This is a genomic window from Ketobacter sp. MCCC 1A13808, from assembly GCF_009746715.1.
Taxonomy (GTDB): domain Bacteria; phylum Pseudomonadota; class Gammaproteobacteria; order Pseudomonadales; family Ketobacteraceae; genus Ketobacter.
In genome coordinates, this window is record NZ_VRKW01000005.1 from 115,344 (window position 1) to 173,014 (window position 57,671).

Below are 57,671 nucleotides of genomic sequence, written 5' to 3' on the forward strand. Positions count from 1 at the left end.
GAGAGTTTAGATGGGAGCAGAGTAGAGAGCAGGGCGACTCACTATTAAAATAACGAATCGCTTTCCAGCATCTTTGCAGCCGTTGCTTGAGCATCCACTTTATAGCTGCCATCGGCAATCGCAGCGCGTAATGCTTCAACTCTGGATTGGTTCACCGGGGTTTCCAAGTCGATGTCTTTACTAATTCGGTTAAGCGTCTGGCCTTCGGCACTGATACGGACGGTTTCACCTGAAGGTTTTGCCGGATTATTCGATTCGTCAGGCTGGGAAACAGGGGACGAAACGACTTTTTGTGCGTTGCGGGCCTTAGAGGAATTGGCCTGACTGCTATTTAACCCATTGATATCCATAGCCATGTTACTGTGCCTTCTGTTTTTATTGCTGTCTTACTTTATGTATCGACCGCAACAGCTAGAACTTTAGCCAAATTAATACACGAATTTTTAATCGCTGCCAATAATCTTATCGGCAGCTTAAAGGCTGACTTTAATGCGTCCGGGCCCGCTAATGCGGCCTTCGACCACTTTCTCTGTGTTGGCGTTTTTGACGCGTATGAGCTCGCCGTAGGCGCCGTCTTCCATCGAAACGCCGGTGGTGCGGATATTCAGCCCTGGGCCTTCGGCAATGATCACCACTTTCTCGCCCCGGTTGATCATCTTAACCGGGTCCATTAAAGAAGAATTGAGTACTTGCCCTGCGGAGATGGGACGCTTGGCAACAAAGCCGTTGACCTGTTCTGCTGCGCTAAAATAGCCGCCATACAGCAGACTAACGTCCCGTGTTTCGATACTGATGTCGCCCGCGCTTAAATGGGTGCCCTTGGCGATAGGGCCGCTGGCAATCACCACCTTGGCAAATGCTTGAATAGTAACAGGCACATGGATCGCCCAGGGCTCATCGCCATTACATTCCACGCGCATAGTGAGACGGCCGTAGTTGCGGTTGCGTGGACGGTGTTGGATATCCAGAGGCGCATTACAGCGACTCAGGCGTAGGCGGGGATCAACCGGTTGGATGCTGATATCGTAGCTTTCATAGGTATCCCCCTGTATTTCCTTCGCATAATGCTGAATTGATTGGTCGACCTGGGTGTGCAGTGTCGCCGGAGTGACGGGCTGCTCATCGGTTGGTGACTGTGTAAAACCCGTGGTAGCGCCTAAACTACTCAATAGCCACGTTGCCAGAACAGCCAGGTACCGTCCCGCTTTGTACGCTAAAATTTGTGGGGCCATGCTGTTCATTTAATTTATTTGACCTATTCTGAATGAAGTGGTGAGTGGATCAATTCAGGTCGCCGGTTTCTTGACGAACCACCGCGTTAAGGTAGTAGCAAGCAAACACCGTGCCGGAATATTGATGCGGTTTAAGTAGAAGCGAATTGGAGTTTGAGTATGGCCGGTGTTCTTGATTCTGTTGATCAGCGAACCAAACTGGTAGGACAGAACCGGTTAGAGCTGTTGTTGTTTCGTTTGGCCGATGATCAAATTTATGGCATCAACGTTTTTAAAGTCCGTGAAGTATTGCAGTGTCCGAAGCTGACGGCCATTCCGCAACGTAACCCAGTGGTCAGAGGGATTGCGCATATTCGAGGCGGCACCATTTCTGTGATGGATATGAACCTGGCGATGGGTAATGCGCCGTTGGATGATATTGAAAACTGCTTCGTGATTATCTCGGAATACAATATGGCAGTGCAGGGTTTTTTGGTGAAAGCGGTGGAACGTATCGTAAACCTGAATTGGGGAAATATACACCCGCCACCCAAGGGAGCAGGCAAAGGTAATTATCTTACTGCGGTTACCGAAGTCGATAACCGTATCGTAGAAATTATTGACGTGGAAAAGATTTTGTCTGAGGTTTCCCCGCTCGAGGAAACCATTTCTGATCAGATATTGAAGGAAGAATCGGTGATTCAGGCCGCATCCAAAGAGTTGGCGGTATTAATTGCAGATGACTCCAGTGTGGCGCGGAAACAAATCAAACGATGCGTAGAGAAAGTGGGTGTGCGAACTCACTTGGTCGCAGATGGGCGACAAGCATTAAACCATTTGCGTGATTTGTTGGATCAAGGCGAGTCGATCTCTGATCACTATATTATGTTGATTTCAGATATCGAAATGCCTGAAATGGACGGATATACCCTTACCGCATCGATTAAGGAAGATCCCAGGATGCAAGATCTGCATATTCTTTTGCACACGTCATTAAGCGGAATATTTAACGAGGCAATGGTAAAGCGGGTGGGAGCGGATAATTTTTTAGCGAAGTTCAAACCCGACAGCCTCGCCAACCTGGTACAGCAACAAGTCGATCGAACGTTGGAAGGCCGGTAACATTTTCCGGCCCCGCAACTAAGCCATGATGTATTCCGGAAAAGACCAGTCTGATTTCGGTAGTAGCGACTATGCGTTGTTTCGTGAGTTTCTTGAGCGTGCGTGCGGCATAGTGCTGGGTGACAATAAAAACTACCTGATTGATAGCCGCTTACGTAAACTACTAAAAGAAAACGGAATAAATTCTTTGTCGGAACTGGTGAGGAAGATCGACCGGTTCTCCGCGTCTGGTCTTCGTCAACAGGTAATTGACGCAATGACCACCAACGAAACCCTTTGGTTCCGGGATCGACACCCTTTCATTTATTTACAGGAACACATACTGCCTGAGCTGGCGAAAAAGCCAGGGGAAATAGCCATCTGGTGTGCAGCCTGTTCCACCGGACAGGAACCGTATTCCATCTCGATTTGCGTTGAAGAGTTGCGTAAAAAGAACTTCAGTCTTGTGAACAAGCCTGTGCGTATTCTGGCGACCGACATTTCTGCCAAGGTATTGGATCAGGCGAAAGCCGGAGTATACGAATCGTTGGCGTTAAAGCGTGGTATGTCTCAGGAACGGCTCGATCAGCATTTTGGCAAGGAAATCGAAGGTGCCTGGACCATCAAACCGGATATCAAGCGTCGCATTGATTTCCGGCCCATCAATCTAAAAGATAGTGTTTTAAACGTAGGGCGGTTTGATGTTGTTTTCTGCCGCAACGTATTGATTTATTTCTCCAGCGATCTGCAACGCCAAATCATCGGTAATATTCACCGGGTGTTAAACCCCGGCGGCTATTTGTTCCTGGGCGGGTCTGAAGCACCCAAGGGGCTCAACGATCTGTTCGACATCCATTACTACACGCCCGGTGTGGTCTACATCAAAAAATAGCGGCAATTTCCGATACTGCTGGCGGTTGTTCCATTGCCGCTTTCGGAAACCGATTGCCGCAGGCGTTGGTTTTTTGGCACACCTGAAACCTTAACTCATTGAAAATATTACCTAAGCGTTGGTTGGCACGGCGGTTGCTTTGTACTGTCTGTCGAGTTAACAACGCCGGTTTATTGGCCGGTAGTCAGAAATAGGTGAGAACAGTAGATGGCAATCAGCATAGATAAACATTTTGGCGTCGCACAGCAAGCGTTGGAACTGCGTTCCATGCGGGCCAACGTGTTAGCCAACAATATTGCGAATGCGGATACCCCCGGATACAAAGCCCGTGACATCGACTTTCAGGAGATGCTGAAGTCGCGTCTGGGGGAAACCAGTGACAGCGTTGGTATCAACGGGACTCACTCAGGTCACCAGCTGACTACGCCGCAGGGCAACACCATGACCGGTTTAAAATTCCGCACCCCGACTCAACCTTCAATCGATGGCAATACAGTGGATGCACAAGTGGAAAAAACTCAGTTCGTGCAGAACACCATTGAGTTCCAGACGGCGTTTGAATTTATGAACGGTAAAGTGAAATCCCTGCTAACCGCCATTAGAGGTGACTGATTATGTCCTTAATGAACGTATTTAATATTGCCGGTAGTGGCATGAGTGCACAGAGCGTGCGCTTAAACACCATTAGCTCAAACATCGCCAATTCCGACAGTGTAAGCAGTAATACCGAAGAGACCTATCGTGCCCGAGAGCCTATTTTTCGCGCCCAGATGCAAGCGGCAATGAACGGCCAGTTGGGTGCTGCCGGCGGCTTTGATTTTTCCGGAAGTGGAATGAACAGTGGAGGCGGAGTATCGGTTGACGGCATTGTTGAAAGTGATGCGCCCCTTCAGTTGCGTTATGAACCGAATCATCCGATGGCTGACGATGAAGGCTACGTGGCTTATCCCAATGTGAACGTAGTTGAGGAGATGGCAAATATGATCAGTGCCTCAAGATCGTTTCAAACCAATGTCGATGTGATGAGCTCGGCCAAACAAATGATGCAACAAGTTCTGAGCCTGGGCCGCTAAGGAAATAGGATTACACGACGATGGCAATTAATAGCGTTGAAAGCAGTAGTGTTCTGGACGATCTGTCGATCAGAAATAAAAGCACTGAACAAACAGAATCCGCAGCAGATAAAGACATGTTTATGAGCTTGCTGCTGGCCCAGATTAAGAATCAGGATCCACTCAAGCCAACCGACCAGACTGACTTTGTTGCCCAGCTTGCTCAATTCAGTTCGCTGGAAGGGATTCAGAATTTAGGTAAATCCGTTGAGAGTATTGGCGATATGTACCGCTCCAGTCAGGCGTTGCAAGCCACGGCATTGGTGGGTAGGGATGTTTTGGTTCCAAGCAATATCGGTTATCTGGAAGCCGGTAGTGAAATTAGCGGGACGATTCACGGTGGGCAGGCGGCCGGTGACGTTATGGCGACGGTTAAAGATGCTAACGGTCAGGTGGTGTCAACAATTGATATAGGCAATGTAGGCAGTTACGAAACACCGTTCAGCTGGGACGGTAAGGACAACATCGGCAATCCGTTGCCGGAAGGTATTTATTCAGTGTCCATTGAAGGCACCATTGCCGGAGAAAATGCAGCGTTGTCTACCAGTATGTATTGTCAGGTAGGCAGTGTGAGCATTGTGGACAATCAAGGTGGAATGATGCTCAACCTGACCGGTTTAGGTCAGATTGACTCTAACGAAATAACAGAATTACGTTAAAAAGCAGGAGAAAGTCATGGGTTTTAATATAGCACTGAGCGGATTGAATGCGGCACAGGCACAGCTTGATGTGACCAGTAACAATATCGCTAACGTGGACACGACCGGATTCAAAGGTTCACGCACCGCATTTGGTGACATTTACGCAAACTCCGCGTTCGGCAACAGCGACACGGCAGTAGGCAACGGCGTTCTGTTACAGGAAGTTCAGCAGCTGTTTGAGCAGGGTAACCTGAATTTTACTTCCCAGGCTTTGGACTTGGCGATCAATGGTGATGGTTTCTTTGTTCTGTCTCCGGATCAAGTCAGTCAGGAGCGGGTGTACACTCGGGCGGGTAATTTCGGCGTCGATGAAGATGGTTTTGTTGTGAATGCCTCTAATCAATATTTGCAGGTTTTCCCTGTCAATGAAGACGGCTCAGTTACCGCCACTGCGATGTCCAGTACAACCCCGTTACAACTGCCGGATACAGCCGGAGCACCGCAAGCGACTGCGTCGGTTGATGTGGGCCTCAATTTGCCTGCCAATGCGGAGGATCTCGATGTGGATAATTTTGATCCGGACAATCCGGATACGTACACCTCATCCACTTCTGTAACGGTGTACGATAGCTTGGGCGACTCGCATATTGCCACTACGTATTTCGTTAAGCAGCCCAACCTGGGTACCAGTGGTGAGCAGAATACCTGGGGTGTGTTCATGACAGTGAGCGATGATGCCGGCAATAAAATCCCCATTGATATTTATGACGGTATTGGTGCTGCACCGAGCGCGGAAACCAATGCCGGTGGTACGGCTTATGGGGTAATGGCATTTGATTCGCAAGGGGTGTTTCAGGGCACGGATCCCGCTGGCGGTATGTATACGGATCAGTTCACGTTTTTGACCAACGGATCAGATACAACGCAACAAGTGATGTTTGATTTTGCCAGCAATACCCCGACTCAGTTTGCATCGCCTTTTTCTGTAACTACGCTGTCGCAAGACGGATTTACCATTGGTCGACTAACCGGCCTAGCGGTGGATGATCAGGGTATCATTCAAGCGTCTTATTCGAACGGTCAAACCACGGCAGTGGGCAAGGTAGCGCTGGCGCGATTTTCCAATCCGCAAGGTTTGTTGCAGGATGGAAACACCACCTGGCGTTCCTCAACACATTCGGGTGAACCGATTCCTGGCGAAGCCGGTACCTCCAGTTTTGGATTAATTCAATCGGGTGCCCTGGAAACGTCCAACGTGGATTTGACGGAAGAGCTGGTTACGTTAATAACATCGCAACGTAATTTTCAGGCCAACGCAAAATCCATTGAAACGGCGAACGCAGTGACACAAACCATTATTCAGATCCGATAAGTTCTACAAAAGTAGGTAAGGCAAAAAAACCCGCTCCGGCGGGTTTTTTTATGAACTTGGCAAACCAATTGCAATATTTGTAACTAGAGCATGATAACGCTAAATAATTGACAGTTCTGCAGGTGGTGCAATGGATAAATTTTTATATATCTCGATGACTGGCGCGAAAGAAGCGATGGATGCCCAGCGTGTACGAGCAAACAATTTGGCCAATGTCTCCACCAACGGATTCAAAGCGGATTTTCATCAGTACCGCAGCCTTTCGGTTTACGGTGAGCATTACCCATCGCGAGCTTATGCCGTGGGAGAGCGACCGGGGACCGATACCAGCGCCGGTACATTTATGGAAACCAGTCGGGATCTGGATGTGGCAATAAAAGGTGAAGGCTGGCTTGCGGTGCAATTGCCCGATGGCAGCGAAGCTTACACCCGTGCAGGTGATCTCATGCGCGATGTGAGTGGTTTGGTGACCACCGGCACCGGGCTTCCGGTTTTGGGTGATGCGGGCCCGGTTGTGCTTCCCGAATACGAACAACTTACGGTTGGGGTTGACGGCACTTTGTCTGTTCGCGGGCTGGGAGAAGACCCGCAAGCACTGACTGAAATTGCGCGACTGAAACTGGTGAATCCGGGCAATAAACAATTAGTCAAAGGTGAAGATGGTTTATTCCGTTTGCGTGAAGGCGGAATTGCAGAAGCAGATCCGAACGTTCAGGTGGTCAACGGTATGCTGGAAGGCTCTAACGTGAACCCGGTTAATGAAATGACGGCCGTGATTTCCCATGCGCGATTGTATGAAATGAACGTAAAAATGATGTTGGCCGCCAAAGAAAATGATGAAGCATCGGCACGCTTAATGCAGGGTTAAGGTTAACGTCAAATTAGTAACAGACACAGGATTAAACCGGCAATTTTGTTCCCAGAAGGGGAATCGAGTTGCCACTAAAACAGGTGGAGTAAATTATGCACTCAGCATTGTGGGTGAGTAAATCCGGCTTAAGCGCGCAGGATACCAAAATCAAAACCATTTCCAATAATCTGGCAAACGTCAGTACCACTGGCTTTAAGCGGGATCGCGCGGTTTTCCAGGATTTGTTGTATCAGGTTAATCGTCAGCCCGGTGGTCAATCCTCGCAAAACACCGAATTGCCTTCCGGATTACAGATAGGTACCGGTGTGCGCATGGTGGCTACTCAAAAGGAGTTTACTCAAGGCAACCTGGAAGTGACGGACCAAGGTCTGGATATGGCGATCAACGGTCGCGGATTTTTTCAGATTTTAATGCCGGACGGGTCGGTAAATTACACCCGCGACGGTCGTTTCCAAATCGATTCCACCGGACAGGTAGTAACCGCAGGCGGTTTTCCCCTTGAGCCCGCGATCACCGTACCTGAAAGTTTCCAGAACGTGACCATTGGAACCGATGGCGTGGTTACCGCGGTGGACGCACAAACCGGCGATTCCAGTGAGATCGGCAGCATTCAGCTGGCTGATTTTATAAACCCGTCTGGTCTGGAAGCGATGGGCTCGAACCTGTTTCGTGAAACCGTAGCGAGTTCAGCGCCGAACCAGGGGGAGCCTGGTCAAAACGGGTTAGGCCCGATTATTCAGGGTGCGCTGGAAAGTTCGAACGTTAATGTTGTAGAAGAAATGGTGAATATGATCGAGACCCAGCGAGCATACGAAATGAATTCCAAGGTCATTTCAACGGTCGATCAGATGCTGCAATTTATCGGGCAACAGCTCTAAGGACAAGTGCTAAAAAAGTCATCTCAATATTTTCTTAAAAAGGGCAGGATGGGTTACATGAAATTCGAGCAGATTAAAGTTGGAGTGGTTGCCGGGCTATTGGTGTTGGGAGGTTGTTCAACAGCCCCACAGCCCCGACCCGGGGACGCCCGATATTCTCCCGTAATGCCGATCACCCATCCGGTCAGTGAACGCGGCGCGGGTTCCATTTATGCGAGTGGTGCCGGTATTAGTTTGTGGGAAGACCAGCGTGCTCGTCGCATTGGTGACATCATCACGCTGTTTCTGGACGAACGGACTGTCTCATCCAAGAAAAACAATACGGCCATAGATAAAGATGATCAGGTCGATATGAATATCGGTTCCATACTGGGAACAAACCCAAATTTAAAAGCCGGTAATAGCAATCTGAATATGAATGTTCAGACGGATAACAGTCGCCAGTTTGCAGGCGATGCCGGGTCTGATCAAAGTAACCGTTTGCAGGGCGAGATTTCGGTCACAGTTGCCGATGTACTGCCAAACGGAGTGTTGGTGGTTCGAGGTGAAAAATGGATGACGCTATCGCAGGGCGACGAGTTTATCCGTATAGAAGGCATGTTACGCCCTTCGGATATTTCACCCGAAAATACCGCGCAATCAACCCGTCTGGCAGATGCCAGAATTACTTACAGCGGAACGGGCGCTTTGGCTGATGCACAGGTACAGGGTTGGGCATCGCGATTTTTCAACACCTCCTGGTGGCCTTTCTAAGATGAATACGATGAAGAACGTTCTATTGGTAACTTTATTTCTGTTGTTGACGACGCCTGTCAGAGCCGACCGGCTAAAAGATTTGTCGGACGTGCAGGGTGTGCGTAGCAATCAATTGATTGGCTACGGTCTGGTTGTCGGTCTGGATGGTACCGGTGACAAAACCAACCAAACTCCATTTACCGTTCAGACTTTCCGTAACATGATGCAGCAATTTGGTATTAGTGTGCCGGACAACGTCACACCCCGTTTAAAAAATGTGGCAGCGGTGGCAATCCATTCGGAGTTACCCCCCTTTGCGAAACCGGGTCAACGTATTGATATAACGGTTTCTTCGCTGGGTAATGCGAGCAGTTTGCGTGGCGGCACTCTGTTGATGACGCCTTTACGCGGTGCTGACGGCAAGGTGTATGCGCTGGCCCAGGGTGATCTGGTGGTGGGTGGATTTGGCGCGCAGGGTTCCGATGGTTCTAAAATTACAGTTAACGTGCCCAGCGTCGGTCGTATCCCCAATGGTGCCAGCGTAGAAGTTGAAGCACCCAACCCATTTCAAAATGGCAATACGCTAACGATCAATTTGCGCCAGCCTGACTTTACCACTGCAAAACGGGTGCGTGATGAAATCAACAGTCTGTTAGGTCCCGGTGTGGCGCGTTCAATGGATGCGACCTCTATCGTTGTTACAGCGCCTAGGGACCCTTCACAGCGGGTAACGTACTTATCGGTTCTGGAGAACCTGGAAATAAAGCCGGCAGAGCCGTCAGCCAAAATCATTATCAATTCCCGTACCGGCACCATCGTGATCGGCAGCAACGTGAAAGTCTCACCGGCTGCAGTCACACACGGAAATCTGACGGTCACCATCTCTGAGAGCGTCGATGTTAGCCAGGCCAATGCATTTGCCGGAGGCGGGCAGACGGTCGCTGCCAATCAATCCGATGTTTCCATAGAACAGGAAAAAAGCCATATGTTCAAGGTTGGCGAAGCCGTCACCCTGGACGACATCGTCGCCGCGGTAAACCGCGTCGGTATGGCACCTGGCGATCTGATGGCAATCCTTGAGGCGCTTAAACAAGCTGGCGCACTCCGGGCCGAACTCATCGTTATCTAACCCCAGCGAGCGGATACCGTCATGATGACCAACGGCCCCGGCAATCAATCTGAACTTTATCTCGATTTTTCACAGTTTAACGAATTGAGAAAAATGAGTCGTGATGATAAAACCCAGGCATTGCGGGAAACCGCAAAGCAGATGGAAGGCGTCTTTTTGGACATGATGATGCAGAGTATGCGTAGCGCTAATGCGGCGTTCGGTGAAGGCAATATGACTGAATCGAAAGATGCCCAGTATTACCAGAGCATGTACGACAAACAACTGGTCAACGATATCAGTAATCGGGGTGGATTGGGTTTGGCGGATATCATCGTGCGACAGCTATCACGTCAGAATGGCCTGGATGCAGACAATGTGGTCGAAAGAAGTTACGACATTTCCGGGTACCTGAACGCGCGAGTGCCGTCTCGTCAAAAAAACGACCAGAGTGCCTCGCAAATGGACAGCGATTCAATGGTGCATCAGGCAGCCCACACTTCCACCGCCCAGCCTGGATTAAACTCGGGCAATTCATCATCGTCGGCAAAAATTTCCTGGGAAAGTCCAGAACAATTTATCGAGGCGATACTTCCGTTCGCAGAGAAAGCCAGTCGCTCTTTGTCTGTGGAACCGGAAGCCATCGTCGCGCAAGCCATTTTGGAAACTGGCTGGGGGAAGCATGTGATGCAGGATCGCCAGGGTGAATCTTCCTTTAATTTTTTCGGAATCAAGGCGGACTCGCGCTGGGCCGGTGAAGTAACCAGTAAAAATACACTGGAATACCGGAATGGAATTGCCGCTAAAGAGCGTGCCGCTTTCCGCTCCTATAGTACGTTGGATCAAGCATTCGAAGATTATGTCGCCTTTTTGAAAAATAATTCTCGCTACGAAGACGTTGTCAGTAAAAAAACCGATGCAAAACAATGGGGTTTTGAATTGCAGCAGTCTGGATATGCAACAGATCCAAATTATGGCAATAAAATTGCAACCATCATGGATAGTGACGTTTTTCAGTCAACAATCGAGCGTTTGCGTAAGCAAATATAATGAGCAGGAATGAGTAATGGCGGATCTATCTAGCATTGCATTATCGGGTTTAAGAGCGAGTCAGTCTTCGCTTGCAACCACGAGCCATAATATTGTCAATGTTGATACGGAAGGTTATAGCCGACAGACAACCGGTCTGGGAACGCGGCCGGCACAATTTTCCGGTGGCTCATTCTTCGGTCAAGGCGTCGATGTTAATAGTATCGCCCGTGTCAGTAACCAATATGTGGTTGACCAGGTACGTCGGGATACCTCCACATTCAATTCCGCTGATGCGTTCTACGATTACGCGGTCCGTATCGACCAGATGCTGGGGGGGGATGCGACTGCAATTACCCCTTCTTTGCAGAAGTTTTTCGATTCTATGGAAGGATTAACTAACGATCCATCTTCCATTGCCAGCCGACAGGCGTTGCTGAGCAGTGGTCAGGCATTGGTTGCGCGTTTTAATAATGTGTACGACCAGGTGAGTCAGGCCAACGCGACCCTGAACACGGAATTGACGCAGATCACCGCCAAGATAAATCAACTATCGGAAAACATTGCGTCCTACAACAAATCGATTCAATCGCTCTCCACCAACAATATCGGCGAAATGCCGAATGATTTGTTGGATGAACGCGATGAAGCCGTGCGGCAATTAGCCGAGCTGGTCGGAGGCGAAATAATTCAGCAGGATGACACAACGATTAGTGTATTTGTTGCCAATGGACAGCCGCTGGTGGTGGGCGGGGATTATTTCGAAATGCAAACCAGTGAACCTTTGTCGGGAATCAGTCGACAGGAAATCACTTTGGGCAAAGGCAATAATGTCGACAATATAACCGACCTGGTGTCCGGAGGACGCTTGGGTGGATTGCTCTCGGTAAGGGAAGAATTAATCGATCCGGTGTTCAACGAAATGGGCCGGATTGCCATGGTGATGAGCGATACCTTCAATGCGCAGCATGAGCTGGGCATGGACCTTAATAACGAACTCGGTGGTGAGTTTTTCAGTGATATAAACGGTGCTAATGCCGGGTTTTCTCGTATCGCACCTTCAGCAAGAAATGCGGGTAACGTCAGTATTTCCGTTACTATTGACGACACCTCCCTGTTGACGGTGGATAACTACAACCTCAGGTATGATGCCGGTACCGGCAATTACACACTCTACAACGCAGACAGTAGCGTTAACGCCAGCTTCGCGAACCCGGGCGCCGGTGGTTCATTTACCATTGCGGATGGGTTCACTATTAATTTCGGTGCCGGTGTGCCCGCAGATGGTGACGAGTTTGGCGTGTTACCCACTCGAACGGGTGCTGCCAATATGGGTATGGAGCTCAATGATGTGCGTCAGATTGCCGCCGCGTTGCCGGTGACCACCGATCTGCCGTCTACCAATATCGGCACCGGTTATGTCGAAAATGTGGTGGTCACTGATACCGGTGCTGCCAGCGATTTTGCGGCCACGCCCTATGCCCTGACTCCGCCTTATCGAATCGAGTTCACCAGCGCTACCAGTTATGACGTAATCAATGCCGGAACCAACGTTGCCGTAGTGAGCGGTGTGGCTTTCACTCCCGGCCAGTCAAACGGCTTACTGGAGCAGGCAGGTTTATATCCGGCGTCGGGCTACGACGTCATCTACAGCGGATCCCCTGCGACCAACGATGTGGTGAATATCCGGTATAACAACGGCGGGGTTTCAGATAATCGAAATGCACTGAACCTGAGCGCTTTGAGTGATGTTAAAACCGTTGCCAATGGTACTTCTACCTATCAAAGCGCCTACGCGCACCTGGTCAGCGGTGTGGGTACCCGCACTAATGATGCAGCGGTAACGCAGGAAGCAAGCAGTACTATTTTGTCCCAGGCACAAACTCAGTGGGAATCAATATCCGGCGTTAATCTGGACGAAGAAGCTGCCAATTTGATGCGTTTCCAACAGTCCTATCAGGCCTCTGCACGGGTGATGCAGGTGTCGAGTGAGCTTTTTGACACCATTCTTGGTTCACTGTGAGGAAATGAATAATGGCGATTAGAATATCCACCTCACAAACGTTCCGACAGGGCACCAACTCGATCCTGGAAAACCAGGCCCGGGTTAATCAGACGCAACAACAGCTTTCTAACGGCACCCGCATATCGCAGCCTTCGGATGATCCGATCGGTTCGGCAGTGATGATGGATTTACAGAAGCAAATCGATAACGCGAAGCAATATGTTGCTAATGGACAGGCAGCTGAAACCCGCCTGAAAACCCAGGAAGGAACGCTGGCGAATACCACCGATATCCTGCAACGGATTCGTGATCTGGCGTTATCGGCGTCTAACTCCACCATGAACCAAACCGACCGGGAAACGATTGCGTTGGAGATGGAACAACGGCTGGACGAGTTGGTGGGGTTGGGTAATACCCAGCTTTCCAGTGGCGATTATCTATATTCCGGTTTTAAAACCAACGTCAAACCGTTCACCAAGGATGGCTCCGGCTCAATCGCCTATAACGGCGATCAGGGGGTGAGAATGGTGAACGTGAACGCGTCTGTGCAGGTAGAAAGCGGCAATAGCGGGGACGAGGTCTTCTTCGATATTAAAACCGGTAACGGAGCGTTTGCGACGTCAGCGAATTCCGCGAATATGGGCAGTGGCGTGATCAGCTCCGCAGTCATGTCCGACCCGACCAGTTACATAGCAGACACCTATACCGTCACTTTCCAGGACGATGGTTCAGGTAATCTGGAATACCAGGTAAGCGGTGCTAACAGTGGCGCTGTAGGTGGTCCGGTAGCGTTTGACGAAGATTCACCGGTCACTGTGAATGGTATCACCTATTCTATTTCGGGCAGCCCCGCAGTGGGAGATAGCTTCACAGTGGAACCAAGCAATAAGCAAGATATTTTTACTACGGTTCAGCAAGTAATTGCCGCAATCAAGATCCCCAATGCAACCAGTGCAGGTCAGGCCAGTTTTCAGAACGCATTTAATCTGGGAATGCAGAACCTGGATCAGTCGCTGACTCACATTGATGAAGTCCGGGCCAGCTTGGGTAGCCGTTTAAATGTGATCGAAAGTGAGCGTGATATTAATGAAGGCAACATAGTCGATACCGAGTCGGCGTTATCCACCGTCAAAGATCTGGATTACGCGGAGGCGATCACTGAACTGAATCAACGCACTCTGGCTTTACAGGCAGCACAACAAAGTTTTGTGCAGGTGCAAAATCTTTCGCTTTTTGAATATTTATAAGGGTTTTAGATATGGCTAAGCAGCTATTAATTCAGAGAGGTCAGTGGCGGGGAGGGTAGCATGCGCCGGAAATTTCATGCACAGGTTAAATCAATCAATCAAATTTAGCGCCTTCCCGAACACCTAAATTGCGGGAAGCGAAGTAGGAGAGACTACAATGGCACAAACAATTAACACGAATATTTCATCCTTGAACGCCCAGCGTAACCTGAACCGGTCACAGGGTTCATTGCAAACCTCGCTGGAACGATTGTCCTCTGGTTTGCGTATCAATAGCGCAAAAGACGATGCAGCTGGGTTGGCTATTTCTAACCGTTTTACTACCCAGGTACGGGGTTTGAACGTGGCGGTACGAAACGCAAATGATGGGATCTCTTTGGCGCAAACCACTGAAAGCGCGCTGGGTGAGATTACCACGAACTTACAACGTATTCGTGATTTGGCTGTTCAATCAGCGAATGACAGCAATAGCCAAGCAGACCGATTGTCGTTACAGGCTGAAGTAGATCAGCTGCTGGATGAAACCAGTCGCATCGCCACCACTACCACCTTCAACGGACGCAACGTTCTGGACGGATCCATGCAAGCTTACTACTTCCAGATAGGCGCCAATGCCGGTGAAGGGGTAGAGGTGAATGGTATCGACGCGCGGGTGAGTGCTCTTGGGTCTCAGCCTGGTTCAGTGCAGGCCACCATGGATGCCGGTAACACCGCAGGTGCCAACCAATCCAACTTCAGCGTGCGGATCGGTTCGTCCGCCAACGCGACCGACGTCAATATCCTATCGGCGGCCAATGGCGGTAATATCACTGGTGCGTCAGCGGCTGACCTGACTAACCCGGAGGCCGATAATTACGGCACTGGTTTCGCGAAGTCCATAGCTGATCGCTTGAATAATTTACGTGAAGATGGTGTGGAAGGTCTGGAGGGTGTGTATGCCAGTGCCAAAACGACGTTCGATTATCGCGATGTGGGCGGTACAGCGGCTGCAGACGCCGCGGTTGGTGCGGGGACGTTAGCGCACGGTGACCTGGAGATTAACGGAGTGAGTATCGGTCCGGTCAGTGTGCAGGAGCGCGATGCAGACAACTCATTGCAAAAAGCCATTAATGCCAAATCCGATATAACGGGTGTGACTGCCACGCTGGATGATAATGGCCGGCTGACCCTTACCGCTGAAGATGGCCGCGATATGGTAATAAGTACGTCGAATGGCGCAGAAGATATTCTGTTCAATGGTGGTGATGTAGCGAATGCCAATACTGTGGCGGCCTCAACAAACCAGGTCAAAAATGGTGAGCTGACGGTTTCTGCGCAGGATACTATTAACGTCACCCTGGCGGGTGGCATGACCAATACCGATACCGATGACGATAACGTTCAGGCGGTCGGTACGGTCGCCAATGCCGACATTACCACTATCGAAGCATCGAATTTAACCATTACCTCCATGGACAGTGCTTTGGCACAGATTGATTCTTTCCGCGGGGAACTGGGTGCGATTCAAAACCGCTTTGAATCTACGATTCGTAATTTGTCGGCCGTATCTGAAAGTTTGTCGGCCGCTAACTCACGGATCCAGGATGCCGACTTTGCGGCTGAGACAGCCAATCTTTCTAAAAACCAGGTATTGCAACAAGCCGGCATCTCGGTATTGTCCCAGGCAAATGCGTTGCCACAGCAAGTGTTATCGCTGTTGCAAGGTTAAGCTTCGGGCTTATAAATACCAAAAGGGGCTTCGGCCCCTTTTTTGATGGTGTCAGCAAAATTGCCTAGATCTGATCAGTTTAACTTTTGTTCAGGATTAATTTCGACTGGTTCACATTTATAAACCCGAATAAAAATCATTATATATTGATTGAATTCCATAAGGTCCAAATGAATATTCAATCAGGCCAGAACACTCGTTTCTTTCCAGTTTTATGACTTCCCTGATGCACAATGCAGTCGGTGAAAAGCGCACTGATTTTTCGGTGTGCGTTTTCTATTTAATTACATACCAAATAAAAACGGAGAGAAAAACATGAATCCTTTGCGACACGGATTGTATTCTCTTGTGCTGATAACGGCGGCAGGTTCTGCAATGGCTGACGTTATATTTGAAGACGATTTTGCCCAGGGTACCGGAATCTTTGCAACAGAAGGCCGGGTCTATACAGGCAATTACGGAATCCGGATGCGGGGCGGTGTTGCATCGGGTTCTTCGGTCACTTCAAGTGCGATCAGTACACAGGGATACGAAAACCTGGTATTACAATTCCGGCGTGAGGCGTCGGGCCTGGATAGTGGGGAAACCGGTACGGCGTCTGTTTCGATCAACGGTGGGGCATTCACTCCCCTGGAATCGATAACCGACGGTAATGCGGCGACCATGGACTTTCCGTTACCAGACACGGCCAGCGGTAAAAATATTCGCGTCCGCTTTGCATTGCAAGCTAGCAGTTTTTTTGAAACTTACACCATTGCGTCGCTCACTCTGAATGGAGACGGTGGCGACGAGCCTCCAGCGGAATGCCCGGGGGGGCCAGAATGCCCCGTTGAACCTGAGTGCCCAGGTGATCCAAGTTGTCCTGTGGATCCGCCGCAATGTCCTGGTGATCCGGATTGCCCGCCACCGACATCGGAATTCGAATTCCCCAGTGCCCCGACCGGTAAACCGGCCGCCGGTGACTTCGTCACCTTTGAATCCGGCCATGTTCGCCCGATGGCTCTCTCCGGCGATGGCAATACGCTCTATGCCGTTAATACCCCGGATAACAAGGTTGAAGTTTACGATGTTTCCGGTACCACTCCTCAATTAGTGGAACGTATTCGGGTGGGGATGGAGCCCGTAGCGGTTGCGTTACTGAATGATTCACAACTATGGGTATCCAATCATCTGTCCGACAGCGTCAGCATTGTCGATGTTTCCGTATCACCGGCCGTGATCAAACAAACGTTGCTGGTCGGTGATGAACCCCGCGATATCGTTTTTGGCGGAGCTAACGACCAGTTTGCGTTTATCACCGTTGCGCACCGCGGCCAAAACGTTCCGTTTGATCCGAAAATGCAAACGGCCGGTGTCGGCCGTGCAGATGTCTGGGTATTTGATACGGGTAATACCGGTAATACCTTAACCGGCGAACCCAGAACCATTTTGAATATGTTCGGCGACACCACACGGGCGTTGGCACGTAGCCCCGACGGTGAAACCATTTATGCTGCGGTATTTAATTCCGGAAACCGTACAACGGTATTGACCGATGATCGAGAAAACGGAGATATACTGGATAAGGCTCCACCTTTCGAAAATGTTGAAGGTGCGCAACAGCCAGAGACCGGCTTGATTGTCCAATACAATGGTCGTAACTGGGTAGATAACGGCGATCCGACCAGCGGCGTAGCACCGAAGATTTGGGATCAGCGGGTTAAATTGAGCCTGCCGGATTACGATGTTTTTGAAATCGACGCTTCGGGTGGTACACCGCGGGTGGTCAACCGGATTTCCGGTGTCGGTACTACGTTGTTCAATATGGCGGTGAACCCCAGCAATGGACAGGTTTACGTGAGCAACCAGGAAGCCCGTAACGTTGTCCGCTTTGAAGGTCCCGGGAATAATTCCACCACCGTTAACGGGCATTTTGTGGAAAGCCGCATCACCGTGATAAATAACGGTAACCCCAATCCGCGTCATCTGAATAAGCACATCAATTACAATTCCAGACCGGGTACGGGGACTGCTGCGGAACGCAATGCCGCACTGGCAACACCGTTGGAAATGGCGGTCAGCAATAACGGAGCTAATCTTTATTTGGCCGCTATGGGGTCGGATAAGTTGGCGCGTTTCAGCACCTCACAACTCGCCTCCGACAATTTTACGCCCTCAGCCGATGATCACGTTAAGTTGTCTGGCGGCGGTCCTACCGGGGTGGTGCTGGATGAAGCCCGCAACCGGGCGTTTGTCACCACGCGCTTTGATAACGGAATTTCGATAGTAAGCACCGGTGGTCGTATGAGCGAAAGTGCCCACGTGACTATGAATAATCCAGAGCCTGCAGTGGTTAAAAATGGGCGACGTTTTCTTTACGATGCGACCTACACTTCCAGTCGCGGTGATTCGTCATGCGCCGGGTGTCATATCTTCGGCAACATGGATCACTTGGCATGGGATCTGGGTAATCCGGATGAAGACGTGGCTGAAGTGGTCAATACCTACAACCGCAACACGCCATCTTTCCTGGGTAATGATGAGTTTCACCCCATGAAAGGGCCTATGACCACTCAGAGTTTCCGTGGCATGAAAGGCAACGGACCCATGCACTGGCGCGGTGACCGGCAGGCACAAACCCGTTCTGCAGGTGAAACCTTGGAGGAACAATCCTTCGAAGACTTTATCGTTGCTTTCCCCGGTTTGCTTGGCCGTGCAACACCACTCACTGATCAGGAAATGGATGCATTTGCCAAATATGCACTGGAATTAACCTATCCGCCCAACCCGGTGATGAATCTGGACAACAGCCTTACGGCGCAGCTGGAGCAGGCCTACGACGTTTATAACAATAAGCGTACAGACGGTACGATCACCTGTAACGGCTGTCACCGCATCGACCCGGTTAACGGTAACTTTGGTACCGACGGCACCATGACCATTGAAGGTGCCGGTGTGGAAGAAGACATGAAAATTCCACATTTGCGTAATGTCTATGAGCGTGTAGGTATGTTCGGTTACAACAGCCTGTTCCGTGGCCCGGGTCAGATCGGCGACCAGATTCGTGGTTTCGGTTACGACAATATGGGTTCAGCCGGAACGGTATCCATCTTCCTGGATTCGCCAACCTTCAACCTGACCGCTGCGGAACTGGTGCAGGTAGAAGCACTGGCAATCGCTGCACCTTCGGATATGAACCCGATTGTTGGTCAACAGGTTACGGTAACCAAGGCAAACCGAACCCGATCCGATGTTCGCAATCGCATTAATTTGCTGGTGGAAAGGGCGCTTGTGACCAGTCCGCGTGCGGAGTGTGATCTGGTGGCAACAACCGTCGTTGATGGTCAGTCTGTGGGTTGGGTGATGAATGCGCGGCAGGGTTTTGTGCCAAGCGATACCGGCCTGACTTCCGCTACCACGTTAGATGGTGTGCTGGACTATGCAACCGGTAAGGACAGCACAGCTACCTTTACCTGTGTGCCGCCGGGAAGTGGTACACGCATGGGTGGTTGATCGCGGAGTGTAAATTAAGGAGCAATAAGCAAGTAAAAGGGGCGTCATTTGATGCCCCTTTTTTTATTTTCCAAGCTGAACAAATCCATAGAAATTGGAGGTTTAATAAAGCGCTCAACCGCAGCAAATATTTGAAAAAGCGAGATTTTCTGCTTCACTTAGCCAGTAAAGGTGGCCGGTTGAGGAAAGGCGTATATGAAAGATCCCACGGAAAATGTGGATGCAATGGCCGTTCTGCGTCTGTTTGAAGCCGATGTCACCGGAAGGCGCTATGAGCAGGCTGAAGAGTGCCTTTCCTGGTTAACTAAAAACTGTTCGATACACGCAGCCCAACCCAACAAGGTTATATTGCCCACCTTTGATGAGCGGGAAGTGGTTTATGTTGCTACACGAATGGCAAGTAGCCTGTGTCAGTTATTCAGTGATCCTGGGTTTGGAATATCAGACAAGAAATTCAGCCATTATGCACTTGGGCACGGCAGCCTGATAACCTTGCTCGGGGTGTCGGGGTTTGGTAATGCCGATCATGTGATTCAAAACTTGTTGGAGCCGCTTGAAAACCGAAAGCGGGAATCCGTATCCCGGGAGACATTCAACAAAATTCTATTGCTACACAGTATCGATTCTGAAGTAAAACTACCCTATAGCCAATACCTACAAAGTCATCCACGACATATTCTCTGGCTGGTGTTACTGGCAGTGGCCTCGCTGTTTTGTGTAACAGAACGGGAAAATTCGGCGCGCAATCAGCTAATTTCATCAATGATGCAAGGCTTCGATATCTCGGCATTCGAAACACCTATGCTGGGTTGGCTCTGTATCGCCTGGATGCATTGCAGTTATGCAACTATTCCTGAACGGGATCAATTCAAAAAACTACTGAACCGGATGCTGGTTTACTGGATGAAAGGAATTGGAATAGAACAATATCAAATGGCAAAACAGCACCAGAAACGAAATAAGCCGGTATTGTTAGTGATAAATGAATTCTTTAAATCCAGCCACGCTATGTACCGCTGTTATGCCCCAACCATAATGGCCCTGCGCGAACACTTTTATGTTATCGGGATGACCCAGGAAAAAGATTGTGATGAAGTCTCGGTAAAATGTTTTGATGAACATGAGTATATTGAGTGGCGTGAACATGTCGGCGATTTTCTGGATAAAACAATTAATACAATAAAGAATATCTCCCCGGACGCTATTTACTATCCCAGTGTTGGTATGCAGATTACATCAATTCTACTCGCGAATATAAGATTAGCACCTTGTCAATTCATGACCCTTGGTCATCCCGCCAGCTCACATTCCGATGTTATGGATTACTGCCTAAATGAAAATCAGTTTCTTGGAGACAGTAAACTGTTCTCGGAGAAATTAAGGATAGTAGATGATAATGCATCAAATTTTTCCCCTCATATTGATCAGCCGCCTCGGTCGGAGCTCTTGGGGTGGAAGAAACCATTGCAATCAGGAGAGCCGGTGCGGATTATTATTACCGGCTCTGCGATGAAGATAAATGCTGAGTTTGTCAGTGTGTTGTCGACTATTGAGACGAAAACTGTAAGTGAAGTAGAGTTTCATTTTATCCCTAATCTGAATAATTTGTCGATTTGCCTCTTCCGTAAGAAATTGGCGTCGATGCTGAAGCGGTTCGTGGTACATCCTTCGATGGGTTATCAACAGTATTTGCGTCTAGTCGCCCGTTGTCAGATTCATCTAAGTCCCTTTCCGTTTGGAAGTACCAACAGTCTGGTTGACTCGATGTTACTTGGCTTGCCTTTGGTAGTAATGAAAACAGAAAATTGTGCTTTGCAGATTGATGCAGGCATTATCGGAAAATTACAGCTAGAAGAACTCACACCAGCCGCTTCAAATGACGAATACATTAACCAGGCCTGTCGTCTCATTGATAACCAGGATGCACGTGAGCGTCTTACTCACATGGTCGAGGAGGCAGATATAGAAAAGATTTACTTTGAAATCCGCCCAGCAGAGGCGGAGCGGTGTGCTCAGAAAATACTGGAAATGGTGCTGTATCATGAACCAGACGCCATAAAGTTTGCGCAATAGCGCTGGGACCGGAGAGGTACAGATGACCGGATTAGAAGTCACGTTTCGTCTGCTGGTTTTCCCGCTGGATATTGACAGAGCCCGGGAAATGATCACATTTGCCGGATCACTGGGCGCCGAAGTGATCGGTGCTAGCTCGATAATGAAGACAGTAGAAGCCCGGCAATATTCTGTGACGTCTTTCCATTATTTGCCCTTTGTCACTGAAAGTGCATTTGAAGCGGCCTTTCAGGCTCTGTTGGAAACTGAAAGGATCACTCATGTATATACGCCACACGGTGTGATCTGGTCGCACCTGATGCGCTGTCGTCAACAGCAACCTGAATTCTATCAGTTCCATCTATGCCAGCCATCTCCTTATGAGGAAGACTGGCTGCGACTACTGCCAAGCCAGGCATGGGCTGATCAGGTTATGGCGGATAACTTTGTGGAGGCATTGCATTGTCCGGGGAAAGTAGAAAGGAGAGAACCGCTGCGGTGGGGTCAGCTTGTGAGCCTGCACCAACAGTTTACTCATATTCCCGGGCAATCTGATGATCGTAAATTAGCTGCGCTGACTCATATCGCACGTCTTTTACCATTGGGTAATCTAGTGGAAGTGGGATCTTTCCAGGGCCGGTCAGCCTTTGCAATTGGATGGCTGGCTAAACATTACAGTGTTGGAAATCTGGTGTGTGTTGATCCCTGGGACAATAGCAAAGTTAAAGACCAGGGAGAGCAGGCTCAGATTGTTAATCAGGAGTTGCTTAGTGGGCGGGATATATTGGATCTGGACCAAGTTTTTTATAGTTTCATTGGTGCAGTTTCTTTGCTCGACAATGTGGGCTATATCCGTGAGACCTCCGAAGTTGCCGTAGGAGTTTATAAAAACGCGGTTAGCCAGGGTTTCCTGCCTTCGAATGAACTTAATGCGCTGCCTTTAACTGATCAAATCTCGATGTTGCATATTGATGGCAATCATCGCTACGACTTTGTCCGTCAAGATATAGAACTGTGGCTTCCCCTGGTAATGAATGGCGGGTGGGTATTGTTGGATGATTATGTCTGGGCATTTGGTGATGGTCCCAGGCGTGCTGGAGATGAACTGCTGGCGACCGGAAATTTTGATGTTGCTTTTACTGCTTCAGACACCCTGTTTTTGCGTAAAGGCAATGCGTAGATGAGCAGGGTTTTACTGCTTGATACCAACTTGTCAGCGTACCCAATACATCAGTTTCTTGTGGGGCAGGGGCATGATGTCTTTGTTTTGGGAGGGAATCCTGACGACTATTTGGCGAAAATATCGAAGAACTACATTCAGTATGATTACTCCGATCGGATACACATGCCTGCCATTCTTAATCATTACAAAGTCGATTATCTTGTGCCAGGGTGCAATGATTTATCTTACATCGTTTGTGCAGAATTGAATGAAGTAACGGTCTTCAACGGGATTGATAGTGTTGCAACTACTCATGTTCTAAATAATAAAAAGCAATTTCGGCAATTTGCTATTGAGAACAAAATTCCTGTACCTGTGTTGCTTACGGAGAGTGAAGCGCTGGATCAGTTGCCGGTGATCGTTAAACCTGTCGACTCCTATAGCGGTCGAGGGGTAACCGTTATCAGAAAAAGAGACGATTGCGCACTACAGGAAGCTATTACTCTATCGAAAAGTCAGTCTCGTAGCGGACAATACTTAATAGAAAAGTATGTGCAAGGTCAGCTGCTGAGTCACTCTGCATTTCTGAAAGACCAGAGGATTATGTTAGATTTTTTCGTAGAGGAACAGTGTATTGCGAGCCCTTTCGCAGTTGATACAAGTAGAGTGGTGACAGGTTTGTCGTGCGAGATGTCGGAGAATATTCGTCGGGTAGTCGAGCAGATGGCCGCAAATCTTGGCTTGGCCGACGGACTTTTTCATTCCCAGTTTATCATGCAGGATGATGATTACCGGATTATTGAAGTTACCCGACGTTGTCCGGGTGATCTATATAGTTTATTGATCGAATACTCTACTGGTATTAAGTATGCCGATATGTACACCAATCCGTTTCTGGGTAATCCTCAGGTTGTTGTGGGAACGCCATCAACGAAGCTTATAGTGAGGCATACAATTACCACCCCTGAGGAAACGTATTTTAGTAGCATTAAGTTCATCCGACCGGTGAAACAGGTGGGTTATTTTTCCCTGGCCAGATCCGGAGATCAGATCGGTTTAGCTCCCCTGGGCCGTATAGGGATATTTTTTACTGAGTCGGACTCTCAGGAGGAACAAGCACTCATTTATGATGAGTTGACGCGACGGGTTCTATATGTCATTGAATGAAAACACACAGGCTTTAACGGATCCGGCCGATTCACGCGAGTTTGTAGCCAGAGTGAAGTTAGCTTTACGTATAAAAAAACCGGAGCAATCTGCTTTCACGTTCCTTGAAAATAGACTGGCTATACCCCGGTATATTATTGGCCGGAATGAAGAATCTGTAGCTCTCAGGAAGCTAATCGAAGTGGACGGTGTTATCGATGATTACAATACCGCTCCATGCGATGAGTTTGGCACACCCATCGTTCGAAGTAGTGATTTGCCGGTAGACGCCTGGGTTGTCAATTGCTCCACATCTATAAGTCCTGTCGATGTTAACAGGCGACTTTCCGCATTGAATATTCAAGCTGCCATCGGAATAAATCAGATCATTGAGGCTGCCGGCGGTGTTCTGCGTTGGCCTTGGTTTGTACGTGACCAAAGACAGTCAGTTGAATGCAATATTACTCAGTGGGCTGAGTTATTTGACTCGCTGGCGGATGATGAATCGCAACGTACGCTATTGGATGTGGTGTGTTACCGGCTGACAGCGGATGCGGGGTATATGCAGAATTACGAGGTACGTGTAAATGATCAGTATTTCGAACCATTCATGAACTATTCCCGGGAAGTTTTTGTGGATGCCGGAGGTTTTGATGGTGATACAACTGAAGCATTTTGTCAGCGTTATCCGGATTATAGGTCTGTACACCTATTTGAACCGTCTGCCGCTAATATGCAGGCGGCGAAGCTAAGATTGAGCGCGTATCGGGATATTCATTTTAAACAAGCGGCGCTGTCGGATACCGATGGGCTGCTCAATTTTAATGACAGCCTGGGCTCCGCGTCGACGGTAAGCGATACGTCGTCCGGCCAAGTTAGTGCATGTCGTCTTGATGATGTTTTGGATGGCGAAGTTAGCTTTATAAAAATGGACCTGGAAGGCTGGGAAATGAAAGCACTCGCCGGTGCGAGCGATCTGATTCAAAAGAATCGTAGTAAACTGGCCATTGCGGTATATCACAATGCTAATGATTTCCTGGAGGTTTCGCGATATGTGCTGGCTTTGAACCCTGGACGACAGGTGTATCTACGTCATTATACTCAAGGGTGGTCCGAAACTATTATGTACTTTAAATGACTTTACTCATGCTTTTTTCTGGCAAAGCCGGAATCTTCATGGAGAAGAATATATGAATTTGCTTCAGCAAGAACCACTTCAAATCGCATTTATCGGTGGAGGGGTTCATTCTGCTGTTGGTTATGCCCACTTTAATGCAACCCGGCTGGATGGGCAATTTCGTTTGGTGGCCGGTTGTTTCAGCCGTAATGCGGAACAGAACCAGTTATCTGCATCCACTTATGGTGTAAATCCGGAACGAACCTACCCTACATGGCAGGCTTTGCTGGATGCAGAGTCAGGTCAGCTTGATGCAATCATTGTATTAACTCCGACTCCCGTTCATGCTGAGGTGGTTGTGAGCGCCCTGAATGCCGGGTTCGCGGTAATTTGTGAGAAGGCGTTGGGTATGTCTAGTGAGGAATGTCTCCGGATTGAACAGGTCAGAAGTGAAAAACAGGGTTATCTAGCGGTGACTTTTAACTACTCAGGTTATCCTATGGTACGTGAGATAAGACGGACTATTCGGGAAGGTAAGCTAGGAACATTACAACAAATCCAGGTTGAAATGCCACAGGAAGGGTATTTGCGTAAAGGCGCAAATCCCCAAATTTGGCGGCGTAGCGATTATGGTGTTCCCACTGTGTCACTCGATCTTGGTGTTCATGTACACCATTTAGTGGATTTTATCACACTCGGTAAAAAGCCAGTCAGCGTAGTTGGGGACCAAGCCAGCTATGGCCAGTTCGCTGAGGTTATAGATAATGTTTATAGTATCGCTCGCTATGAAGATAACGTGCGCGTGCAGAGCTGGTGGGGCAAGTCTGCTCTGGGTTATCGCAATGGGCTGCGTATCCGTGTGTTCGGCAGCGAAGGCAGTGCTGAATGGTATCAGATGGATCCGGAGATTCTGAGTTTTTCGGACAACACCGGGAGAACATTTCGTCTTGATCGTGGCTCCTCGGAAGCCGGATTGGCAATGGAGTCACGCTATAACCGGTTTAAAGCTGGGCATCCGTCCGGCTTTATCGAAGCTTTTGCAAACCTATATGCTGATATTGCCACAGATGTCCGTTGTTATCGAAATGGATGCCCGGATACGAATGAATTTGTTTATGGTTCACTGAATGCTGCTGAAGGCATGCTGTTTCTTGAAAAAGTTTCGGAATCTTCCAAAACGAATAAATGGGTTTTAATCTGAGGATATAATCCAGTTTATCTGGCAGTTTCGGACTTCACAATTCTCCAAAAACGTCGCCGAAAAAATTCCAAGCTATCCGTGTTTTGTAAATGGCCTTTATCCTGTAGTTTCTGGTGCAGTTCAGAAAGCCGGTAATAGGGGATAGAAGGGAACAGGTGGTGTTCACCATGATAATTCATCCCCGCATAGAGTATCGATAACCAACGGGGAAGAATTAAAGTGCGGGAAAATAATAGTGGGCCGTTTTCTTTGTGGTCAGCAAGCCCTGTGTGCTGAGCGGCCGCTAGCAGTCTGTTAGGGAAAGTTGCAGTAAAAGGTGCGCACCAGAAAATCATTCCTGCCATCAATCCGCCAGAAAGTATCAGCGCAATCAATATCCCTGTTTGTAATATCGCAATCCTTCGGGCATGCATTGTAACGCTGGCGTTTTGATCCGGGATGTGTTCAATCTGAATAGGGTTGAAGGATATTGTTCTTCCAGCGGAGTTTAGTACCAGGTAAACAGATCGTCGGGCCATCATTCGAATATCTATGAGACAATAGAAAAAAATATCCAGAGGCCGGAAGCTTTGTTGTATGGTAGCTTCCATATCCTTTTCTGAAAAGGTATTTATATGATGAACTTTGTGAGAAATTTCAAAGAAAGCTGGGTTATTCCAGAGTACATAACTTGAAATTAAATAGAGAGTTCTATTAAGACGTTTTTGGGGGAAAACCTTTCCATGAAAAAGCTCATGGGACAAGCCAGCGTATCCTAAGAATTGAAGGCACGCTGAATGTAAAAGAAATAAAACGAAAAAAATTAGAAAATGATCACCCTGAAATGCTAATAACGCACAGGAAATCAGTGCTGCATGCAGGATTATCCTAAATATAATATGAGAAAAAGGAGTAAGGTATTCAGATTTATTTAAAGATATGAGCTCTTCCTTGCTTAATACATTGGACATAATGATTTTCAGACACCCACCAGAATGAATGCGCACAAACTTCCCTGAACGTGATAAACACACTTATATCGCGATTTTATTTCCTTAGATAGATATTCCGTAACACCGGAATGGATGTCTGATGAAAAGTCGTGCCAGACAATGATTCCTCTGGGCATTGCTTCCAGAACCAGAGCAGTATCCTTCGCCACGGTACCAATGTCATGTCCACCGTCAATAAAAGCAAAATCCAATTCACCGACTTCTTTTTTGTAATCCATGGTGGTTGAATCCCGCTTGATCAACGTAATGCGCGATCTATCGTCGTTTGAAAGGCCTTCAAGATAAACTTCGCCTTCCTGGTTTTGTACCGTACGAAGGTAATCATCATTGTAATCACCATCTAATAACACCCTTTTGTATTCAAAGTGCTCGGATGTACCTTTTTTCTGGTTGGGTAGGTCCACAGAATAAATCGAAGCGGAATCCGTATTTTCTACCAGCATACGGGTGGTGTACCCCAAATAGGTACCGATTTCCAGAATGTTCCTGGCTCCAGTTATATCAATCAAAGAAAGCAATACAACTTGGTCAACTAAGGTAATGCTGCCGATTTCCACCGGCGGGAATAATACGTTCGAGCTCCTGAGGCCGAATTTCTCACGATGGAATTGCAATAGCACCTTGAGCTTGATAGTGCTAATTTTATCCGTCGTATCGGTATGGCTGACGAGAATCTCTTTGAGTTCGTTTAACATATTGTTCCTGCTCTGTTTATTTGAATCCCATTGACGTTCAAGTTTAGTTTAACAGGGGTTCATTATTGTGCCTTACGTGAAGGGTAAAAAATTGACGCTTGGGTCCAGCGAGGCCAGACATGAAAGGTATTCGCCAAACAGTTGGCGGGGAGTCGATAGAGTGATAAGAATAGAAGTTTTTATTCGAATCAATTTTAGAATTATAACCCGATGACGCGGAAAGAGTAGTCAAAAAATAGCATTAAAAACAACGGTATATAGTCATTTTTGTTGAAATTAAAAATAAGCACTAATTTTATCCTGCAGCCCTAAAGTTCAAAACTCCAGCGCCGATAACTTAAGTGAAGGCGGATGACGCAGTTCACACGGCCTCCAACAAACCGAGGCAATACCAAACAAGTTAAACCTCAATGGTCATTGAGGTCGTGTTTCACAGCAGGAGATTTACCATGCCAAGCATTATCAACACCAACGTATCATCTTTATCGGCGCAGCGTAACCTGAACAAATCTCAGGGTTCACTGCAGACTTCACTGGAACGTCTGTCTTCTGGTCTGCGCATTAACAGTGCTAAAGACGACGCAGCAGGCCTTGCGATTTCTAACCGTTTTACCACTCAGATCCGCGGTATGAACGTTGCGGTTCGTAATGCAAACGATGGAATTTCCTTCGCCCAGACGACAGAAAGTGCGCTGGATGAAATCACAACTTCCTTGCAACGTATTCGTGATCTTGCGGTTCAGTCTGCTAATGATTCGAACAGTGCATCTGACCGTCAATCTTTGCAGGCTGAAGTAGACCAACTGGTTTCTGAAATTGATCGTATTGCCGGTACTACAACCTTTAACGGTACCAAAGTAGCCAATGGTTCCGCCAGCACACTTAATTTCCAGGTTGGCGCTCAAGCCGGCGAGACCGTATCGGTTAAGGGCGTAGACGCTCGTACTTCTGCTCTGGGTTCACAGCCCGGTGCCGTTGCGACTACATTCGATGCGGGGAATGCCGCAGGTGCTAACCAATCTGCCCTTGAGATCCGAATCGGTTCCTCAGCTAACGCGACTTCCGTTGATGTTCTGTCTGCAGCTAATGGTGGAACTATTACCGGAGCTGCCGTTGCTGATTTGGAAGATACCGAAGCCGATGATTATGGTACCGGTTTTGCGAAATCGCTGGCTGACCGCATCAACTCGCTACGTGAAGATGGTGTAGAAGGTCTGGAAGGGGTTTATGCCAGTGCAAAAACCACTTTTGAAACAACCGATGTGGCTAGCACCGTCGCTGGTGATGCCTATGTTGGTAGTGGCAGTTTAGCTAATGCTGATTTCAGCATTAACGGTGTCAATATCGGCCCTGTTGAAGTTCAGGAAAAAGACGCCAATGGCGCTTTAACAACTGCGATTAATGCCAAGTCCGATGTTACTGGCGTTACTGCGAGCATTGACGAAAGCGGAAACCTGTTGTTAACCGCTGAAGATGGCCGCGATATTGTGGTTGATGCAACGGATGCTGGCGCTGATATTCTTTGGGGTGGTGATGGTAATAATATAACTGCGGTAACCAACGGCATCAAAACCGGTGAACTGACCATATCAGCGCAGGATACCATCAACATAGACACGTCCACAGGTGGTTTGGGTAGCGAAGATGCCGACCGCACAAACGTTCAAGCAACCGGTTCAGTTGCCAATGCAGATGTAACCACTGTTGAAGGCGCCAACATCACCATGGAAGCGATTGACAGTGCTCTGGGCCAGATTGACTCTTTCCGGGCAGATCTGGGTGCGGTTCAAAACCGATTTGAATCCACTATCCGAAACCTGTCAGCAGTGTCCGAAAGTCTGTCAGCTTCTCGTTCACGAGTACTGGATGCCGACTTTGCTGCTGAGACCGCTAACCTGTCCAAGAACCAGGTTCTGCAACAAGCAGGTATCTCGGTGCTGGCTCAAGCTAACGCCTTGCCACAACAAGCGTTATCACTGCTTGGATAAGGTCTAGCACCTTAGCCAAATGGTATATGTAGAAACGAGCGAGCCCCGGGATGGAAACATTCCGGGTGCTCGCGTTTGTATAATCCCGTCGGGTGATCGTTATGATTAACAATAGTCCGTCCAGTATTGAAGTGGCGAGTGGCTTGACTGCGAAGGGGGTGCAGACTAAGCCTGTGGATAATCCGGATAAAAAAATCGAAGTGGTATCTGCAACAGAAGAATCGACTTCAGTAGAAAACAAAGAAGTCTTAAGCAATGCGCCGGTGTCCATGCAGGACGAAGAAAAGGCACTCCAGCAAGCGATCAAAGCCAGCGTTGCAGAAGTAATTCCGAAAGTTCGTGAGTTGATGCAGAAGAATCAACGAAGTTTGGACTTCAAAGTGGCAGAACAGGAAAACAGGGTCATAATTACAGTTATAGACAAGGAAACCGACGAAGTTATTCGTCAGATCCCCCCTGAAGATGTAATTCAGATTGCGAAAAGTATGGGGCAGGGTATTGATGATGCGTTGTTGGGTATTCTGGTTGATTCGTACGCCTAAACTGCTTCGGCCCTTTAGGCAGGGTAAAGCGCAGCAAAGGTAACAGAGGGTATGAGATGTCAGGGTATCCCATAACGATTCCTTATCTGGTGCCGGACATGCCGGCGGCTGCTGAGTTGTTGCCTTTTTTGTCGGAATTGGACGATACCCGCTGGTACTCCAATTTTGGACCGCTGGCGGAACGCTTAAATAATCAGATCAAAGAAACTCATTTTAGAACCCACACTGTGCATACTTTGTTATGCAACTCAGGTACTGCCGCGCTCGAATTGGGACTGAAAGCACTCAATTTGAAGCCTGGTTCTCAAATTCTTATCCCGTCTTTTACGTTTCCGGCATCGGCAAATGCGGTGGAGAACTGCGGATTTATTCCCGTGTTTTGTGATGTCGACCCGGTCAGTTGGGTGCTTACACCGGAAATAGCCAAAGCCGCATTGGGCTATTTGGATTTTGATGCCGTGCTGCCAGTTGCTGCTCTGGGCAGGCCACTTCCTGCCGGAGAATGGAGCCGATTCTTTGCGGAGACTAAGATACCGGTGTTAATTGACGCTGCCCCGGCTCTGGGTACGCAGCAGGTGGCGGAAAATGTTCATGTTGCCTATAGCATGCACGCGACTAAAGCATTCGGTGTAGGAGAGGGTGGAGTGCTGGCAAGTTATGATGGAACACTTATACAGAACGCCCGCCGTTACTCAAATTTTGGTATGGACTCGACCGGTATGGTGGTGGCCGCGGGGACCAACGCGAAGATCAGCGAGTATCATGCTGCGGTGGGGCTGGCTCAGATTGAGCGTTGGCAGAATCTCCAGCTCAAGCGTGCCAGGATTGAAATGGCCTACCTGAATTTCCATCGGGTTAGCGCTGATTTTTGGTCATTGCAATCGTATTCGGATTCATCAGGCGCTCCGGATAGGCTCGTATCGTTGCCATCCCGCAATGTACGTTCAGCGATGCCGGTTAAATTGCACGATGATTTAAAAATTGGGATCAAAGATGTGCAAGCGCTTTTAGCTACCAAAGGCATCGAAACTCGACTTTGGTACAATCCCGGCTTGCACAATCATGGCCGTTGGCAGCATTGCCGGCGTATCGGAGCGGACGGCAAGTCTATTTTGACGGTTGTGGACCATTTGAATAATCGTGTTATCGGATTACCATTCCATAATTTTCTGGCAGAAAGTGATATTCGCACCGTTGTGCATGGCCTCTGGCAAGTGCTCGAAAGCGACAAAATATCTGCGTTAACCCGCTAAACACCTTTCGTTCGCACCATTGGAATTAATTACAAGCGTTGCTCGGCGGATGTATCGATGGTGTATACATGAATCCCGCCCTGAAAGTAACTGGTTCCAATTAAATCTCCTGCATTTCCAATCAGACCCTGGTCTACTGCCAGACTGCTAAGCTGGATGCGATCACTTGGTATTTTTTTGATGAGGTGATTACTGCCTATATCCAGCAGGGTGATATAGTTTTTTACCAGGCCGTTAATTGGTGAGAATTCCGTAACAGCCAGTGTGTCGCCGCTGAGTGTAAGATCATCCATAAAATGAAAAGGCCCGGTCTTGTAGATTCTTGTTGGTTCGCCGGCATTTCCTTCAGCGTCTATATTAACCCGAAACAGGCTTTGACCTCCGACAAAATACAACGACTCACCGCCTTTAACTAATCCGTTTGGCAGTAACATGCCGGGTCCGGCGGATAACCACTCACCCAGTTCAAAGTGCAGGTTTTCGTGATCGGTGATGGTTAAACGGACGATGGCTGGGCCAGCGAAGTTAAGAGCGGTTCCTGACTGAGACGCGGAAAGTAATAGAGTGTCGGAGTCCAGCGTTACCATGCCGTTGTACCAAACGGGGTTCTCGAATGGTTTAATCTGGATGCGGGCGGCGGCACTGGTGCCAGGGAGAATCTTATAAAATGCTGCCGCAGCAGGGCGGCCAAGCAATAACAAAAATGGATTCCATTGGTTGTAAGCGGCGTAAAGGTGCTCTCCATCTGTGGTTAATCCGGAGAAAAAGCCATTGCGGCTGTTCGACGGTTTCGCCACCTGCAAACACGTGGTGAGTCCTGAAACCGCTTCATAAAAGCAATCCGGACTGATATCCACTGAGCGTTTTATTTCGAAAATCCCTCGGTCGCCCGCTACAAAATAACGGCCATCCGGCATCACTACCGCATTTTCGGTGGCGCCTATTGCGCTATTATCCAAAACCATTTCTGCTTGAGAGGGCGTAACAGAAATCAGAACCCAAAACGCCAGTAAAGAAAGAACAACGAAATTCCCTGTCATGGTGATGCTCCACATTAGTATTGCTATTGCTTTTATCGGATTAGTCCGGGAATCGTATGCAGTTCCATAGAACTAATCAATACAACTACAGCCGGTTTTTATGCCAAACGGGATGTAGGTCGATTTATGCAGTGGGTTGCGGGATCACATTTGGTGTATTGAAGTTATAAAAATAAGTGCGCTTATTCTTTTTTTATTTTGGTTTCCGATGTTTCGTATTCCGGCATTCAATCACTACGAAATCCTATGCAAAACTAAAGATCAGAGATCAGCCGCCGATACTATACTGTGAGTAGGTCAACTGCTTCGGAAGTGGCTTTCAACCCTGGTATGCTAGTTGCATTGTCCTGCAGTAAGATGCGCAATCAGTGTCAGGCGTGTCAGGTTTTTTGACTCTATCGGTATTTGCGAAGGTACTGGATACGGCAATGTTAAGAGGTTCATAATGGCATCGATTACTGCCGCGGGTACAGGCTCAGGCCTTGATATTGAAACGATTATTGAGACGCTTACCGATGCGGAACGTATTCCGACGGAAACGCGTCTGGCTAATCGTGAGGTAGAAATTCAAGCCAATATTTCCGCCTATGGATCGTTAAAAGGCGCTTTGCAGGATTTTCAGGATGCACTTTCTGGCCTTTCCTCCCTGCAAGAACTTGCCGCCCGTACGGCGACCAGCAGTGATGAAGACCTGTTTACCGTCAGTGCCGGCTCCGGAGCGGCAGTCGGCAATACCTCTATTGAGGTCACCCAATTAGCTTCGAACCACAAATTAATCTCCGGTGCCAGTTTTGCCGATGGAGACGCCGCAGTGGGTGCCGGCACTATCAGCATTAGCATGGGCGGTGAAAGCTTCGATGTGACTATTGTCGGTGGGTCGAACAATACTCTGTCAGGTATTCGAGATGCGATTAACGAGGCAGAAGATAACCCCGGTGTCACAGCCAGTATTCTAAATTACAGTGACGGTGCGGGTGGTACGTTATCTAAATTAGTGTTCACCGCCGATGAAAGTGGAGCTGCCAACAATATTACAGTGGCGGTCAGCGGTGACTCCGATGGCAATGACGCAGATAATGTCGGATTATCCGCATTCGTATTCAGCGATGTAAACAATGGCAATATGGATGAGAAGTCGGCTGCGCTCGACGCCATGCTATTGCTGGATGGCGAATATCCTGTCACCAGCGCGACTAATGAATTCTCCAATGCCATTCAAGGCGTGACTATTACTGCCAAATCCGCCAGCCCGGGTGAAACCGGATTGCTCAATGTGGGGTTGGACAAAACAGCGATCAGCGGAAAACTGGCCGAGTTCGTTGAGGCATTTAACGCGCTCAGTGACGCTCTCGATTTTCTCACCGACTATGACCAGGCTGCGGATGAAGCCGGATTGTTAACGGGTGATTTCGCGGCCCGAACCATCGAAACGCAGATTCGCCGTACTGTATCCAGTGCTTTGGAGGGCGGAGGACAGTTTTCGACTTTGGCCTCAATCGGCATTACCACGCAGCGTGATGGATCCTTAAAGCTGGATTCATCCAAATTAAATACGGCGTTAGCAAATAACTTTGATGATGTCGCCAATTTGTTGGGCGGGGAAAACGGTGTTTTCTCTAAGCTGGATGAAAGGGTCGATGATTTCCTTTCCAGCGATGGGCTGATAGCCAGCCGTAATAGCTCCTTCCTTGCCCAACTAAAAGATATAGACGAACAGCGGGAACGTTTAACTTTGCGAGTGGAATCCTTTTCCGAACGTATTCGCAAGCAATACACCAGTTTAGATATTCTGGTAGGGCAGTTGCAAAGTACCGGAGATTTTGTCACGTCTCAATTAGATATGATCAGCTCCGGCATGAGCAACAAGAAAAAATAACACGGATTTAAAAGGCATCACCATGAATATGAGAACAGGCGCGCAGCAATACGCAAAAATGAACAAGCAAACGGGTGTGGAGGAGGCTAATCCACATCAATTAATCGGAATGTTATACCAGGGTGCTCTGGATAGCCTGCAACAATCTTTGGGCTGTATAGACCGCAATGATATCGAAGGCCGTGGTAAACATGTGGGGCGCGCTATCACCATAATTGGCGGTTTGCAGGGCTTTTTGGATCACGAAAAAGGCGGCGAACTGTCGCAGAATCTGGACCGTTTGTATGACTACATGACGGTGCGGTTATTTGACGCCGGTCGTGAAAACAGTAAAATTCCGGTGCAAGAAGTCATTGGCCTGTTACGCGAAATAAAAGAGGGCTGGGATGGCATCGGTGATCAGGCAAAAGAGATTTTTTCGCAGTCCGGCCAATCTGTACCAGGTTGAGAGCACTACCATGTTGAATTTTTCTGAACATAGCCAGCGTATAGAAGCCGCCCTGGATTCAGGTGATCTGGATCAGTTGAAAGACGTGTGTCTGCAATGCGATCGCTTTCTGCGATCAGTGTTACCCCTGAAAACTCAGCAGAGCGTCGATTTGCCGAGCCTGCAGCGGGACCTGGAAAACATCATTATATTGTATAAGCGTGCAGTGGCGTGTGTTGAAGCCGCCAAGCAAGAGGCCGGAAATCAGCTTCGATCCCTGAACCGAAACCACACAAATACCAACACCTATTTGGATGTGGCCCGTCATATTGCCGTTTAATGCGGGTCGCGGGAGCGACCTGCGTTTATTACAGCGAAAAGCCTATTCAGAGCGGCAGTACGTAGAGTGTACCTGACCAAATCTGTCCGTAATTATTTAGTTAAAAATCCCTCTCGGCTCCTTACCTGTAAACAAAACTAATAGTTATCTAAAGTTTTTTAATAATGTCGCGTCAGTTATTTGACCAATCCACACTCTATAACCTTTACTGAATAATAACGATCAAAATGGTGTCAGTAGTTTCGACTTTGCTGACCAAATGCGGTAAATCGGATAAGAACATAGAACATGTGGCGAGAAATTAAAGTGCTGTTAGTGGACGACGACCCCAAGCGTCGGCACGACCTGAAAGTGATTCTGGATTTTGTGGGCGAAAGCACAACCGATTGTGATGGCGCCTCCTTTGAAGGGATTGTCGATGCACACGAAAGTGGATGCTTTACCTGTGTGGTGTTAGGGGAAGTTAAAAGTCCGGAGGCGGCTATTGAAAAGCTGGTTCAGTGGGATACCACTCTGCCAATCGTGCTGATGGACAATTTGGATATAGCCAGTAAAGCAGACGACCAATTCAAAGCCGTCATAGCGGTAATAGAAACGCCACCCAGTTACACCAAAATGATGGATACCCTACACCGGGCCCAGGTTTATAAAGATCATCTGTCATCTGATCCGGTTCGCTCACAGCGCCGGGAGGCGCAGTTATTCCGCAGTCTGGTAGGCACCAGCCGCTCTATCATAAAAGTACGTGAGCTAATGGCTCAGGTCGCCGATAAAGACGTAAACGTATTGATTACCGGAGAGTCCGGAACCGGTAAGGAAGTGGTGGCGCGTAATCTGCATTACAACTCCCATCGCCGCCACAAGCCATTTGTACCCGTAAACTGCGGGGCAATTCCGCAAGAGTTGTTGGAAAGCGAGTTATTCGGTCATGAGAAAGGCGCATTCACTGGCGCGATCACCAGCCGCGCGGGACGTTTTGAATTAGCGGAAGGCGGCACGATTTTCCTTGATGAAATCGGTGATATGCCACTGCATATGCAGGTTAAATTGCTTAGGGTATTGCAAGAAAGGACGTATGAGCGGGTGGGTGGCTCTAAAACGCTGAATGCAGATGTGCGGGTCATCGCTGCAACGCATCAAAATTTGGAGAACCACATAACCGAGGGAAAATTTCGGGAAGATCTGTTTTATCGGATCAATGTTTTTCCCATCGAAATGCCGCCGCTTCGTGAACGAACCGAAGACATTCCATTGCTTTTAAATGAATTGGTGGCCCGCATTGAAAATGAAAAGCGGGGTTCCATACGGTTTAATTCAGCGGCCATAATGGGGTTGTGTCGGCATGAATGGCCAGGCAACGTGCGAGAACTGGCTAATCTGGTAGAACGTCTGGTGATTACTCATCCCTATGGTGTGGTGGGGGTCGCGGATTTGCCCAAACGATTCCGTCATGTTGATGATATTGACGAAGACCAGTGTATGCCGGAAGAAACCGCGGATATGAATGTGCCGGGTTACGTCAGCATGGACACGCCAGCTCTATTGCCGGTGAACGGTATTGATCTGAAAGAATATCTGGCGACGTTGGAGTCCAATCTCATAAAGCAGGCTCTGGACGATTGCAACGGTGTAGTAGCCCGTGCCGCCGAAAAATTAAAAATACGCAGAACCACCCTGGTGGAAAAAATGCGTAAATACGATTTGAACCGGGTCTGAAAGCTTTTCCTGTTTCTATTTCCTCTACTCCTCAGCAAAACACGCTGATCCCGGACATTGTCAAATGTCCGGGATTTTACTTCTGAAAAAAGCGCTATAACCGCTGGTGAGCGTCAAATTCCCGCCCGGATGCAGACCCCTCTCTCCATTGCCAATCGTAACGCCCTGAAAAACATAGCTTATCCATTCTAGGCACGGGGCTTGCTTATATGCCTATTATTGTCCATGAATGGAGCAAAAAATGACTGTATTGGCTACTCCCACCCAACCTGCTGCAATTCAGCCGGAGCCGGCTATGGGGAGTGAATTTAAACCGGAAATGACAGCGATCGTCTCGGCTGTGAAAAGCGGTCCGGATCTTCAAGACAGCCTGCAATCTGCATTCACTACCTTCAATCGTATTTCGAACCAATTGACAACCTCCTACCACGAGCTGGAGCAGCGGGTGGGAGAGTTACAATCGGCATTGGCAGAGACGGATCGTGAGCGTATCTCGCAACACAGTGCCCGTGAATTGCTGGCAGATCGGCTCGACGTCATAGTCAGTGCGATTCCGGTTGGGTTCATTCTGCTTGATGGGCGGGGGGTAGTAGTCAAAGCCAACAGTCTGGCCAGAACGCTCCTGAGCGACGATATTCTGCATACCAAATGGATTGACGTGATTAACCAATGCTTTTCGCGACAGCCGCCCGATGGTCATGAGTTGCTTTTAAAAAGCGGGCGTTTGGTTAGTGTCGTCACTCAATCCCTAAACAGTGAGCCGGGCCAGATAATTGTTATCGCGGATCAAACAGAAACCCGTGTTCTGCAAAACAAACTGAACCATAGCCGAAAGTTGTCCGATATGGGTCGCATGACGGCTTCTCTCGCTCACCAGATTCGTACACCGCTTTCTACCGCGATATTGTATGCCGACCACCTTGCGTCGCCGCAATTAGAGGAAGCGCGCCGATTAAAGTATGCCAATAAATTAAAACAGCGTTTACAGCATCTGGAACAGCAGGTGCGGGATATGTTGATTTTCTCAAAGTCCGGTGTGGTGCTGAAGGACAACCTGTCTTTAGGTCAGATAATGTCGGTTATTCAGGCCCAGGCGGAAGATGTGAAAATACAGCGACAGTGTCAAATCGACTTTGCTGACAGTATTCCGGCCGGAAGTGTGCGGTGTAATGTGGAGCTGCTGACCAGTGCTTTCTCCAATTTATTTGAAAACGCCAGCGAAGCCTGTCGTGATGCCGGAATTCAAGCTCACATTCTCCTGCGTTTGAAGAAGCCAGAAAACGGTTTAATCGAATTTCTGGTAAGTGATAACGGTCCGGGTTTGAGCGCAGAAGCAGAACAGGTTACTGAGCCCTTCTTCACTACCAAAGCCACCGGAACGGGGTTAGGGCTATCAGTTGTGCGCGCGGTTGTAGAAGCCCATGGTGGTACTTTTGACATATCCAATCGTCCCGAAGGCGGCGCTTGTGCCCAAATAAACTTGCCTGTTGAGCAGTGCAACAATGCTAGTCAAGGAGCATTCCAATGAGAAAAATACACGTGTTGGTAGTTGAAGATGATGCGGATCTGCGTGAAGCCATTGTTGATACCCTGGAAGTATCAGGCATCAATGTGGAAGGCGTTGGTGATGGTGAGTCTGCGATTGCGTGGCTCAACAAATCTGAATGCGAACTGATTATATCTGACGTTAATATGCCCGGCATGGATGGCTATCAGTTATTACGTAAAGTGGCCTCGGGTTGGCCTCACATTCCCGTTTTAATCATGACAGCCTACGGCAGTATTTCCAATGCTGTGGAAGCGATTCGCAACGGTGCTGTCGATTACCTGGAAAAGCCTTTTTCCACGGATAAGTTAACCAATGTTGTTGAACGTTTTATACGGATAACCCCGGAAAGCCATGAGCCGGTCGCAGTGGATCGTGAAACAATCAGTGTTTTCCAATTAGCAAAACGAGTGGCCGCAACCGATTCCAGTGTCATGATTATGGGTGAAAGCGGAACCGGGAAGGAAGTATTGGCTCGTTATATTCATCGTCACTCCGCACGCAGCGAGAAGCCGTTCGTTGCCATCAATTGCGCGGCGATTCCGGAAAATATGCTGGAAGCGACTATGTTCGGACACGAGAAAGGCGCGTTTACCGGCGCCCATCAAAGCAATGCCGGTAAATTCGAACAGGCTAATGGGGGTACTTTGCTTTTGGACGAAGTGTCAGAAATGGATATTGGTTTACAGTCCAAACTGCTGCGTGTGCTGCAGGAAAAAGAAGTCGAACGAATTGGTGGCCGCGCCACTATCTCTCTCGATGTGCGGGTGTTGGCGACCACCAATCGTAACCTGCGCCGGGAAGTAGAGAAGGGTAATTTCCGTGAGGATTTGTATTACCGTTTATGTGTGTTTCCGCTGCTGTGGAAACCATTGCGTGAGCGCAAAGACGATATCATTCCGTTGGCATTGCGTTTAATTGAAAATAAACAAACCGCGAACAAGCGTATCGTTTTGGATGTCGGTGCTGAATGGCGCTTGTTGCAACACACCTGGCCCGGCAACATCCGGGAACTGGATAATGTTATACAGCGGGCGCTAATCCTGTGTAATGACGGCATTATCACCGCGGATGACATTTTTATACCGGAAGATGATATGCACGGCATTTCACTAGACTCGGCGGAAAGCGAAGAGGCCGCCGCCGGCGCCCTGGGTGAAGATCTGAAGAAGCGAGAGTTCGAAGTCATTATTGACACTTTGAAAGCGGTTAATGGCAGCAAGAAGCAAACCGCCGAAAAACTGGGTATCAGTCCCCGGACTTTACGTTATAAATTAGCCCGTATGCGTGACTATGGCATAGATGTTGAAAGAGTCTGTGCATAGGCTCTTAATCGTCAAAAAAACATCGGTTCGAGGAAAACGCTATGTCAGGCTCTGTTGAAATGAATTCTTTGTTGGCCCAAATGCGGGAAATGAAAAGCATCGCCAACATGGAGATGAAACCCCAGCAGGAATTGCAGATTCAGAATTCATCTGAACCGCAGTTTTCATCCATGTTCAAGGATGCACTGGACAAAGTGAGCGACATGCAATCAACCTCGGGCCAGTTGCAGGAAGCGTACCTCAGAGGCGACAGCAACGTCGATATTACCCGAGTAATGGTTGCCTCCCAAAAATCCAGTATCGCATTTCAGGCGGTCGTTCAGGTTCGCAACAAATTGGTGGATTCCTATAAAGACATCATGAACATGCCGGTCTAATCTGCCGATCACCCTGGAGCGCTTTTAAATGTCAGAAGAAAAGAAAGAAAGCACCGGATTCGCGGTGTTGGATGGGCTGGGCGGCCTGACTATCGTGAAGCAGATCGGTCTGATTGTCGGCTTGGCTGCTGCTATTTCTATTGGTTTATGGGTCGTTCTGTGGAGTCAGGAGCCGGATTTCCGTCCTCTCTACACTGACATATCTCATTTGGAAGCGGGGCAGGTGGCTGACATTCTGCAACGAGAGCAAATTCGTTTTAAAGTCGACACCGGTTCCGGAATGATATTGGTGGAGTCCGACAAGATTCACCAGGCTCGTATGAAGCTGGCGGCAGAAGGTTTTCCAGCCGGAAGTACACTGGGTTATGAGCTGCTAGATAAAGAGCAGGCGTTCGGCACCAGCCAGTTCATGGAAAAAACCCGTTATCACCGCAGTATTGAAGGCGAATTGGCCCGCACTATATCTAGTATGAACCGGGTACGGGGTGCACGTGTACACCTGGCGATTCCGAAACGTTCGGTATTTGTTAACGATAACCGCAAACCCAGCGCATCGGTATTCGTCGAGCTGTATCCCAATCAGAATCTCGAGAAGATGCAGGTGGCTTCGATAATCCATCTGGTCGCGTCCAGTATTCCTGAATTGGAAGACAAGCACGTAACCGTAGTGGATCAGCGCGGTCAATTGCTGTCGCAAACTGACAATGACTCCGATATTGCTTTGGCTGCCAAGCAGCTGGATTACAGTAAGCAAATGGAGCAGAAATACGTGGAGCGCATTAACAGTATTCTGAACCCGCTGGTGGGCAATGACGGCTTCAAGGTTCAGGTCAGTGCCGATATCGATTTCAACCAAACCGAACAAACTTCGGAATATTTCAGCCCGGACCTACCTGCTGTACGCAGCGAGCAAACGTTGAGCGAAATCGTGGGCGGCGGAGCCACCCAGGGAATCCCGGGTGCCCTGTCTAATCAGCCGCCAGGAGCGGTAACGGCGCCGGAAGAGTTGGCAACCACCGCTGAAACAGAAACCGCGAACAATGGCAACGTCAGAAAACAGGCAACCCGTAATTTCGAGCTGGACCGGACCATCAGTCACACCCGCCATTCAGTGGGAGCAGTAAAACGCTTGTCCGTGGCCGTGGTTCTGGACGATAAATTGATGCCACCCCCAGCAGGCAGTGAAGCAAAAGACTTTGTCCGTACTGCCCTCAGTGATGCTGAACTGGAGCGAATCCGGGTATTGGTCCAGGATGCGGTCGGTTTCAGTGCTGCCCGTGGAGACAGCGTCACTGTGGTTAATCAAGCATTCCGTCAATACGCCAACGAAGAGATCGTGATCCCCGAAACACCGATTTGGGAGCGGCCTTGGTTCTGGGATGCGGTGAAGCGGGTCGGGGGCATTCTCTTCGTGATGTTCCTGTTTTTAGCGGTTTTGAGGCCTATACTGAAGAAACTGGCAGAAAACGGGCAGGACGACTCCATGGCAGCACTTGAATCGCAAATGGAGACCAATGGTTTGGCGGGTGCTTCGGGCGCGCCTGGTGCGGTGGGTGAGGGTGCTTCAGTGACACTGAGTGGCAGTCAGAATCCGCTCTTGCCCGGCCCCGACGCCTCTTATAATCAGCATCTGGATGCGGTTAAATCCATGGTTGCGGAGGATCCGCGCCGAGTAGCACAGGTTGTGAAATCCTGGGTGGCGAATGAGTAAGCAAGAAACAAATGACAAGCAGGATCTGGTAAGTTCGCTGCCTCCCGTTGAGAAGGCAGCGATTTTACTGATGTCTCTGGGCGAAGAAAACGCGGCAGAAGTATTACGTCATATGGGGCCTAAAGAGGTTCAGAAGATCGGTCTGTGCATGGCTAAATTACAGAATGTGCGCAAAGACCAGGTAGAGGCGGTCATGGCCGACTTTATGGACGTTTTCTCGAATCAAACGGCCCTGGGCGTGGGCGCCGACGGCTATATCCGCAAGATGCTGGTCAACGCTTTGGGCGAAGACAAAGCCGGCACCCTGGTTGACCGGATTTTGACAGGCGGGAACACCACAGGCCTGGACACATTACGCTGGATGGATTCCCGTTCCGTCGCAGACATCATCCGTTTTGAACACCCGCAAATCCAAGCTATTGTCGTGGCCTATCTGGATTCGGACCAGGCAGCAGAAACCCTAAGTTTCTTTGATGAGAAAGTTCGGCTGGACATCATTATGCGCATTGCCTCACTGGAGTCAGTGCAGCCCCACGCGATGCAGGAACTCAACGACATTCTGGAAAAGCAGTTTTCCAAACAGACCGGCTCTGCCTCCACTAATATGGGCGGGTCGAAGTGTGCAGCAGACATAATGAATTTCCTCGATACGAACGCCGAATCCACGTTAATGGAAGGTATAAAGGACATAGACGAAGAACTGGCGCAGGAAATTTCTGACATGATGTTTGTGTTTGATAACCTGGGTGATGTTGATGATCGCGGGATTCAGGCGCTGTTACGTGAAGTCTCTTCCGAGTCCCTGATTCTGGCTTTAAAAGGAGCCGATGAGAACGTCAAAGAAAAAATCTTCGGTAATATGTCCAAACGCGCCGCTGAATTACTCCGTGATGACCTGGAAGCGAAGGGTCCGGTTAAACTCAGTGAAGTAGAGACCGCGCAAAAAGAAATTCTTGGTATAGCACGACGTATGGCGGATGCAGGCGAGATCGTACTGGGCGGTAAAGGCGGCGAGGAGATGGTTTAATGTTGCAGTACCGGAGCCAATACCATGTCGTCGTCTAAAAAGCCTGATGTGCTGAACTCGGACAATACCGCAAAAGACAAGATGAGCGCTTGGGAACGTTGGCATCTGCCCAATATGGAGGATGACATCCCGCTTAAATCCAATGTTTATAACAGTCCGGCCAAAAAGAAGCCGGTCGGGCTTATTGCAGACCCCGCACCGGAAGAGGAAGAGGTAATCCGGCCTCTCACCGCAGAAGCGCTTGAGCAAATCAGGCAGGCCGCATATGAAGAAGGATTACAGGAAGGGCGTGAAGCAGGCAAAGCCGAAGGCTATCAGGCGGGGTATACCAGCGGCGAAGGTGACGTAAAAGCAGCTATTACCCGAATGTCACAAATTTGTCGCGTTCTGCTTGAACCGATTCCCAAGCAGGATGAAGAACTCGAACGGGTGTTGTTGCATCTGGTGGAGCAGATTTGCAAACGGGTCGTGCACCGGGAATTAAGCATCGAATCGTCGGTTGTTTTGCAAATTGTTGAAGCAGCGTTGGAAACCATTCAGCCGGGTGACCAGCGAATGAAGATCCACCTGAACGCCGCCGATGCGGAGATGGTAGAGTCCCACATGAAGGCCGGCGGAGAGTGGGAGCCGGGCTGGCGAATTCAGGCCCATCCTGCCGTTACACCCGGTGGCTGCATAATAGAGACTGACAACAGCATGGTGGATGCCCGCGCAGAACGCCGTTTAGCGTCTGTGATCCGGCAAGTCTATGAGCAGCAACAGCAAGCATTGGAAGAGCGCGGACAGCAGCACGGTCATGTTGACCAACTGCTGGATGAAATCGATTGCTTTGTCGATGATAGTGCTGAGCTGCTCGCGGAGGACAGTCAATACAATAACCTCCAGGATCATGCTAACGACCCGCACCATCCAGAAGACATGACCGTGCTGGATGAACGCTGGAACGAGGAGCCATCGGATGACGGATCTCAATCTTCGCTCTAGTATCGCCCAACGCCTGAATCGTTATTTACCCTATACCCAGGCTGAACCGGATATTCAGGTTGAAGGTCGTCTACTTCGTATGGTGGGGCTGACGCTGGAAGCGGTGGGTTGCAGCGTCCCGATAGGTGGACATTGTACTATCCGGAACCACGATGGGTTGGATGTGGAGGCCGAAGTCGTGGGCTTCTCTGGCAATAAAATGTATTTGATGCCCATCGAACCGGTGAGTGGTTTGCAGCCGGGCGCCCGGGTTATCCCTAACCGTCTTGTTGCCCAGGTACCGGTGGGAATGAACCTGTTAGGCCGTGTGCTCGATGGCCGTGGTCAACCGCTGGATGGCAAAGGTGCGCTAAAAGCGGACGGCTACACCAGTCTCAGTCGTGAAGCAATCAACCCCCTTGAACGACAGCCTATCATTGAACCGATGGATGTGGGTGTGCGGGCGATCAATAGTTTGCTCACTGTGGGGCGCGGTCAGCGTATGGGGTTGTTTGCTGGCAGTGGCGTGGGCAAAAGTGTTCTGCTCGGTATGATGACGCGGTTTACCACAGCGGATATTACGGTGGTAGGTCTGATCGGAGAGCGCGGCCGTGAAGTAAAAGAATTTATCGAACACAGCTTGGGTGAAGAAGGGCTTCGCCGGTCTGTCGTGGTCGCTTCACCGGCGGATGATTCACCCCTGATGCGCATGCACGGCGCCATGCTGGCAACTGCAATTGCCGAGCATTTCCGGGATCAGGGCAAAAATGTTTTGTTGTTGATGGATTCTCTCACCCGTTATGCGCAGGCCCAAAGGGAGATAGCGCTGGCAATCGGAGAGCCTCCGGCCACCAAAGGCTATCCGCCCTCGGTATTCGCCAAGCTACCAGCGCTGGTAGAGCGTGCCGGTAATGGCAAGGAGGGTGGTGGTTCGATCACTGCGTTCTATACTGTTTTAACAGAAGGCGATGATGTACAGGATCCGGTGGCCGATTCTGCCCGTGCAATTCTTGATGGGCACGTGGTCTTGGCGCGGCGGCTGGCTGAAGAAGGACAGTATCCGGCCATTGATATTGAAGCTTCCATTTCGCGGGCAATGCCCCAGGTTGTCACCGAAGAGCATTTAAAAAAAGCGCAGTTGGTTAAGCGCCTTTACGCCCGCTACCAGCAGAGCCGAGATCTGATCAGCGTCGGCGCCTATGTTGCTGGAAGCGACCCGGAAACGGATTTGGCGATCCATAAGATTAAGCCGATCCGGGATTTTTTAGCGCAATCAATGTCTGAAAAACTGGACTATAAAACGTCGCTGGCGGGCATGGACCGATTATTCGAAATGAAATAGCCGGTGCCGGCTAACCAGGAAAAGGGAGGGATCGGAAAATGAAAAAGTCAGTTCGTCTGATTCCCGTCTGCAATCTAAAGCGTCAGCAGGAACGTAAAGAAGCGCAGACCCTGGCTAAGTACCAAAAAGAATTGACGCAATCCCGGCAGCAACACAGTGAACTGAAAAGTTATTTGGCTGAATACTACAAATCCATCCAGGATCAGCACGGCACCGTTAAAAATGCGGCTCAACTCGGCCTTTACCAGGCTTTTATATCGCGCTTACAACAGGCTATTTCCCGGCAAGGCGAAATGGTGAAGCAAAGAGAGCTTTCGGTGCAGGCGCAGGCCAAAAAATGGCAGTTGGCGAATCACAACGTCAAAATTATGGAACAGCTAATCGAGAAAGCGAAAACTGAGGAGTCACTGATTGCAGATAAACAAGAACAAAAAATATTGGATGACCGCCCTTACAGAAAGGAATCCGGTTTTCGTTGATCTTTATACATCGGGCGTTAGCAAGTGAAATTGAAACTGAACGCGTTACTAGTGCTATCAGGGCTTGCATCCATTGCAGTTTTGATTCTGCTCAGAATAAACAACGTCCCGCTGTATTTGTCTGCGCTGGTATTGGCCTCTTATTTTCTCTGGATCCTTACCTGTGGCTTGCGATCCGTTGAGGTTGTGCCCTTCGACCCTAACGTCAATCCAGGGCAAGAATCCTTTCTGAGTGTGGACAGGCCCGAACTTGACTATTTCGAGCGACTGACAACCAGCTTGTTGCATAATTGGTCACTATTTAAAGCTGACTATGCTTATTGCGAAGCCACAATAAAAAGCGGCAGTAAGACGGTGGAGCAGGCTATGGATATGGCCACCAACACGGGGTTGCTGGCAATTAACTCGATGTTTGAAGCGGCCAAAACCGGTGATATCGGGAAAGGCTTTGTAACGGTCTCGCAAGATCTGGTCGCGATTAGCAAGCGTTCTGCGCAGGATATAGAAAAGCTGAAAAACATAGTATCCAGGCTGGGTAACAAATTGGATTCCTGCCATTTGGCAGTGGCTCAGCCAATAGAAGACTATCGGCTTGATCCTGACTGCTTTCCTTTAGCGAGTATGGAAGACCTGCTATTGGATATCCGCATCGGCCAGAAAGATCTGACCGATTTGGCGGAACGGCACCGGCGCAATCCGAAGTTGGATGTCCGTTGGTTGCAACTGGGGGATGCTGTTCGAAGATTGCTCAACGAGTTGACCAATGCACTTTACCAATTGGAAGTCAGGTTGGAAGATGTGTTGACAGACATGCGTTTGGTGCGTTTATCTGGCACACTTGACAGCGAACAGGTCAGTGAAATTAATGGACGGGTGGAAGGAAAAAGGGCGATGGTGGATCATTCAGAAAAAATTATGTAGTAAATTAGTTTGCATAGGAAAAATAGACTATGCTCTTAATTATTGGACGATTTTTACGGCCCTGTCACGGGGTGTAGTTTTTAGCAACCGCTTCTTGAGGTGTAGATAATGGCTATATGGTCTACTGAAGCATCCTCGGGTGAACTGACGATAAAGATTCAAGGGCGTTTCGATTTTAGTGCTCATCAGGAATTTCGAGACGCTTATGAAAAAGTATCAGAGGATCCCAAAGGTTATATAGTGGACATGAAAGAGACCACTTATCTTGATAGTTCGGCATTAGGTATGTTGCTGCTATTAAGAGACCACGCCGGGGGAGATAACTCCAGTATTGAAATTGTAAACTGCAACCCGGATGTTAAGAAAATTCTTACCATATCCAATTTTGAACAGTTGTTTACAATTCGTTAGTGTTTCAACCAACACACCCACCCTCCCGGTGGGTGTAGTGTGAGTCTATGGGTAATGGTAGCTCGATAATAGAAGCAGGGTTGGCTCAAGACGAAGTACTTCGCATTCTGATTGCCGATGATAACGATTCTGATCGGCTGATATTACAAACCATTGTGCGCAAGGAAGGGCACCGGGTTTATACCGCCCGTGATGGCCAGGAAGCCATCGATATTTTCAAAGAAGAGTCCCCGGACCTGGTTTTGCTTGATGCGTTAATGCCGAATGTTGACGGATTTGAAGCTGCCCGCACTATCAAGGAATTATCGGGCGACAACCTGGTTCCGATCATATTTCTTACTTCCCTTCGTGATGCAACATCCCTGGCCGATTGTCTGGCAGCCGGGGGGTTGGATTTCCTCAGCAAACCCTACAACCGCATTATTCTGCAAGCCAAAATCAAGGCCTTCGCCAGTATGCGACGCTTGCATGAAACGGTCCAAAAACAGCGCGACGAAATATCCCTGCACAACGACCGCTTAATACATGAGCAGGAAGTAGCAAAACAGGTGTTCGATAATATCGCCCACCCCGGCTGTATTAATGCGCCGAATATCAAATATCTATTGTCTCCGATGGCGGTGTTTAACGGGGATCTGGTGTTGGCATCCCGTAAACCTTCAGGTGGCATGTATGTGTTTCTCGGTGATTTTACCGGCCATGGATTACCGGCTGCTATTGGTGCCATGCCGGTATCCGAAATTTTCTATGGTATGGCACAAAAGGGCTTCTCGCTGCAGGACATCCTGCGTGAAATTAATAAGAAGCTAAAACGCATTTTGCCGGTCGGTGTTTTTTGTTGTGCCTGTATGGTTGATCTGAGTTTCCGCAAGCGTTCCGCTGAAATCTGGGTGGGCGGTTTGCCGGACATCCTGATTTACCGCAAGGAAATGCACAAGGTTGAAAACATATCCTCCCGTCACTTGCCTTTGGGCGTGGTCGACAACGACCGTTTTAAAACCGACAGCACACTGATTCAGCTTACGAAAGGCGATCGTATTATGCTGTGGTCAGACGGAATTATTGAAGCCTCCAACATGGAAGGGGAAATGTTCGGCGAAGAGCGGGTAATGGAAGTGATCCTAAGTACAGACGATCCTGACAAAATATTCAGCAATATTGAAAAAGCGGTTGAGCATCACGCGGGCCGCGGCGAACAGGATGATGATTACACCATGGTTGAAGTTATCATGGTAAACGAAGAGGATATGGGGGATTACTTCGGCGAAGGAGGGGTCTCCTATATGGCGGGTGGGCCCAAGGACTGGAGTATGACTTATGAGTTGCGGCCTCAGACCCTTCGTGAGTTCAACCCATTGCCATTAATAACGCATTTGTTAATGGAAGTGCCCGGACTGAGACCCCATAGCGGAAAAATTTATACCATATTGTCTGAGCTTTATTCCAACGCGCTGGAGCATGGGGTATTGAATCTCCATTCGGAATTGAAAGCGTCTGCCGATGGGTTTGCCCGCTATTATCTGGAACGAACAGAAAAGTTAGCCAGCCTGGACGCAGGGTTTGTAAGGTTTAAAATAGATCACCTACCGGTAAAAGATGGTGGAGTTCTAACGATTGTGGTAGAAGATACAGGCCCTGGATTTGACTTTAAACAGAACGATACCGCACAGCATCGCACGGAAGGGTACAGTGGACGGGGAATCCCGCTGATCAATACCATGTGTCGCTCTGTCCGTTATTTAGGTGAAGGCAATCAGGTTGAAGTTGTATTTGACTGGCATGTTGATGTGTAAAAGGGGGTAAGGATTATGACGAATCCGGAAGATCATTTGGATGTTGCCGCATTGCAAGATTTAAAAGAAATCATGGAAAGTGAATATGAAACACTGGTGAATACTTTTATAGCCGACACTCAAAGCAAGCTGGTTGAATTAGAAGAGGTGATTCAACAACAGGATCCGGAAAATTTGCGTAAGATCGCGCACAGTCTGAAAGGGTCGTCCTCCAACGTGTGTGCACTAAAGCTTTCCGAGTTTGCCCGTCAGCTCGAGAGTATGGGCAAAGAGGGGGAAATGGCCAGTTCCGATACGCTGCTCTCCCAGCTCAAAGTGGAGTTTGCGGAAGTCTCCAAAATTCTTATAAACAGTATGTGATCCACTCTGTTTAGTGAACGCTGAACCTGGTCCGGATCAGCGTTTTCCGAATGCCAAAGCACGCTAACCTTCTATAAAAACACTTTGAAATTGTCTTCCTCACCTTCGTAGTGAGCCTCTTCGTGCTTCTGATGCATGAGCTGTCTAAACGTCTTCTCCTCGTTAATGTCGTAGGTGTCCAACATAAGCAGGGTCTCACCCTGGTCCAGGGCATCGTGAAAACGTGCGATATGGTGATTGTCCATCGACATGCCGATAAACGCGCCTGCCCATGTACCCAGACAGGTGAAAAACACACACAAAACTAAAAATACAACAAAGGAAATCGACTGAGCCAAATCGGTCGTCATTAAATAAAAGCCCAGAATGATGCCAAGCCCTAAACCGATAATCGCGCCGTAGGTGCCGCTGTGGGAAATGTCTTTTTCGTCCAGTATGCCGGTATTGTGTACTTTTGCTGACGTTAAGCCTGACACATCGCGACTCATAAAGTGCAGTTGCCCGGAATCGATTCCGGCCATTTTCAGGTCGTCCGTAATGGTTTTTGCGGGTGCGGTGCCCTGGAACAGATAGTACAAACGTTTCATACGAATCCTCCCTTAGAATCCATTCTTGTTTGAGAAAAGGTCGTTTACAAACTCTAATAACTATCAGACAAAAAGCCGGGCTTGTGTAATGATGTTTTCTTCCATGCAGTTTATTTTTATAACGCTCAGCGATGAAAACCGTGACACTTTTTGAATTTTTTTCCGTTTCCGCACCAACAGGGTTCGTTTCTTGCCGGTAAGGACTCGGGCTGACGGCTGCCATCCACGTAAAACCAGGTATCTTTTTCTTTAACGAATTCAGAACACTCATGAATTTGTCCCGCCCGACCGGCCTGCAGGAAGCGAGCGATAAACTCGACCCTTCCTGAGCTGTCGACGGGTTGGCCCAGTTCCTGCCTAAGAATGGTCAGTCCCAGCCAGTCGGTGTCAATGAAGCTGTGCCGAAGTTGCTCGGCATCGTCATGCCGACGTTTTGACGGGTGCAATGTCTGGATTAGATACTCGGCAGATTGTTTAACAAATGCACAGTAGCGGGAGCGCATCAATTGACCGGCGGTCTCCGCTTTTCGGGTGCCCGAGAGCAGTGGTGCGCAACAAGTTAAATAGGGTTGCCCCGATAGGCACGGGCATTGTTCATCCATGTTGGCTGTTACCTTTTAAATATGTGAGTATGGGAATGTCTTTCGCTAGTCGTAGTCCAGTGTTGCTGACGGCCGTTCGTGACTTTGTAGTCAATATGCCGAAATGGACGAATACAGGCTCTCGATTGACAGATTTCTTGTGATACAGCTAAAAAACTTGCCAAAACCAGCCGGAATCGGCAACATGCCAAGCACTTTCAAACTATCGTTTGAAATCAAGCGAAATTGAATTTCTTGTCGTTAACCCAGTGCGGGAGAAACGTTAATGATATACCAAGGAAAAGCCGTAACGGTCAAACCGTTAGAAGACGGCATAGTAGAACTGAATTTTGATCTGGAAGGGGAGTCGGTCAATAAGTTTGACCGGGGAACCGTTGAAGAACTGGGCGCGGCCGCCGCCGCCCTCAAAGCCGATAGCTCAATTAAGGGCATGATCGTAACCAGTGGTAAGGGTGTCTTTATTGTGGGCGCCGATATCACTGAATTCACCGATATGTTCAAGATGCCTGAGGAAGAAATTGCCGCCTGGTGTCTCAAGTCCAACGAAGCATTCTGCGCTATTGAAGATCTGCCTTTCCCCACGGTGACTGCCATTAACGGGCTGGCTTTGGGTGGTGGCTTGGAAATGTGTTTGGCAACAGACTTCCGTGTTATGTCCAGTAAAGCCCAGGTGGGTTTGCCGGAAGTGAAGCTGGGCCTGTTTCCCGGCTTCGGCGGTACAGTACGCATGCCGCGCGTAATTGGTGTAGACAACGCAGTGGAGTGGATCGCTGCCGGTGGTCAACATAAAGCAATCAAAGCGCTGAACGACGGTGTTGTTGATGCGGTGGTTGAACCCGATAAATTGCGTGAAGCTGCTCTGGCCTTGTTGCAGCAATGTCTGGATGAAAAAATTGACTATAAAGCCAAGCGCCAGGAAAAACTGGAACCGCTGAAGCTGGCTCCGATGGAAAACATGATGGCGTTTCAGTCCTGCACCGGAATGGTCATGCAGCAAGCCGGACGCAATTTCCCTGCACCCGTTGCCGCCGTTCAGGCCATGCAGGCGCATGCGGGAATGAACCGGGACAAAGCGCTGGAAGTGGAAGCCAAAGGTTTCGCTAAAATTGCTAAGACCTCTGCGGCTTCGTCCTTGGTCGGTTTGTTCCTGAATGACCAGGCATTAAAGAAGACTGCCAGCAAATGGGAAAAGCAGGCCAAGCCGATTCAGCAGGCAGCTGTATTGGGCGCGGGTATCATGGGTGGCGGTATCGCTTTCCAGTCTGCGTCGAAAGGCACCCCGATTATAATGAAGGACATTGCTGATAAAGCGTTGGATTTGGGTATGTCAGAGGCCACCAAATTGTTGGCTAAGCGTGTGTCGCGCGGCAAAATGGACGCCGGCACAATGGGTAAAGTGCTCTCTTCCATTCGCCCAACCCTAAACTACGGCGACTTCGAAAACGTGGGTATCGTAGTGGAAGCGGTTGTTGAGAATACCAAGATCAAGCAATCGGTCCTGGCTGAAGTGGAACAAAAGGCGAAGGAAGGCACGATCCTGGCTTCCAATACCTCCACCATTTCCATTACCAAGTTAGCCGAAGCGTTAAAAAATCCGGAAAACTTTGTCGGAATGCACTTTTTCAACCCGGTGCACATGATGCCCTTGGTTGAAGTTATCCGCGGCGAAAAATCCTCTGATGAAGCCATCGCAACGACGGTCGCTTACGCTAAAAAAATGGGTAAGACCCCGGTGGTCGTAAACGATTGTCCTGGTTTCCTGGTGAATCGCGTGTTGTTCCCGTACTTCGGTGGCTTCAGTATGATGCTTCGGGATGGCGCGGACTTCCAGAAAATTGACAAGGTCATGGAAAAGTTCGGCTGGCCTATGGGGCCTGCCTATCTGATGGATGTGGTAGGTATTGATACCGGGGTTCATGCTGCGGAAGTGATGGCCGAAGGCTTTCCAGAGCGTATGAAGCACGACTACAAAGATGCTTCTGAAGTGATGTTCGAAAACGATCGCTACGGTCAGAAAAACGGTGTTGGTTACTACAAGTATGAAACCGACAAAAAAGGCAAGCCGAAGAAAGTGGTGGATCAAACCACTTACGAATTGATCAAGCCTCACGTTGGCGCACCAAAAGACTTCGAAGATCAGGAAGTTATTGATCGTCTGATGATCCCGATGTGTCTAGAACTGGTTCGTTGCCTGGAAGAAAATATAGTGTCATCCGTGGCTGATGCAGATATGTCATTGATTATGGGCATCGGTTTCCCTCCATTCCGTGGCGGAGCCCTGAAATACATCGACTCCATCGGTGTGAAAAACTTCGTTGAACTGTGTGACAAGTATTCTGACCTGGGCGCAATGTATGAGCCGACTGCCAAGCTTCGCGAAATGGCAGCCAACGGCGAATCGTTCTACCAGTAATCACGGATAGCAAAGGAGACATTAAAATGAGTTTGAATCCAAGAGATGTAGTCATTGTCGACGCTGTCCGTACCCCCATGGGCAAATCCAGAAATGGTCAGTATCGACACGTTCGTGCAGAAAAATTATCTGCCGAACTCGTAATCGCGTTACAAAAGCGGAATCCGAACTGGAATATAGCTGAAACCGAAGATGTTATCTGGGGGTGCGTAAACCAAACCCTGGAACAAGGCATGAACATCGCACGCAACATCGGCATTTTGGCGAACCTTCCGAAGAACGTTGCTGGCCAGACCGTGAACCGGTTGTGCGGGTCCTCAATGCAGGCATTGCAGTCGGCGGCACAGGCCATTCAAACCGGTAACGGTGATGTATTCGTGGTTGGCGGTGTTGAACATATGGGCCATGTGGGCATGATGCACGGGATTGATTTGAACCCGGAAGCATCCAAGCACATTGCAAAAGCATCCAACATGATGGGCCTAACAGCTGAAATGCTGGGACGTATGCACGGCATTTCGCGTGAAGCAATGGACGAATTCGGTGCTCGCTCGCACCGCCTGGCCTGGGAAGCGACCCTGGAAGGACGCTGGAAAAACGAAATCGTTCCTATTGAAGGACACAACGAAGATGGCTTCAAAGTATTATGTGAGATCGATGAAGTCATTCGTCCGGAAACCACGGCAGAAGGATTGTCCCAGCTGCGGCCAGTGTTTGACCCTAAAGGCGGACAGGTTACGGCTGGCACCTCGTCTGCTTTATCTGATGGTGCGTCGTCAATTCTGGTAATGTCGGCTGAGCGCGCTCAGGCTCTAGGCCTCAAGCCACGGGCTAAAATCCGTTCAATGGCGGTAGCCGGTTGTGATGCCGCTATCATGGGTTACGGGCCGGTACCGGCTACCCAGAAAGCACTGAAACGGGCTGGTTTGACTATTGACGATATCGATTATGTCGAGTTAAACGAAGCTTTCGCAGCACAAAGCCTGCCTTGTGCAAAAGACCTTAAGCTACTGGATAAGGTTGATGACAAGGTGAACCTGAATGGCGGCGCGATCGCTTTGGGTCACCCCCTGGGTTGCTCCGGCGCACGTATCGTCGGTACTTTGCTGAACGTTATGGAATGGAAAGACGGGAATATCGGTCTGGCTACCATGTGTATCGGCCTGGGTCAGGGTATTGCTACCGTGATCGAGCGGGTTTAATCCGGGACGGAACTCCGTCTCATTAAAGCGTCGGGCAGTGGCGGATTTTCGTCTCTCCCGGCGCTTTTTTGTTTATTACGTTTATAGAATAAGCAAAAGTTCATATAATCGGCGCCCGAACTGACAATAAAACGTGATCGATAATGAAAGGCCGCCATTTTACCCCACAAGATGCCGAACTCCTGGAAGCCATTCTCCAGAATCGTCGTGATATCCGTGGCAATCGCTTCCACTCGAAACCTATCTCCGATCCGGACCTGGAACGCATCCTGTTAGCTGGTATTCATGCGCCCTCTGTCGGCTTCTCTCAGCCCTGGGAGTTTGTGCTTGTGACCGACCGGCAAACCCGACAGAAAGTGAAAAACAGCTTTGACAGCGAGAATAGTAAAGCTTCTGAGCACTTTTCAGGCGAGCGACAAAGCAATTATCAAGAATTGAAGTTAGAAGGTATTCTTGAATCCCCCCTGAACATTGCCGTGTTTTATCGTCCGTCCGGGGGCGCTGTACTGGGTCAAACCGCCATGGAAGAAGTGGGTCGTTACAGTGTGGTATGCGCCATCCAGAATATGTGGTTGATGTCCCGTAGCCTGAATATAGGAATGGGCTGGGTCAGCATACTTAATCCGGACGCGGTGCGAGAAATACTATCGGTTCCGCAGGACCGCGAGTTAGTGGGCTATTTATGCCTCGGTTATGTGGATGAGTTCTATAGTCAACCGGAGCTGGAACGTTTGCAGTGGGAAAAGCGTAAAAGCCTGCAATCCGTCGTTTACTCCGAACAATTTCCTTCCTCGCCATAATCTGTAATTACCCCTTATACTGCTAAGGTCTGTTGATGCTCGTCGCGAAACAAAAATTAAGGGTTTTTTATGAATACCGAAAAAGTGCTATTTGCTTTTTTCATCTTGTTGGCAGCAACGCTGAATTTCGGCTTTTTTCTGGGGGAGATTAACGACCCGGATCATCACAATGTCTTCGAGCTGTTTGCGGCACTGGTAATCAGTTTGATCGCTACGGTTATGAAGTTTGGTGATCGCACACACATGGGCGCCGTGCTGTTGGCGACCAGTCTTGTGGCCGATCTTCAGCTGATCGTCGCGGCCATCCTCTGGGGTTACGCTACGAATGTACACGATGCCGGTCTGAATGATGAGTTGACCGCCAGCGTGGTTTCCATGTCTGGAGGCGCCCTTTTGGCGAACATAACATCGGTAGTGTTGTTGGTGGTTGAAACCGTCCTGGTTCGTCGTTGATCGGGGCGGAACAGGTATGAACTATGTAGCCTATTTGATTTTAAGGCGGTTACGAGCGCCTTTAATCACCATAATCGTGATCTATTCGGTGTCTGTTCTCGGGTACGTACTCATACCCGGAAAAGACCCTTCTGGTCACCTTTATCACATGAACTTTTTTGAAGCGTTCTATTTTGTCAGCTACATGGGCTCTACCATTGGATTTGGAGAGTTGCCCTACGAGTTCACAGCACTGCAGCGGTTCTGGACACTAATTTGTATTTATAGCACCGTTATCGGATGGATTTACAGTATCGGCGCGGTGATCGCTATTTTACGTGATCAGACCTTCGGCAGCTTATTAAAACGGGGTCGTTTTAAGTCCTGGGTGGAACGTACCAGAGGGCCTTTTTACCTGGTTTGCGGATATGGCCTGACTGGCAGGGCCGTGGTCGCAGGTCTGGCTCGTCGCGGTGTGCAGACCGTCGTAATCGAGATTGATCAATCCCGTGTGGATACCCTGGAGCTGGACAATCATCCGTTTGATATCCCCATCTTGTGTGGTGATGCCAGTGACCCGGATGTGTTACGGGATGCCGGTATTGACCACAGCAACTGTATCGGAACCCTATGCCTGACCAATGAAGATCATGTCAATCTATACATTGCTTTGGCAAGCAAATTACTGAATCCCTCACGTCTGGTATTGAGCCGGGTCGCCTCCCGCGAATACGCCGGTAATCTATCGTCTTTTGGCACCGATCATGTAGTTGATCCTTTTGAAACCTTCGCAGAATATCTCACTAATGCGGTGGTCTATCCTTACCGGCAGCTGGTTTACAATTGGCTAATCAGTCCCAAGCATCGGTCACTGCGCACCTTGATGAAACCAGAAAAAGGGCGTTGGATTATTTGTGGTTACGGGCGTTTGGGGCAGGCTATCCAGAAACGGTTTGAAAATAAAGGCCTGGAAACTGTAATCATAGAACCGGAGCCGGAAGCCCGCAACATTCATGAAGATTACCGCGTAGTGAAAGGTCTGGGCACTGAGGCTCCGACTCTACTGGAAGCCGGCATACACAACGCGGTAGGTATCGTTGCCGGTACGGCAGATGACGCTAACAATTTGTCGATTGTGCTTACCGCCAGGGAATTAAAGTCATCATTGAAGTTAGTGGCACGCCAAAACCGCAATTCGAATACACCGGTTTTCTCTGCGGCGAAAGTAGACATGATTATGGATCCCAATATGATTATAGCGCAACGTATTATGGCGCTGTTGAAATCACCGTTATTGGTGCGTTTTTTTGAAGAGATCCAGACAAAAAATGAAGCCTGGTGTGAGCAGTTGGTGCAAAAGTTCGATGAGTTGGTTCAGGACAAGCCACTGGAGGCCTGGACTATGTCGGTAACCAAAGACGATATGACCGCAATCTACGATGTGTTACGCATGGATCAAAAAGTACCGGTTTCGGCCTTGTTTGCACACCCTCAAGATAGCGCGGTTACCCTGTGCGGAATGCCGTTGATGATATTGCGTAACGACCAGGTTCACCTGTTGCCGGAAGATCACTTTTTATTAAGAATTGAAGACAAGGTATTGTTCTGCGGCCTGCCGCGAGTAGAGAGACAAATGCAATGGGCTGCATTTAACCGGAATGTGCTAAGGTATGTACTTAGCGGTAGTGCTGAAGACAGCGGCTTGCTTTGGCAGCGATTGTTCCGCAAAAAAGCCTGATTTCGGAGGTACTGTATGAAATCGATTCCCACGCTGGCTACCATCATGACTCCGTTCCCCTATAGTATCGATGTCAATGACACTTTGCGGGAAGCGATGGACATGATGGAAAAACAAGGCTTCCACCACTTGCCTGTGACAGAGCAGGGTAAACTGGTGGGTGTTCTATCGAACCGTGACCTGAAATTTATCGAATCTCCCTTTAGCAATGCGACGCTGGATGATGATTTGTACGTGAAAGATATTTATACCACCCGAAGCTATGTTGTCGATATACATACACCGCTGGAAAACGTGCTGCGTGTGATGGCCGAGAAGCATCTAGGCTCGGCACTGGTCACCAAGAATGAAAAGCTGGCAGGGATACTCACTCATAATGACGTTTTTAAAAAAATGGCGGATATGGTGATAAAAATGAAATCCAAACCTGATGGTAACGATGCCGCGTAATCCTTACTTTAATCCTGCTAAATTTCATCACACTAAAACCGGTTTCAGGAACCCTGAAGGTAGCTTGGCCAGACCGCAGCTCGGTATCGCAGTGGCAAAAGAAGTAGCGTAGTGCAGTGGAGTTACTTCGTTCAGGAAGGCAGAATGCTTATCCCAATGATTATGTGATCGCATAGTTGTCAGTTTTAGATTTATAACCAACTTGCTTCCTTTAATAAATGGTTATGGCTTGGTCATGCTGGT

The 57,671-nt window shown here is 48.9% G+C and carries 52 protein-coding genes and 1 pseudogene; 46 read left to right on the forward strand and 7 right to left on the reverse strand.

What is annotated here, in order from left to right:
- Positions 1-44 precede the first annotated feature (44 nt).
- Positions 45-356 (reverse strand): flagellar biosynthesis anti-sigma factor FlgM, encoded by a 312-nt coding sequence (gene flgM, locus FT643_RS11730; protein WP_156871587.1) that lies wholly within the window; start codon positions 354-356, stop codon positions 45-47.
- Between the two features lie 117 nt (positions 357-473).
- Positions 474-1,232, reverse strand: coding sequence for a flagellar basal body P-ring formation chaperone FlgA (gene flgA / locus FT643_RS11735; protein ID WP_198043501.1), 759 nt, complete (start codon positions 1,230-1,232; stop codon positions 474-476).
- 159 nt (positions 1,233-1,391) lie between these two features.
- On the opposite strand from flgA, the gene FT643_RS11740 reads away from it, so the two are divergent.
- The 20 genes from FT643_RS11740 (at position 1,392) to FT643_RS11835 (ending at position 26,080) form a co-directional block, all read left to right on the forward strand.
- On the forward strand, positions 1,392-2,333 hold the full coding sequence (locus FT643_RS11740) for a chemotaxis protein CheV (RefSeq protein ID WP_156871589.1): 942 nt from the start codon (positions 1,392-1,394) through the stop codon (positions 2,331-2,333).
- A gap of 28 nt (positions 2,334-2,361) precedes the next feature.
- Entirely contained in the window at positions 2,362-3,204 is an 843-nt protein-coding gene (locus FT643_RS11745; protein WP_156871741.1) for a CheR family methyltransferase, read from the forward strand.
- A gap of 207 nt (positions 3,205-3,411) precedes the next feature.
- Positions 3,412-3,816 (forward strand): flagellar basal body rod protein FlgB, encoded by a 405-nt coding sequence (gene flgB / locus FT643_RS11750; protein ID WP_156871590.1) that lies wholly within the window; start codon positions 3,412-3,414, stop codon positions 3,814-3,816.
- 2 nt (positions 3,817-3,818) lie between these two features.
- Complete coding sequence (flgC, locus tag FT643_RS11755; RefSeq protein ID WP_156871591.1) at positions 3,819-4,277, forward strand: flagellar basal body rod protein FlgC; 459 nt, start codon at positions 3,819-3,821, stop codon at positions 4,275-4,277.
- Between the two features lie 20 nt (positions 4,278-4,297).
- Complete coding sequence (locus tag FT643_RS11760; protein ID WP_156871592.1) at positions 4,298-4,975, forward strand: flagellar hook assembly protein FlgD; 678 nt, start codon at positions 4,298-4,300, stop codon at positions 4,973-4,975.
- Between the two features lie 16 nt (positions 4,976-4,991).
- The gene (gene flgE, locus FT643_RS11765; RefSeq protein WP_156871593.1) at positions 4,992-6,329 is read left to right on the forward strand and encodes a flagellar hook protein FlgE; all 1,338 of its coding nucleotides are present in this window, start codon (positions 4,992-4,994) and stop codon (positions 6,327-6,329) included.
- Positions 6,330-6,459: 130 nt separating this feature from the next.
- The gene (locus FT643_RS11770; RefSeq protein ID WP_156871594.1) at positions 6,460-7,197 is read left to right on the forward strand and encodes a flagellar basal body rod protein FlgF; all 738 of its coding nucleotides are present in this window, start codon (positions 6,460-6,462) and stop codon (positions 7,195-7,197) included.
- Between the two features lie 95 nt (positions 7,198-7,292).
- Positions 7,293-8,078, forward strand: coding sequence for a flagellar basal-body rod protein FlgG (flgG, locus tag FT643_RS11775; protein ID WP_156871595.1), 786 nt, complete (start codon positions 7,293-7,295; stop codon positions 8,076-8,078).
- Positions 8,079-8,135: 57 nt separating this feature from the next.
- Entirely contained in the window at positions 8,136-8,831 is a 696-nt protein-coding gene (gene flgH / locus FT643_RS11780; RefSeq protein ID WP_156871596.1) for a flagellar basal body L-ring protein FlgH, read from the forward strand.
- 10 nt (positions 8,832-8,841) lie between these two features.
- Positions 8,842-9,942 carry a flagellar basal body P-ring protein FlgI gene (locus tag FT643_RS11785; protein WP_198043502.1) on the forward strand — a complete coding sequence of 367 codons (1,101 nt, stop codon included), beginning with the start codon at positions 8,842-8,844 and terminating at the stop codon, positions 9,940-9,942.
- 21 nt (positions 9,943-9,963) lie between these two features.
- Positions 9,964-10,971, forward strand: a complete 1,008-nt coding sequence (flgJ, locus tag FT643_RS11790; RefSeq protein WP_156871598.1) for a flagellar assembly peptidoglycan hydrolase FlgJ — start codon at positions 9,964-9,966, stop codon at positions 10,969-10,971.
- Positions 10,972-10,987: 16 nt separating this feature from the next.
- Positions 10,988-12,973 carry a flagellar hook-associated protein FlgK gene (gene flgK, locus FT643_RS11795; RefSeq protein WP_156871599.1) on the forward strand — a complete coding sequence of 662 codons (1,986 nt, stop codon included), beginning with the start codon at positions 10,988-10,990 and terminating at the stop codon, positions 12,971-12,973.
- An 11-nt stretch (positions 12,974-12,984) separates the two neighbouring features.
- Positions 12,985-14,202, forward strand: a complete 1,218-nt coding sequence (gene flgL, locus FT643_RS11800) for a flagellar hook-associated protein FlgL (RefSeq protein WP_156871600.1) — start codon at positions 12,985-12,987, stop codon at positions 14,200-14,202.
- 157 nt (positions 14,203-14,359) lie between these two features.
- The gene (locus FT643_RS23790; RefSeq protein WP_156871601.1) at positions 14,360-15,910 is read left to right on the forward strand and encodes a flagellin N-terminal helical domain-containing protein; all 1,551 of its coding nucleotides are present in this window, start codon (positions 14,360-14,362) and stop codon (positions 15,908-15,910) included.
- 315 nt (positions 15,911-16,225) lie between these two features.
- Positions 16,226-19,402 (forward strand): YncE family protein, encoded by a 3,177-nt coding sequence (locus FT643_RS11810; RefSeq protein ID WP_156871602.1) that lies wholly within the window; start codon positions 16,226-16,228, stop codon positions 19,400-19,402.
- A gap of 195 nt (positions 19,403-19,597) precedes the next feature.
- Positions 19,598-21,475 carry a hypothetical protein gene (locus FT643_RS11815; RefSeq protein ID WP_156871603.1) on the forward strand — a complete coding sequence of 626 codons (1,878 nt, stop codon included), beginning with the start codon at positions 19,598-19,600 and terminating at the stop codon, positions 21,473-21,475.
- A gap of 22 nt (positions 21,476-21,497) precedes the next feature.
- Positions 21,498-22,634 carry a class I SAM-dependent methyltransferase gene (locus FT643_RS11820; protein WP_156871604.1) on the forward strand — a complete coding sequence of 379 codons (1,137 nt, stop codon included), beginning with the start codon at positions 21,498-21,500 and terminating at the stop codon, positions 22,632-22,634.
- Entirely contained in the window at positions 22,635-23,783 is a 1,149-nt protein-coding gene (locus FT643_RS11825; protein WP_156871605.1) for an ATP-grasp domain-containing protein, read from the forward strand.
- Positions 23,770-24,900, forward strand: coding sequence for an FkbM family methyltransferase (locus FT643_RS11830; protein WP_156871606.1), 1,131 nt, complete (start codon positions 23,770-23,772; stop codon positions 24,898-24,900). Before FT643_RS11825 ends, FT643_RS11830 begins: the two co-directional genes overlap by 14 nt.
- Before the next feature lie 52 nt (positions 24,901-24,952).
- Positions 24,953-26,080 (forward strand): Gfo/Idh/MocA family protein, encoded by a 1,128-nt coding sequence (locus FT643_RS11835; protein WP_156871607.1) that lies wholly within the window; start codon positions 24,953-24,955, stop codon positions 26,078-26,080.
- A 14-nt stretch (positions 26,081-26,094) separates the two neighbouring features.
- On the opposite strand, the gene FT643_RS11840 is transcribed toward FT643_RS11835, so the two are convergent.
- A complete protein-coding gene (locus tag FT643_RS11840; RefSeq protein ID WP_156871608.1) occupies positions 26,095-27,030 on the reverse strand; it encodes a fatty acid desaturase family protein in 936 nt (311 codons plus the stop codon).
- A gap of 8 nt (positions 27,031-27,038) precedes the next feature.
- A complete protein-coding gene (locus tag FT643_RS11845; protein WP_156871609.1) occupies positions 27,039-27,767 on the reverse strand; it encodes a class I SAM-dependent methyltransferase in 729 nt (242 codons plus the stop codon).
- A 449-nt stretch (positions 27,768-28,216) separates the two neighbouring features.
- Here FT643_RS11845 and FT643_RS23795 point away from each other — a divergent pair.
- The 4 genes and pseudogenes from FT643_RS23795 to FT643_RS11860 form a co-directional block, all read left to right on the forward strand.
- Positions 28,217-29,227 (forward strand): annotated as a pseudogene (locus FT643_RS23795) (flagellin N-terminal helical domain-containing protein); the annotation flags it as partial.
- 27 nt (positions 29,228-29,254) lie between these two features.
- The gene (locus FT643_RS23440) at positions 29,255-29,755 is read left to right on the forward strand and encodes a flagellin (protein ID WP_317622016.1); all 501 of its coding nucleotides are present in this window, start codon (positions 29,255-29,257) and stop codon (positions 29,753-29,755) included.
- Between the two features lie 101 nt (positions 29,756-29,856).
- Positions 29,857-30,297: a flagellar protein FlaG gene (locus tag FT643_RS11855; protein ID WP_156871611.1), complete on the forward strand. Its 441-nt coding sequence runs from the start codon at positions 29,857-29,859 to the stop codon at positions 30,295-30,297.
- Between the two features lie 56 nt (positions 30,298-30,353).
- Positions 30,354-31,550 carry an aminotransferase class I/II-fold pyridoxal phosphate-dependent enzyme gene (locus FT643_RS11860; protein WP_156871612.1) on the forward strand — a complete coding sequence of 399 codons (1,197 nt, stop codon included), beginning with the start codon at positions 30,354-30,356 and terminating at the stop codon, positions 31,548-31,550.
- Positions 31,551-31,579: 29 nt separating this feature from the next.
- Here FT643_RS11860 and FT643_RS11865 read toward each other — a convergent pair whose 3' ends face one another.
- The gene (locus tag FT643_RS11865) at positions 31,580-32,590 is read right to left on the reverse strand and encodes a hypothetical protein (protein ID WP_156871613.1); all 1,011 of its coding nucleotides are present in this window, start codon (positions 32,588-32,590) and stop codon (positions 31,580-31,582) included.
- A gap of 445 nt (positions 32,591-33,035) precedes the next feature.
- Between FT643_RS11865 and fliD the strand changes: the two genes are divergently transcribed.
- The 16 genes from fliD (at position 33,036) to FT643_RS11945 (ending at position 49,204) form a co-directional block, all read left to right on the forward strand.
- Entirely contained in the window at positions 33,036-34,466 is a 1,431-nt protein-coding gene (gene fliD, locus FT643_RS11870) for a flagellar filament capping protein FliD (protein WP_156871614.1), read from the forward strand.
- A gap of 22 nt (positions 34,467-34,488) precedes the next feature.
- Positions 34,489-34,914, forward strand: a complete 426-nt coding sequence (fliS, locus tag FT643_RS11875; protein WP_156871615.1) for a flagellar export chaperone FliS — start codon at positions 34,489-34,491, stop codon at positions 34,912-34,914.
- A gap of 10 nt (positions 34,915-34,924) precedes the next feature.
- The gene (locus FT643_RS11880) at positions 34,925-35,233 is read left to right on the forward strand and encodes a hypothetical protein (protein ID WP_156871616.1); all 309 of its coding nucleotides are present in this window, start codon (positions 34,925-34,927) and stop codon (positions 35,231-35,233) included.
- Between the two features lie 288 nt (positions 35,234-35,521).
- Positions 35,522-36,949, forward strand: a complete 1,428-nt coding sequence (locus tag FT643_RS11885; protein WP_156871617.1) for a sigma-54 dependent transcriptional regulator — start codon at positions 35,522-35,524, stop codon at positions 36,947-36,949.
- A 241-nt stretch (positions 36,950-37,190) separates the two neighbouring features.
- A complete protein-coding gene (locus tag FT643_RS11890; RefSeq protein ID WP_198043503.1) occupies positions 37,191-38,477 on the forward strand; it encodes a sensor histidine kinase in 1,287 nt (428 codons plus the stop codon).
- Positions 38,474-39,820, forward strand: a complete 1,347-nt coding sequence (locus tag FT643_RS11895; protein ID WP_156871619.1) for a sigma-54-dependent transcriptional regulator — start codon at positions 38,474-38,476, stop codon at positions 39,818-39,820. The genes FT643_RS11890 and FT643_RS11895 overlap by 4 nt, the downstream gene beginning before the upstream one ends.
- Before the next feature lie 41 nt (positions 39,821-39,861).
- Positions 39,862-40,197, forward strand: coding sequence for a flagellar hook-basal body complex protein FliE (gene fliE / locus FT643_RS11900; RefSeq protein ID WP_156871620.1), 336 nt, complete (start codon positions 39,862-39,864; stop codon positions 40,195-40,197).
- Between the two features lie 28 nt (positions 40,198-40,225).
- Positions 40,226-41,908 (forward strand): flagellar basal-body MS-ring/collar protein FliF, encoded by a 1,683-nt coding sequence (gene fliF / locus FT643_RS11905; RefSeq protein ID WP_156871621.1) that lies wholly within the window; start codon positions 40,226-40,228, stop codon positions 41,906-41,908.
- The gene (gene fliG / locus FT643_RS11910; protein ID WP_156871622.1) at positions 41,901-42,935 is read left to right on the forward strand and encodes a flagellar motor switch protein FliG; all 1,035 of its coding nucleotides are present in this window, start codon (positions 41,901-41,903) and stop codon (positions 42,933-42,935) included. Before fliF ends, fliG begins: the two co-directional genes overlap by 8 nt.
- Positions 42,936-42,959: 24 nt before the next feature.
- The gene (locus FT643_RS11915; protein ID WP_156871623.1) at positions 42,960-43,919 is read left to right on the forward strand and encodes a flagellar assembly protein FliH; all 960 of its coding nucleotides are present in this window, start codon (positions 42,960-42,962) and stop codon (positions 43,917-43,919) included.
- Positions 43,894-45,240 carry a flagellar protein export ATPase FliI gene (gene fliI, locus FT643_RS11920; protein ID WP_156871624.1) on the forward strand — a complete coding sequence of 449 codons (1,347 nt, stop codon included), beginning with the start codon at positions 43,894-43,896 and terminating at the stop codon, positions 45,238-45,240. Before FT643_RS11915 ends, fliI begins: the two co-directional genes overlap by 26 nt.
- Before the next feature lie 38 nt (positions 45,241-45,278).
- Positions 45,279-45,719: a flagellar export protein FliJ gene (gene fliJ / locus FT643_RS11925; protein WP_156871625.1), complete on the forward strand. Its 441-nt coding sequence runs from the start codon at positions 45,279-45,281 to the stop codon at positions 45,717-45,719.
- A 24-nt stretch (positions 45,720-45,743) separates the two neighbouring features.
- Entirely contained in the window at positions 45,744-46,640 is an 897-nt protein-coding gene (locus FT643_RS11930) for a methyl-accepting chemotaxis domain-containing protein (protein WP_156871626.1), read from the forward strand.
- Positions 46,641-46,748: 108 nt separating this feature from the next.
- Positions 46,749-47,051, forward strand: a complete 303-nt coding sequence (locus FT643_RS11935) for an STAS domain-containing protein (protein WP_156871627.1) — start codon at positions 46,749-46,751, stop codon at positions 47,049-47,051.
- A gap of 47 nt (positions 47,052-47,098) precedes the next feature.
- On the forward strand, positions 47,099-48,844 hold the full coding sequence (locus FT643_RS11940) for an ATP-binding SpoIIE family protein phosphatase (protein ID WP_156871628.1): 1,746 nt from the start codon (positions 47,099-47,101) through the stop codon (positions 48,842-48,844).
- Positions 48,845-48,859: 15 nt separating this feature from the next.
- Positions 48,860-49,204, forward strand: a complete 345-nt coding sequence (locus tag FT643_RS11945; protein WP_156871629.1) for an Hpt domain-containing protein — start codon at positions 48,860-48,862, stop codon at positions 49,202-49,204.
- Positions 49,205-49,275: 71 nt separating this feature from the next.
- On the opposite strand, the gene FT643_RS11950 is transcribed toward FT643_RS11945, so the two are convergent.
- Both FT643_RS11950 and FT643_RS11955 read right to left on the reverse strand, forming a co-directional pair.
- Positions 49,276-49,791: a hypothetical protein gene (locus FT643_RS11950; protein WP_156871630.1), complete on the reverse strand. Its 516-nt coding sequence runs from the start codon at positions 49,789-49,791 to the stop codon at positions 49,276-49,278.
- Between the two features lie 125 nt (positions 49,792-49,916).
- Positions 49,917-50,393 carry a YchJ family protein gene (locus FT643_RS11955; protein ID WP_156871631.1) on the reverse strand — a complete coding sequence of 159 codons (477 nt, stop codon included), beginning with the start codon at positions 50,391-50,393 and terminating at the stop codon, positions 49,917-49,919.
- Between the two features lie 265 nt (positions 50,394-50,658).
- Between FT643_RS11955 and fadB the strand changes: the two genes are divergently transcribed.
- The 6 genes from fadB (at position 50,659) to FT643_RS11985 (ending at position 57,428) form a co-directional block, all read left to right on the forward strand.
- Positions 50,659-52,806, forward strand: a complete 2,148-nt coding sequence (gene fadB, locus FT643_RS11960; RefSeq protein ID WP_156871632.1) for a fatty acid oxidation complex subunit alpha FadB — start codon at positions 50,659-50,661, stop codon at positions 52,804-52,806.
- 26 nt (positions 52,807-52,832) lie between these two features.
- On the forward strand, positions 52,833-54,008 hold the full coding sequence (gene fadA / locus FT643_RS11965; RefSeq protein ID WP_156871633.1) for an acetyl-CoA C-acyltransferase FadA: 1,176 nt from the start codon (positions 52,833-52,835) through the stop codon (positions 54,006-54,008).
- A 143-nt stretch (positions 54,009-54,151) separates the two neighbouring features.
- Positions 54,152-54,808, forward strand: coding sequence for a 5,6-dimethylbenzimidazole synthase (bluB, locus tag FT643_RS11970; protein ID WP_156871634.1), 657 nt, complete (start codon positions 54,152-54,154; stop codon positions 54,806-54,808).
- A gap of 69 nt (positions 54,809-54,877) precedes the next feature.
- Positions 54,878-55,261: a DUF6394 family protein gene (locus FT643_RS11975; protein ID WP_156871635.1), complete on the forward strand. Its 384-nt coding sequence runs from the start codon at positions 54,878-54,880 to the stop codon at positions 55,259-55,261.
- A gap of 16 nt (positions 55,262-55,277) precedes the next feature.
- Entirely contained in the window at positions 55,278-56,978 is a 1,701-nt protein-coding gene (locus tag FT643_RS11980; RefSeq protein ID WP_156871636.1) for a potassium channel family protein, read from the forward strand.
- A 15-nt stretch (positions 56,979-56,993) separates the two neighbouring features.
- The gene (locus tag FT643_RS11985; RefSeq protein WP_156871637.1) at positions 56,994-57,428 is read left to right on the forward strand and encodes a CBS domain-containing protein; all 435 of its coding nucleotides are present in this window, start codon (positions 56,994-56,996) and stop codon (positions 57,426-57,428) included.
- Positions 57,429-57,671 lie beyond the last annotated feature (243 nt).

Bases quoted from the DNA above. Each gene is read 5' to 3' on its own strand.
- FT643_RS11825 (WP_156871605.1), top strand. From the start codon at position 22,635: ATGAGCAGGGTTTTACTGCTTGATACCAACTTGTCAGCGTACCCAATA.
- FT643_RS11835 (WP_156871607.1), top strand. From the start codon at position 24,953: ATGAATTTGCTTCAGCAAGAACCACTTCAAATCGCATTTATCGGTGGA.
- flgA (WP_198043501.1), bottom strand. From the start codon at position 1,232: ATGGCCCCACAAATTTTAGCGTACAAAGCGGGACGGTACCTGGCTGTT.
- flgH (WP_156871596.1), top strand. From the start codon at position 8,136: ATGAAATTCGAGCAGATTAAAGTTGGAGTGGTTGCCGGGCTATTGGTG.
- FT643_RS11985 (WP_156871637.1), top strand. From the start codon at position 56,994: ATGAAATCGATTCCCACGCTGGCTACCATCATGACTCCGTTCCCCTAT.
- FT643_RS11940 (WP_156871628.1), top strand. From the start codon at position 47,099: ATGGGTAATGGTAGCTCGATAATAGAAGCAGGGTTGGCTCAAGACGAA.
- FT643_RS11915 (WP_156871623.1), top strand. From the start codon at position 42,960: ATGTCGTCGTCTAAAAAGCCTGATGTGCTGAACTCGGACAATACCGCA.
- fliD (WP_156871614.1), top strand. From the start codon at position 33,036: ATGGCATCGATTACTGCCGCGGGTACAGGCTCAGGCCTTGATATTGAA.
- flgJ (WP_156871598.1), top strand. From the start codon at position 9,964: ATGATGACCAACGGCCCCGGCAATCAATCTGAACTTTATCTCGATTTT.
- FT643_RS11935 (WP_156871627.1), top strand. From the start codon at position 46,749: ATGGCTATATGGTCTACTGAAGCATCCTCGGGTGAACTGACGATAAAG.
- fliJ (WP_156871625.1), top strand. From the start codon at position 45,279: ATGAAAAAGTCAGTTCGTCTGATTCCCGTCTGCAATCTAAAGCGTCAG.
- FT643_RS11950 (WP_156871630.1), bottom strand. From the start codon at position 49,791: ATGAAACGTTTGTACTATCTGTTCCAGGGCACCGCACCCGCAAAAACC.
- FT643_RS11840 (WP_156871608.1), bottom strand. From the start codon at position 27,030: ATGTCCAATGTATTAAGCAAGGAAGAGCTCATATCTTTAAATAAATCT.
- fliF (WP_156871621.1), top strand. From the start codon at position 40,226: ATGTCAGAAGAAAAGAAAGAAAGCACCGGATTCGCGGTGTTGGATGGG.
- FT643_RS11865 (WP_156871613.1), bottom strand. From the start codon at position 32,590: ATGACAGGGAATTTCGTTGTTCTTTCTTTACTGGCGTTTTGGGTTCTG.
- FT643_RS11880 (WP_156871616.1), top strand. From the start codon at position 34,925: ATGTTGAATTTTTCTGAACATAGCCAGCGTATAGAAGCCGCCCTGGAT.
- FT643_RS11955 (WP_156871631.1), bottom strand. From the start codon at position 50,393: ATGGATGAACAATGCCCGTGCCTATCGGGGCAACCCTATTTAACTTGT.
- fadB (WP_156871632.1), top strand. From the start codon at position 50,659: ATGATATACCAAGGAAAAGCCGTAACGGTCAAACCGTTAGAAGACGGC.
- FT643_RS11845 (WP_156871609.1), bottom strand. From the start codon at position 27,767: ATGTTAAACGAACTCAAAGAGATTCTCGTCAGCCATACCGATACGACG.
- FT643_RS11810 (WP_156871602.1), top strand. From the start codon at position 16,226: ATGAATCCTTTGCGACACGGATTGTATTCTCTTGTGCTGATAACGGCG.
- FT643_RS11980 (WP_156871636.1), top strand. From the start codon at position 55,278: ATGAACTATGTAGCCTATTTGATTTTAAGGCGGTTACGAGCGCCTTTA.
- fliG (WP_156871622.1), top strand. From the start codon at position 41,901: ATGAGTAAGCAAGAAACAAATGACAAGCAGGATCTGGTAAGTTCGCTG.
- fadA (WP_156871633.1), top strand. From the start codon at position 52,833: ATGAGTTTGAATCCAAGAGATGTAGTCATTGTCGACGCTGTCCGTACC.
- FT643_RS11820 (WP_156871604.1), top strand. From the start codon at position 21,498: ATGACCGGATTAGAAGTCACGTTTCGTCTGCTGGTTTTCCCGCTGGAT.
- FT643_RS11885 (WP_156871617.1), top strand. From the start codon at position 35,522: ATGTGGCGAGAAATTAAAGTGCTGTTAGTGGACGACGACCCCAAGCGT.
- FT643_RS11975 (WP_156871635.1), top strand. From the start codon at position 54,878: ATGAATACCGAAAAAGTGCTATTTGCTTTTTTCATCTTGTTGGCAGCA.
- fliI (WP_156871624.1), top strand. From the start codon at position 43,894: ATGACGGATCTCAATCTTCGCTCTAGTATCGCCCAACGCCTGAATCGT.
- flgE (WP_156871593.1), top strand. From the start codon at position 4,992: ATGGGTTTTAATATAGCACTGAGCGGATTGAATGCGGCACAGGCACAG.
- fliS (WP_156871615.1), top strand. From the start codon at position 34,489: ATGAATATGAGAACAGGCGCGCAGCAATACGCAAAAATGAACAAGCAA.
- flgG (WP_156871595.1), top strand. From the start codon at position 7,293: ATGCACTCAGCATTGTGGGTGAGTAAATCCGGCTTAAGCGCGCAGGAT.
- flgK (WP_156871599.1), top strand. From the start codon at position 10,988: ATGGCGGATCTATCTAGCATTGCATTATCGGGTTTAAGAGCGAGTCAG.
- FT643_RS11855 (WP_156871611.1), top strand. From the start codon at position 29,857: ATGATTAACAATAGTCCGTCCAGTATTGAAGTGGCGAGTGGCTTGACT.
- FT643_RS11770 (WP_156871594.1), top strand. From the start codon at position 6,460: ATGGATAAATTTTTATATATCTCGATGACTGGCGCGAAAGAAGCGATG.
- flgL (WP_156871600.1), top strand. From the start codon at position 12,985: ATGGCGATTAGAATATCCACCTCACAAACGTTCCGACAGGGCACCAAC.
- bluB (WP_156871634.1), top strand. From the start codon at position 54,152: ATGAAAGGCCGCCATTTTACCCCACAAGATGCCGAACTCCTGGAAGCC.
- fliE (WP_156871620.1), top strand. From the start codon at position 39,862: ATGTCAGGCTCTGTTGAAATGAATTCTTTGTTGGCCCAAATGCGGGAA.
- flgC (WP_156871591.1), top strand. From the start codon at position 3,819: ATGTCCTTAATGAACGTATTTAATATTGCCGGTAGTGGCATGAGTGCA.
- FT643_RS11815 (WP_156871603.1), top strand. From the start codon at position 19,598: ATGAAAGATCCCACGGAAAATGTGGATGCAATGGCCGTTCTGCGTCTG.
- FT643_RS23790 (WP_156871601.1), top strand. From the start codon at position 14,360: ATGGCACAAACAATTAACACGAATATTTCATCCTTGAACGCCCAGCGT.
- FT643_RS11745 (WP_156871741.1), top strand. From the start codon at position 2,362: ATGTATTCCGGAAAAGACCAGTCTGATTTCGGTAGTAGCGACTATGCG.
- FT643_RS11740 (WP_156871589.1), top strand. From the start codon at position 1,392: ATGGCCGGTGTTCTTGATTCTGTTGATCAGCGAACCAAACTGGTAGGA.
- FT643_RS11760 (WP_156871592.1), top strand. From the start codon at position 4,298: ATGGCAATTAATAGCGTTGAAAGCAGTAGTGTTCTGGACGATCTGTCG.
- FT643_RS11895 (WP_156871619.1), top strand. From the start codon at position 38,474: ATGAGAAAAATACACGTGTTGGTAGTTGAAGATGATGCGGATCTGCGT.
- FT643_RS11945 (WP_156871629.1), top strand. From the start codon at position 48,860: ATGACGAATCCGGAAGATCATTTGGATGTTGCCGCATTGCAAGATTTA.
- FT643_RS11890 (WP_198043503.1), top strand. From the start codon at position 37,191: ATGACTGTATTGGCTACTCCCACCCAACCTGCTGCAATTCAGCCGGAG.
- flgM (WP_156871587.1), bottom strand. From the start codon at position 356: ATGGCTATGGATATCAATGGGTTAAATAGCAGTCAGGCCAATTCCTCT.
- FT643_RS11830 (WP_156871606.1), top strand. From the start codon at position 23,770: ATGTCATTGAATGAAAACACACAGGCTTTAACGGATCCGGCCGATTCA.
- FT643_RS11860 (WP_156871612.1), top strand. From the start codon at position 30,354: ATGTCAGGGTATCCCATAACGATTCCTTATCTGGTGCCGGACATGCCG.
- FT643_RS11785 (WP_198043502.1), top strand. From the start codon at position 8,842: ATGAAGAACGTTCTATTGGTAACTTTATTTCTGTTGTTGACGACGCCT.
- flgB (WP_156871590.1), top strand. From the start codon at position 3,412: ATGGCAATCAGCATAGATAAACATTTTGGCGTCGCACAGCAAGCGTTG.